The 57,671-nt window shown below is 36.6% G+C and carries 55 protein-coding genes and 3 riboswitches (1 of these 58 running past the window's edge); of the genes, 16 read left to right on the top strand and 39 right to left on the bottom strand.

Translation table 11 applies throughout. From position 1 onward, the window contains the following. Positions 1–388 carry the 5' end (the start) of a M20 peptidase aminoacylase family protein gene (locus ACZDYH_RS22095; RefSeq protein ID WP_044307360.1) on the bottom strand. 728 nt of this gene lie to the left of the window's left edge, so 388 of the gene's 1,116 nt are visible here — the first part of the coding sequence; its start codon is at positions 386–388; its stop codon lies beyond the left edge, outside the window. A 293-nt stretch (positions 389–681) separates the two neighbouring features. Between ACZDYH_RS22095 and nhaC the strand changes: the two genes are divergently transcribed. Then, on the top strand, positions 682–2,103 hold the full coding sequence (gene nhaC / locus ACZDYH_RS22090; protein ID WP_000711525.1) for a Na+/H+ antiporter NhaC: 1,422 nt from the start codon (positions 682–684) through the stop codon (positions 2,101–2,103). Here the strand turns inward: nhaC and ACZDYH_RS22085 are convergent. After that, the gene (locus tag ACZDYH_RS22085) at positions 2,092–3,363 is read right to left on the bottom strand and encodes a hypothetical protein (RefSeq protein ID WP_044307361.1); all 1,272 of its coding nucleotides are present in this window, start codon (positions 3,361–3,363) and stop codon (positions 2,092–2,094) included. The genes nhaC and ACZDYH_RS22085 overlap by 12 nt on opposite strands. A gap of 93 nt (positions 3,364–3,456) precedes the next feature. Here ACZDYH_RS22085 and ACZDYH_RS22080 point away from each other — a divergent pair, with 93 nt between their 5' ends. Together ACZDYH_RS22080 and ACZDYH_RS22075 are read left to right on the top strand one after the other, a co-directional pair. Further along, the gene (locus ACZDYH_RS22080) at positions 3,457–4,566 is read left to right on the top strand and encodes a mandelate racemase/muconate lactonizing enzyme family protein (protein ID WP_000704493.1); all 1,110 of its coding nucleotides are present in this window, start codon (positions 3,457–3,459) and stop codon (positions 4,564–4,566) included. Positions 4,567–4,580: 14 nt separating this feature from the next. Beyond that, entirely contained in the window at positions 4,581–5,276 is a 696-nt protein-coding gene (locus tag ACZDYH_RS22075) for an N-acetyltransferase (protein WP_088362556.1), read from the top strand. 301 nt (positions 5,277–5,577) lie between these two features. Here the strand turns inward: ACZDYH_RS22075 and ACZDYH_RS22070 are convergent, their stop codons facing one another. From ACZDYH_RS22070 to rlmD, 4 genes are all read right to left on the bottom strand, one after another. Then, positions 5,578–6,285, bottom strand: a complete 708-nt coding sequence (locus tag ACZDYH_RS22070) for a M48 family metallopeptidase (protein ID WP_000233759.1) — start codon at positions 6,283–6,285, stop codon at positions 5,578–5,580. Positions 6,286–6,380: 95 nt separating this feature from the next. Beyond that, positions 6,381–6,899: a YehS family protein gene (locus tag ACZDYH_RS22065; protein WP_042874253.1), complete on the bottom strand. Its 519-nt coding sequence runs from the start codon at positions 6,897–6,899 to the stop codon at positions 6,381–6,383. Between the two features lie 350 nt (positions 6,900–7,249). Then, the gene (locus ACZDYH_RS22060; RefSeq protein WP_088362557.1) at positions 7,250–8,239 is read right to left on the bottom strand and encodes a tRNA dihydrouridine synthase; all 990 of its coding nucleotides are present in this window, start codon (positions 8,237–8,239) and stop codon (positions 7,250–7,252) included. 161 nt (positions 8,240–8,400) lie between these two features. Beyond that, positions 8,401–9,777: a 23S rRNA (uracil(1939)-C(5))-methyltransferase RlmD gene (gene rlmD, locus ACZDYH_RS22055; protein WP_000105019.1), complete on the bottom strand. Its 1,377-nt coding sequence runs from the start codon at positions 9,775–9,777 to the stop codon at positions 8,401–8,403. Between the two features lie 121 nt (positions 9,778–9,898). Beyond that, positions 9,899–10,000, top strand: a riboswitch (purine riboswitch). Between the two features lie 202 nt (positions 10,001–10,202). On the opposite strand from rlmD, the gene ACZDYH_RS22050 reads away from it, so the two are divergent. After that, entirely contained in the window at positions 10,203–11,399 is a 1,197-nt protein-coding gene (locus ACZDYH_RS22050; protein WP_001200491.1) for a NupC/NupG family nucleoside CNT transporter, read from the top strand. 46 nt (positions 11,400–11,445) lie between these two features. On the opposite strand, the gene ACZDYH_RS22045 is transcribed toward ACZDYH_RS22050, so the two are convergent. After that, a complete protein-coding gene (locus tag ACZDYH_RS22045) occupies positions 11,446–12,153 on the bottom strand; it encodes a hypothetical protein (RefSeq protein ID WP_434713368.1) in 708 nt (235 codons plus the stop codon). Between the two features lie 215 nt (positions 12,154–12,368). Between ACZDYH_RS22045 and ACZDYH_RS22040 the strand changes: the two genes are divergently transcribed. From ACZDYH_RS22040 to ACZDYH_RS22030, 3 genes are all read left to right on the top strand, one after another. Beyond that, positions 12,369–12,542, top strand: a complete 174-nt coding sequence (locus ACZDYH_RS22040; protein ID WP_000643595.1) for a hypothetical protein — start codon at positions 12,369–12,371, stop codon at positions 12,540–12,542. A 147-nt stretch (positions 12,543–12,689) separates the two neighbouring features. Continuing rightward, a complete protein-coding gene (locus ACZDYH_RS22035) occupies positions 12,690–13,772 on the top strand; it encodes a polysaccharide deacetylase family protein (RefSeq protein ID WP_001233735.1) in 1,083 nt (360 codons plus the stop codon). Positions 13,773–13,888: 116 nt separating this feature from the next. Then, complete coding sequence (locus ACZDYH_RS22030) at positions 13,889–15,118, top strand: aminopeptidase (RefSeq protein ID WP_000007349.1); 1,230 nt, start codon at positions 13,889–13,891, stop codon at positions 15,116–15,118. A 45-nt stretch (positions 15,119–15,163) separates the two neighbouring features. Here the strand turns inward: ACZDYH_RS22030 and ACZDYH_RS22025 are convergent, their stop codons facing one another. From ACZDYH_RS22025 to ACZDYH_RS21975, 11 genes are all read right to left on the bottom strand, one after another. Beyond that, positions 15,164–15,655, bottom strand: a complete 492-nt coding sequence (locus tag ACZDYH_RS22025; protein WP_000915109.1) for a DUF4352 domain-containing protein — start codon at positions 15,653–15,655, stop codon at positions 15,164–15,166. A 132-nt stretch (positions 15,656–15,787) separates the two neighbouring features. Next, on the bottom strand, positions 15,788–16,111 hold the full coding sequence (locus ACZDYH_RS22020; RefSeq protein ID WP_000263262.1) for a DMT family transporter: 324 nt from the start codon (positions 16,109–16,111) through the stop codon (positions 15,788–15,790). A gap of 47 nt (positions 16,112–16,158) precedes the next feature. Next, positions 16,159–17,610 (bottom strand): NADP-dependent succinate-semialdehyde dehydrogenase, encoded by a 1,452-nt coding sequence (gabD, locus tag ACZDYH_RS22015; RefSeq protein WP_044306511.1) that lies wholly within the window; start codon positions 17,608–17,610, stop codon positions 16,159–16,161. Further along, positions 17,603–18,970, bottom strand: a complete 1,368-nt coding sequence (locus tag ACZDYH_RS22010) for a sigma-54 interaction domain-containing protein (RefSeq protein WP_000225146.1) — start codon at positions 18,968–18,970, stop codon at positions 17,603–17,605. The genes gabD and ACZDYH_RS22010 overlap by 8 nt, the downstream gene beginning before the upstream one ends. Positions 18,971–19,085: 115 nt before the next feature. Next, a complete protein-coding gene (gene gabT / locus ACZDYH_RS22005) occupies positions 19,086–20,450 on the bottom strand; it encodes a 4-aminobutyrate--2-oxoglutarate transaminase (RefSeq protein ID WP_001093019.1) in 1,365 nt (454 codons plus the stop codon). Between the two features lie 154 nt (positions 20,451–20,604). Beyond that, complete coding sequence (locus tag ACZDYH_RS22000) at positions 20,605–21,348, bottom strand: HAD family hydrolase (protein ID WP_088362285.1); 744 nt, start codon at positions 21,346–21,348, stop codon at positions 20,605–20,607. A 140-nt stretch (positions 21,349–21,488) separates the two neighbouring features. Further along, positions 21,489–22,394, bottom strand: coding sequence for a diacylglycerol kinase (locus ACZDYH_RS21995; protein ID WP_000977679.1), 906 nt, complete (start codon positions 22,392–22,394; stop codon positions 21,489–21,491). 557 nt (positions 22,395–22,951) lie between these two features. Beyond that, complete coding sequence (gatB, locus tag ACZDYH_RS21990; protein ID WP_001047685.1) at positions 22,952–24,379, bottom strand: Asp-tRNA(Asn)/Glu-tRNA(Gln) amidotransferase subunit GatB; 1,428 nt, start codon at positions 24,377–24,379, stop codon at positions 22,952–22,954. Between the two features lie 14 nt (positions 24,380–24,393). After that, entirely contained in the window at positions 24,394–25,851 is a 1,458-nt protein-coding gene (gene gatA, locus ACZDYH_RS21985; protein ID WP_000051433.1) for an Asp-tRNA(Asn)/Glu-tRNA(Gln) amidotransferase subunit GatA, read from the bottom strand. Between the two features lie 15 nt (positions 25,852–25,866). Beyond that, positions 25,867–26,157, bottom strand: coding sequence for an Asp-tRNA(Asn)/Glu-tRNA(Gln) amidotransferase subunit GatC (gene gatC, locus ACZDYH_RS21980; protein WP_000086999.1), 291 nt, complete (start codon positions 26,155–26,157; stop codon positions 25,867–25,869). 141 nt (positions 26,158–26,298) lie between these two features. Further along, positions 26,299–26,535 (bottom strand): YiaA/YiaB family inner membrane protein, encoded by a 237-nt coding sequence (locus ACZDYH_RS21975; RefSeq protein ID WP_001254393.1) that lies wholly within the window; start codon positions 26,533–26,535, stop codon positions 26,299–26,301. A 231-nt stretch (positions 26,536–26,766) separates the two neighbouring features. On the opposite strand from ACZDYH_RS21975, the gene ACZDYH_RS21970 reads away from it, so the two are divergent. The 4 genes from ACZDYH_RS21970 (at position 26,767) to ACZDYH_RS21955 (ending at position 29,221) form a co-directional block, all read left to right on the top strand. Next, on the top strand, positions 26,767–27,249 hold the full coding sequence (locus ACZDYH_RS21970; protein ID WP_000942482.1) for a MarR family winged helix-turn-helix transcriptional regulator: 483 nt from the start codon (positions 26,767–26,769) through the stop codon (positions 27,247–27,249). 76 nt (positions 27,250–27,325) lie between these two features. Further along, the gene (locus ACZDYH_RS21965; protein ID WP_088362284.1) at positions 27,326–28,507 is read left to right on the top strand and encodes an ArsA family ATPase; all 1,182 of its coding nucleotides are present in this window, start codon (positions 27,326–27,328) and stop codon (positions 28,505–28,507) included. Then, positions 28,500–28,691, top strand: coding sequence for a DUF3926 domain-containing protein (locus tag ACZDYH_RS21960; RefSeq protein ID WP_000544105.1), 192 nt, complete (start codon positions 28,500–28,502; stop codon positions 28,689–28,691). Before ACZDYH_RS21965 ends, ACZDYH_RS21960 begins: the two co-directional genes overlap by 8 nt. Before the next feature lie 62 nt (positions 28,692–28,753). Then, positions 28,754–29,221, top strand: coding sequence for an HXXEE domain-containing protein (locus ACZDYH_RS21955; RefSeq protein WP_002182395.1), 468 nt, complete (start codon positions 28,754–28,756; stop codon positions 29,219–29,221). Positions 29,222–29,385: 164 nt separating this feature from the next. On the opposite strand, the gene ACZDYH_RS21950 is transcribed toward ACZDYH_RS21955, so the two are convergent. Genes ACZDYH_RS21950 through ACZDYH_RS21940 form a run of 3 tightly spaced genes read right to left on the bottom strand, consistent with a single transcriptional unit; the run spans position 29,386 to position 31,936 of the window. After that, a complete protein-coding gene (locus ACZDYH_RS21950; protein WP_000721599.1) occupies positions 29,386–30,240 on the bottom strand; it encodes a MetQ/NlpA family ABC transporter substrate-binding protein in 855 nt (284 codons plus the stop codon). Positions 30,241–30,261: 21 nt separating this feature from the next. Further along, positions 30,262–30,927 carry a methionine ABC transporter permease gene (locus tag ACZDYH_RS21945; RefSeq protein ID WP_001261865.1) on the bottom strand — a complete coding sequence of 222 codons (666 nt, stop codon included), beginning with the start codon at positions 30,925–30,927 and terminating at the stop codon, positions 30,262–30,264. Then, positions 30,917–31,936 (bottom strand): methionine ABC transporter ATP-binding protein, encoded by a 1,020-nt coding sequence (locus ACZDYH_RS21940; RefSeq protein ID WP_000622969.1) that lies wholly within the window; start codon positions 31,934–31,936, stop codon positions 30,917–30,919. Before ACZDYH_RS21940 ends, ACZDYH_RS21945 begins: the two co-directional genes overlap by 11 nt. 123 nt (positions 31,937–32,059) lie before the next feature. Further along, positions 32,060–32,166, bottom strand: a riboswitch (SAM riboswitch). 242 nt (positions 32,167–32,408) lie between these two features. On the opposite strand from ACZDYH_RS21940, the gene ACZDYH_RS21935 reads away from it, so the two are divergent. Further along, entirely contained in the window at positions 32,409–32,954 is a 546-nt protein-coding gene (locus ACZDYH_RS21935; RefSeq protein ID WP_088362283.1) for a cysteine hydrolase family protein, read from the top strand. A gap of 270 nt (positions 32,955–33,224) precedes the next feature. On the opposite strand, the gene pruA is transcribed toward ACZDYH_RS21935, so the two are convergent. From pruA to pcrB, 6 genes are all read right to left on the bottom strand, one after another. Continuing rightward, positions 33,225–34,772, bottom strand: coding sequence for an L-glutamate gamma-semialdehyde dehydrogenase (gene pruA / locus ACZDYH_RS21930; RefSeq protein WP_088362282.1), 1,548 nt, complete (start codon positions 34,770–34,772; stop codon positions 33,225–33,227). 154 nt (positions 34,773–34,926) lie between these two features. After that, positions 34,927–35,697 carry a TSUP family transporter gene (locus tag ACZDYH_RS21925; RefSeq protein WP_000391974.1) on the bottom strand — a complete coding sequence of 257 codons (771 nt, stop codon included), beginning with the start codon at positions 35,695–35,697 and terminating at the stop codon, positions 34,927–34,929. A 96-nt stretch (positions 35,698–35,793) separates the two neighbouring features. Continuing rightward, positions 35,794–36,990, bottom strand: coding sequence for a CamS family sex pheromone protein (locus ACZDYH_RS21920; RefSeq protein WP_000717027.1), 1,197 nt, complete (start codon positions 36,988–36,990; stop codon positions 35,794–35,796). Between the two features lie 16 nt (positions 36,991–37,006). Further along, positions 37,007–39,016, bottom strand: coding sequence for an NAD-dependent DNA ligase LigA (gene ligA, locus ACZDYH_RS21915; protein WP_000031450.1), 2,010 nt, complete (start codon positions 39,014–39,016; stop codon positions 37,007–37,009). 14 nt (positions 39,017–39,030) lie between these two features. After that, positions 39,031–41,280: a DNA helicase PcrA gene (pcrA, locus tag ACZDYH_RS21910; protein WP_140421541.1), complete on the bottom strand. Its 2,250-nt coding sequence runs from the start codon at positions 41,278–41,280 to the stop codon at positions 39,031–39,033. A gap of 12 nt (positions 41,281–41,292) precedes the next feature. Continuing rightward, the gene (gene pcrB / locus ACZDYH_RS21905; RefSeq protein ID WP_000272097.1) at positions 41,293–41,982 is read right to left on the bottom strand and encodes a heptaprenylglyceryl phosphate synthase; all 690 of its coding nucleotides are present in this window, start codon (positions 41,980–41,982) and stop codon (positions 41,293–41,295) included. Between the two features lie 337 nt (positions 41,983–42,319). Between pcrB and ACZDYH_RS21900 the strand changes: the two genes are divergently transcribed. The 3 genes from ACZDYH_RS21900 (at position 42,320) to ACZDYH_RS21890 (ending at position 43,942) form a co-directional block, all read left to right on the top strand. After that, on the top strand, positions 42,320–42,697 hold the full coding sequence (locus ACZDYH_RS21900) for a YgaP family membrane protein (RefSeq protein WP_000812346.1): 378 nt from the start codon (positions 42,320–42,322) through the stop codon (positions 42,695–42,697). Between the two features lie 219 nt (positions 42,698–42,916). Then, on the top strand, positions 42,917–43,762 hold the full coding sequence (locus tag ACZDYH_RS21895; RefSeq protein ID WP_000660670.1) for an SPFH domain-containing protein: 846 nt from the start codon (positions 42,917–42,919) through the stop codon (positions 43,760–43,762). A 15-nt stretch (positions 43,763–43,777) separates the two neighbouring features. Continuing rightward, the gene (locus tag ACZDYH_RS21890; protein ID WP_001085171.1) at positions 43,778–43,942 is read left to right on the top strand and encodes a type II toxin-antitoxin system antitoxin; all 165 of its coding nucleotides are present in this window, start codon (positions 43,778–43,780) and stop codon (positions 43,940–43,942) included. 36 nt (positions 43,943–43,978) lie between these two features. On the opposite strand, the gene purD is transcribed toward ACZDYH_RS21890, so the two are convergent. From purD to purE, 12 genes are all read right to left on the bottom strand, one after another. Continuing rightward, positions 43,979–45,250 carry a phosphoribosylamine--glycine ligase gene (gene purD / locus ACZDYH_RS21885; RefSeq protein WP_088362279.1) on the bottom strand — a complete coding sequence of 424 codons (1,272 nt, stop codon included), beginning with the start codon at positions 45,248–45,250 and terminating at the stop codon, positions 43,979–43,981. Positions 45,251–45,358: 108 nt separating this feature from the next. Beyond that, the gene (gene purH, locus ACZDYH_RS21880) at positions 45,359–46,894 is read right to left on the bottom strand and encodes a bifunctional phosphoribosylaminoimidazolecarboxamide formyltransferase/IMP cyclohydrolase (protein WP_088362278.1); all 1,536 of its coding nucleotides are present in this window, start codon (positions 46,892–46,894) and stop codon (positions 45,359–45,361) included. A gap of 24 nt (positions 46,895–46,918) precedes the next feature. Then, the gene (purN, locus tag ACZDYH_RS21875) at positions 46,919–47,506 is read right to left on the bottom strand and encodes a phosphoribosylglycinamide formyltransferase (RefSeq protein WP_000088589.1); all 588 of its coding nucleotides are present in this window, start codon (positions 47,504–47,506) and stop codon (positions 46,919–46,921) included. Continuing rightward, positions 47,503–48,543, bottom strand: coding sequence for a phosphoribosylformylglycinamidine cyclo-ligase (purM, locus tag ACZDYH_RS21870; RefSeq protein WP_001262439.1), 1,041 nt, complete (start codon positions 48,541–48,543; stop codon positions 47,503–47,505). The genes purN and purM overlap by 4 nt, the downstream gene beginning before the upstream one ends. A gap of 105 nt (positions 48,544–48,648) precedes the next feature. Continuing rightward, a complete protein-coding gene (purF, locus tag ACZDYH_RS21865; RefSeq protein WP_000879025.1) occupies positions 48,649–50,064 on the bottom strand; it encodes an amidophosphoribosyltransferase in 1,416 nt (471 codons plus the stop codon). Then, positions 50,049–52,268: a phosphoribosylformylglycinamidine synthase II gene (purL, locus tag ACZDYH_RS21860; protein ID WP_000055564.1), complete on the bottom strand. Its 2,220-nt coding sequence runs from the start codon at positions 52,266–52,268 to the stop codon at positions 50,049–50,051. Before purL ends, purF begins: the two co-directional genes overlap by 16 nt. Continuing rightward, positions 52,252–52,935 (bottom strand): phosphoribosylformylglycinamidine synthase subunit PurQ, encoded by a 684-nt coding sequence (purQ, locus tag ACZDYH_RS21855; protein WP_000666774.1) that lies wholly within the window; start codon positions 52,933–52,935, stop codon positions 52,252–52,254. The genes purL and purQ overlap by 17 nt, the downstream gene beginning before the upstream one ends. Next, on the bottom strand, positions 52,932–53,186 hold the full coding sequence (gene purS, locus ACZDYH_RS21850) for a phosphoribosylformylglycinamidine synthase subunit PurS (RefSeq protein WP_000278823.1): 255 nt from the start codon (positions 53,184–53,186) through the stop codon (positions 52,932–52,934). The genes purQ and purS overlap by 4 nt, the downstream gene beginning before the upstream one ends. Next, on the bottom strand, positions 53,179–53,898 hold the full coding sequence (gene purC / locus ACZDYH_RS21845) for a phosphoribosylaminoimidazolesuccinocarboxamide synthase (protein ID WP_474887165.1): 720 nt from the start codon (positions 53,896–53,898) through the stop codon (positions 53,179–53,181). Before purC ends, purS begins: the two co-directional genes overlap by 8 nt. Before the next feature lie 88 nt (positions 53,899–53,986). Next, positions 53,987–55,294, bottom strand: a complete 1,308-nt coding sequence (gene purB / locus ACZDYH_RS21840) for an adenylosuccinate lyase (protein ID WP_000625682.1) — start codon at positions 55,292–55,294, stop codon at positions 53,987–53,989. Continuing rightward, entirely contained in the window at positions 55,291–56,442 is a 1,152-nt protein-coding gene (gene purK, locus ACZDYH_RS21835; RefSeq protein ID WP_000196774.1) for a 5-(carboxyamino)imidazole ribonucleotide synthase, read from the bottom strand. The genes purB and purK overlap by 4 nt, the downstream gene beginning before the upstream one ends. Then, positions 56,439–56,924, bottom strand: a complete 486-nt coding sequence (gene purE / locus ACZDYH_RS21830) for a 5-(carboxyamino)imidazole ribonucleotide mutase (RefSeq protein WP_000839365.1) — start codon at positions 56,922–56,924, stop codon at positions 56,439–56,441. The genes purK and purE overlap by 4 nt, the downstream gene beginning before the upstream one ends. A gap of 110 nt (positions 56,925–57,034) precedes the next feature. Next, positions 57,035–57,136: riboswitch (purine riboswitch) on the bottom strand. Between the two features lie 275 nt (positions 57,137–57,411). Between purE and ACZDYH_RS21825 the strand changes: the two genes are divergently transcribed. Then, positions 57,412–57,663 carry a hypothetical protein gene (locus ACZDYH_RS21825; RefSeq protein WP_000927500.1) on the top strand — a complete coding sequence of 84 codons (252 nt, stop codon included), beginning with the start codon at positions 57,412–57,414 and terminating at the stop codon, positions 57,661–57,663. Positions 57,664–57,671: the final 8 nt, after the last annotated feature.

Raw genomic sequence — 57,671 nt, 5'->3', positions numbered from 1 at the left:
TCAAAGCACCATTCCCCTTCTCTTCTGCTGGCTGAAAAATAAATCTAACCGTACCACTTTTCCATCTCATATTTTTCAATTGTAAAATAAGTCCCATTACAATGGTCATATGAGCATCATGGCCACATGAATGGTTCGCTTTAAATTCTCCATTTACTTCTTGCCAAAGTGCATCCATATCAGCACGAATCGCAATAACTGGATTCCCGCCTCCAATCTCAGCAATTACACCTGGACAATCATCAAATGTTCTATATGAAATTCCTTCTTCTTTTAAAAAGTCAGTAATATACGCTGTCGTTTCATATTCTTTCCAACTTACTTCAGGGTTTTCGTGTAAATGCTGAAAAATCTCCGTTAAGCGCTCTTGTAGTTCTAATGTTTTCAACGTTCCAGTCTCCTTCCCACATTACAAACGATTCGGGTTAATTATACTTATGAAAAACAGATGTTTTTATGAACATATTGAATTTTAAGAAAAAAGTCAATTATTTATTTTTAAATACTTAAAAAGCTTACTCTGCACTTATATTACAAACTAAACAAACAACTAGAACATTCCTTATTTTCTGTTTTTTATGTTGACGCTTACATAAACTTTTAGTTATCATAACCTAATAAACGTCTATTTTACGACAATTCTAAAAATACAAACAAACATACGTAACAAGGAGGAACTTTATGAAAAAAGAAATACCTTTTGGAATAGCGATTATCCCTATTATCATTACCGTTGCAGTTATGATGGTTACAATTGTTGTATTAAAACAAACCCCTCACGTTCCACTTATTATTGGTACAACCGTTGCTTCTATTGTCGCTTGGCGTTACGGTTACAAATGGAATGATCTTGAAGAAGCAATGTATAAAGGGATTCGTCTTGCATTACCTGCTATCGTCATTATTATTCTTGTTGGCTTAACAATTGGTGCTTGGATTGGCGGTGGAATCGTCGCAACGATGATTTATTACGGTTTAAAACTTTTAACTCCATCACTATTTTTAGTTTCCATTACCGTCATTTGTTCTATCGTAGCATTAGCAATTGGTAGCTCTTGGTCTACAATGGGCACAATTGGTGTTGCTGGAATGGGAATTGGCCTAAGTATGGGAATTCCAGCTCCAATGGTTGCTGGTGCCATTATTTCAGGCTCTTATTTTGGCGATAAAATGTCACCGCTTTCAGACACAACTAACTTAGCCGCAGGATTAACAAATACAGATTTATTCGCACACATTCGTCATATGTTATTTACTACAGTTCCAGGTTTAATTATTACTCTTATCGTCTACGCGGTCTTAGGAAGAAGCTTCGGCGCTAACAATATTGATGCGAAGAGCATCGATCAAACGTTACAAGTATTGCAACAAAACTTTGTTATCTCACCTTTCCTACTCATTATACCCGTAGTCGTTATGGTATTGGTCGCTAAAAAGGTCCCTGCTATACCAGCGATTCTCGTCGGTATTATTTTAGGATTTTTATCACAAGTCTTTATTCAAGGTGGTTCTGTCTCAGCATCTGTCGGTGCACTCCAAGCTGGATTTGTTATAGACACTGGAAACAAGCTAGTAGACGAACTATTTAACCGCGGTGGCTTAGATTCGATGATGAATACAGTCTCGATGACAATTGTCGCTATGACTTTCGGAGGAGTATTAGAACATACAGGTATTCTTCGCTCAATTGTAAATCAGATTTTAAAGTTAGCGAAATCAGCAAAAGGGCTTATCGCTTCTACTATCGCATCTTGTTTTGCAACAAACCTTACTTGCTCTGAACAATATATTTCAATTGTTGTCCCTTCAAGAATGTACGCAAATGCATACACAGAAAAAGGACTACATTCAAAAAACTTATCCAGAGCATTAGAAGATGGCGGAACATTAACTTCTGTCTTCGTTCCTTGGAATACGTGCGGTGTATTTATTCTCGCTACACTTGGCGTAGGTGCATTTGAATATGCCCCTTATGCTATTTTGAATTTCATCGTACCTATTATCTCAATCATTTATGGTATAACAGGCTTCACAATTGTAAAACTATCAGACATTGAAAAAGCAGAACTGCTAAAGAAACAAAAAGCTCAACTAGAAGCTTAAAAATAGCGGTAAATTCAGTTCATATAGTGCGCGAGGTCGCCCTTGTTGATAGGGCATTTCCTCGCCGCAAATATGAGCATACCCGTAATCAACTAATTTCTTTAACAACCTTTCTGTCGATCTTCGAGTCACTTGTAAATACTCAGAAAGGTCAGCTGCTGTAAACTTCAATGACGGGTGCGATTGACTAAATTGAATGATTTTTGACAAGTTGGCCGGACTAAGCTTCGTTTCCTTCGCTATTTTCATTAGTTCCGGATTATCATTTTTCAAACTTTGTACTCTCTGTTCTTTCGGGAACGGACCAAACAAATCTTTATCACTTGTTAGTATATAAAAACAACGATCTATTGGATTGTTCTTTGCAAAACTTTGAGCAATTTTTGCATTTTGCTCCGCTTCTTTCACGGTTTTCCCATAACCAAATCCAATAGCTATCGTTCCTTCTATGCTCGCAAACAAGTTATCTATCGCATTTGTTTTAATAATCGATTCGATATCACCACGAGTTGTATACAAAATGCATGTCATTTCATCCACTTGTTTAAATGAACCACGTAGTTCTTTTGAAATGACATCTAGTTTTTCAAGCAAACTCGCTCGTAATTCTAAGGAAGAAATAATACAAGCACCAACAGTAGCTGAATAGCTTTTTGCTAACTCAGCTTTTATTTTTGCATCTTTTAGCCCATGTATAATGGACTGTGTTGGATCAATCATACGCTCTGAAGGAATACCTATTTTTTGAAGCTCGTCGTAAACAGCGTGAATACTAGTTAAAGCTAAATGAGCCTCTCCAGATTGATATTTAGCTACATGAAAATCGATAACTCTATTTATTTCATCTTTACTCCACAGCATATTTTCATAATCCAACACTTGTGGACTTTCTTTTATACCGATATCATGGAACACATTTGTAATAAACGAGCGGTCTACTAAATCGATGGAAATGTTATGTGGTTGAATACTTTGATGATACATGATAGAAAGAATTGAAGATACGACAGTTGTCTCGTCTTGCTGTAAGTATGTACTTGGAATTCGTAATTGTTCTCTTATTTCTTTTGCCATATAATAAGGTAAAGCACCTGAGAAAAAGATGACATCACAAGGCTTTAGACACTTTAATAGTTCAGAAGATTCCGCCGGATGAAGGTAAATATATGGATCAATTTCTATTCCCTCTAATTTTTGAGCAATAGGAAAAAGGTTCTCCATAAACTCCTTTGAACCGACAACTGCAATTTTTATCATCATTTTCTCTAACTCCTTATCATTAATTAACGACTATTTAACGTCAACTATATCAAATGTATAAAACTATTGTAAACAGGAAGGGGTTTCTATTCAATGAAAATTACAGCTATTCATCTTTACGCAATTCGTTTACCGCTTCGCAATCCGTTTGTTATTAGTTATGGCTCTTATTCTGATATGCCCTCTATTATCGTCAAAATGGAAACGGATGAAGGTATTATCGGTTACGGTGAAGGCGTTGCTGATGATCACGTCACAGGTGAATCATGGGAAAGTACTTTCCATACTTTAAAACATACGCTAACCCCTGCTCTAATCGGGCAAAATCCAATGAATATCGAAAAAATACACGACATGATGGACAATACAATTTACGGTGTTCCAACAGCGAAAGCCGCAATTGATATTGCTTGTTTTGATATAATGGGCAAAAAACTAAATCAACCTGTATATCAATTAATTGGCGGGCGCTATCATGAAGAATTCCCTGTCACTCACGTTTTAAGTATTGCCGATCCAGAAAACATGGCTGAAGAAGCTGCTTCTATGATTCAAAAAGGTTACCAATCTTTCAAAATGAAAGTTGGTACAAATGTAAAAGAAGATGTGAAACGTATTGAAGCTGTACGAGAACGTGTAGGAAATGACATCGCTATTCGCGTTGATGTAAACCAAGGCTGGAAAAATAGCGCAAACACATTAACAGCACTACGTTCATTAGGACATTTAAACATTGACTGGATTGAACAACCTGTTATCGCGGACGATATTGATGCCATGGCTCATATTCGTTCTAAAACAGACCTCCCGCTTATGATTGATGAAGGATTAAAAAGTTCTCGTGAAATGCGCCAAATTATTAAATTAGAAGCTGCTGATAAAGTAAATATAAAACTAATGAAATGCGGTGGCATATATCCAGCTGTAAAGCTCGCTCATCAAGCTGAAATGGCCGGCATTGAATGCCAAGTAGGATCAATGGTCGAATCATCTGTTGCCTCTTCCGCAGGATTCCATGTCGCCTTCTCAAAGAAAATCATTACGAGCGTAGAGCTAACAGGACCATTAAAATTCACAAAAGACATTGGAAACTTACATTACGATGTACCATTCATTCGCTTAAACGAAAAGCCGGGACTCGGCATTGAAATAAACGAAGATACATTACAAGAACTAACCGTCTTTCAAGACGTTGTACGCTAAAGGAGGACTATCATATGACGGTTCTATACGAAGGAACATTAAAACAAAATAACGAATCATTTCACGTTACATTACTATCACTAGAGCACATCAAACAAATTTTATCACTACAAAACATCGTAGTTGAAGCACTAGAAGATAAAAGTCGTTTACAACCACTCTCACAAGAAGAATTTCAATACATTCTAGAAGGAAACGGCATGATGATTGGTGCTTTTATCGAAAACGAACTCATCGCATTTCGCGCTCTACTCGTCCCTCCTATCGATGATGAACATTTAGGGCTCGATATTGGTTTGCCAGAAAGTGAGCTACACCGCGTCATCTATCAAGAAATCTCAAACGTTCATCCGAACTGCCGAGGAAATGGGATGCAAAAAATATTAGCAAACGTCATCATGGACGAATTGCAAAAAGAAGACAGCAAATATGATTATGTATGCTGCACCGTTGCTCCTTTTAACATCCCGAGTTTGAAGGATAAGTTTGCGCAAGGGATGGAGATTGCTGCGCTAAAGGAGAAGTATGGTGGTAGTCTGCGGTATGTTTTTATGAAGAAATTGCGCGGAGATAAAGAAAGCGATTGGACGGATATTCAAAGTATTCTAATGAGTGATGCTAGTGGACAGCAGGCTTTGCTTTCGGAAGGGTATCGTGGGTATGAGATGGAGAAAGTGGATGGGGATTTTGTTGTGAAGTTTGGGCGATAATCTATATGGTCGAAAAGAGGAGATGTCTGCTGTGACCTCTTCTCTTTTCGATTTGTTGAACAATCCTGTGGTAAATGAAATTATATCAACGATTTTTCGAATATATCTATCATAACTTACAATATATCAACGATTTTTAAAATATATCTATCAAAACTCACAATATATCAACGATTTTTAAAATATATCTATCAAAACTCACAATATATCAACGATTTTTAAAATATATCTATCAAAACTCACAATATATCAACGATTCGACAAGAAATATCGATTTACAGACAAAAATCGATATCCCTTCCTAAACCGTCATCTTCCAACTAGATAACGCTAACCAATTCTCCATTTCTTTATAATCAGGCATTATCTTCCCGACAAGACGCCAAAAAGATCGATCATGATTTAAATGAACCATATGACACATTTCATGAACAACTACATAGTCAATTACTCGCTGTGGTGCCATCGCTAGCTTCCAATTGAATGTTAGTTGTAAATTCGAATCGCAAGTACCCCAAGTACGACTACTATCTGTAATACGAATAGAACGTGGTTTTGTTTTGAAATTACTTTGATGCGCTTTAATACTCTTCTCTACTAAAGATTTACACTGCTTATAGTAAAATCGTTTTAAAGCTTGTTGTATTTTCTCATCCTTAAGCTCTTTTACATAAATATGTAACTTATCCCCTTCAAAAATCGCATTGTCTTGCTCAATGCTTGCATCTTGGGAAATCTGTATCGGATACGTATTCCCTAAATACAAAAAGCCCTCTCCTTGATCATAATCCTTTTCCTGTGGTCCACGCGCTCGCTCCGCCATTTCCTTACGTGTTGTCTGAATCCAATCCCACTTCTCCTCTAGCAACTGGACTAAGTATTCAACAGGTGTTCCTTTCGGAGCCTGCACTTCCACATTTCCATACGAATCCACAAAAAGACGCACGGACTTTTTCTTCTTATAAGTTATATGAAAATTAATTGTCTCACCTAAATATGTATGTACCATTTCATCACCTAGCATAGTATTTTTACAAATAAAAAAGAGTAGGATACGAACGTCCTACTCTACCTATTATATCATTTACTGCTTTAACGAACTCATTATCCTCTATACTTTACACCTAATCCCTTAATGAAATTCCTTGCGTATCTATCGCCACACTCTTTGTAATTTTTATGGCCTTTCTTTCTTAATAGAGCGCCTAACTCTCCTTTTGTTACCGTAACGCCTACGCTATCTAATATATCAAGTACATCCTCACTCGTTAAAGATAGTGCGATTTTCATTTTCTTTAGAAGAAGGTTATTGGCACTCTCCTTGCTCTGTACAGGTGCTGGTTGTCCTGGTTTCGGATCTTGCTTTCCTCTTTTTAAAGTAATAAATCCATTGAAAAATGCCTCTAACATCATCATATCGCATGTTTTTACGTACTCATCTTCAGCTACCTCATCATTTTCAGCTTCATGCTGAGGAGCTCTCTTTATTTTTGTAAGCATATCAACTACGTCTTCTTTCGTTACTTCCATCCCGCCAAGTTTAAAGATTTCTACCATATCTATATCTTTTATATCTAAAGCGTATCGTACTCTTTTTAATATATCGTTGTTGCTCATTGCCATTGGGTTTCCTCCTGAAATGTTGATTATTTATTCAGCGGTTAAAGTTTATGCTATAACCTGCTTTAAATTATCATGTTTAATCTAACCTTTTAGTTATTGTCCGCTAAATTAATACTTTAACATTTTAAAGATATGTTTTATAGTCTTACCCGAACTTTTCTCTATCATTGTATCTACAGAGCTCTTACATGTTTTTTATATGCCTATAAAAAGATTTCTCTCTTAACATTAACTAAAAGAAAAAAACAGTGCTTTGATTTCTCAAATACACTGTTCTTTTCCAGCTCTGCACTTATTTTCAACTCACTCATGTCATGCACTACATATGAAATGATTTAACTGCTTAAAAGTTAAACCGTCTCACTATCCTGAGCCTCACCAACACTATCCTCAAACCTATCCAACAAAGCACGCACCTCATCCGTCGATTTCGTACTCATCAATTGATTTCTCAATTCAGCAGCTCCAGGGAAGCCTTTTACATAAATTTTGAAGAAGCGGTGAAGCCCTGTGATTGAGCGTGGCAGTACTTCTGCATATTGATCTTGAAGATCAAGTTGTAGTCTTAAAAGATCTAGGTGCTCTTTACTGCTATGCTCTCTTGGCTCTTTTTCAAAAGCAAATGGATTTTTGAAGATGCCTCGTCCGATCATTACGCCATCAATGCCGTATTTTTCAGCAAGTTCCAGCCCCATTTTACGATCAAGGATGTCTCCATTGATTGTTATTAACGTATTTGGTGCGATACGGTCACGTAATTTTTTAATTTCCGGAATTAGTTCCCAATGCGCATCTACTTGGCTCATTTCTTCTCTTGTACGTAAGTGAATAGAAAGGTTTGCAATATCTTGTTTGAAAATGTGCGTTAACCAATCTTCCCACTCGCTTAACTCTTTAAAGCCAAGTCGTGTTTTTACGCTGACAGGTAGTCCGCCCGCTTTTGCTGCTTGGATAAGTTCTGCCGCAACGTCTGGACGTAGAATAAGGCCACTACCTTTTCCTCTTGATGCAACGTTCGGTACTGGGCAACCCATGTTAATATCGATGCCTTTAAATCCTAGTTCTGCCATACCAATACTCATTTGACGGAAGTATTCGGGATTGTCTCCCCAAATATGTGCCACCATCGGCTGTTCGTCCTCTGTAAAAATTAAACGGCCACGTACACTTTTCATACCTTCTGGATGACAATAGCTATCCGAGTTTGTAAACTCTGTGAAGAATACGTCCGGACGACCTGCTTCACTTACTACGTGACGGAAAACAACGTCTGTCACATCTTCCATTGGTGCAAGTACGAAAAATGGTCGTGGTAATTCACGCCAAAAATTATCTATCATTTCAAATTCAAATCCTCTCACTATGAATACAATTTCAAAATCTCAATTTATAATTTGTGAAAATCAGCAATATTTATTTTAACTAAAATCGCTTATGAATGGTATTTTTGTAAACCAAAAAGCAGGTGGTATAGATTTCCCCTATATCAACTGCTTTCCTATTATACCAACTTAAGCCAAGCCACACACTCTACGTGAGTCGTATGCGGGAACATATCAACAGGTTGTACTTCCTGTGTTTTATATCCGCCTTCTTCTAGTACTTTTAAATCACGTGCTAATGTTGCTGGGTTACACGATACGTATACGACGCGGTTTGGCTTCATGTCGATGATTGTATTTAGTAATGCTTCGTCACAGCCTTTACGCGGTGGGTCTACGACCATTGTGTCGGCGATTACGCCTTCTTTGTACCATTTTGGAATGACTACTTCTGCTTCTCCTACGCCAAATTCAGCGTTTGTCATGTTGTTTAGTGCTGCGTTTCGGTTTGCATCTTCGATTGCTTCTGGGACGATTTCAACGCCGTACACTTTTTTCGCTTTTTGCGCTAGGAATAACGAGATTGATCCGATTCCGCAATAGGCATCGATTACTGTTTCGTTACCATTTAATTTTGCGTATTCTAACGTTTTATCGTAAAGCACTTTCGTTTGCTCTGGGTTTACTTGATAGAATGAACGTGCTGAAATCGCAAATTTAATGTCACCGATAAAGTCATAAATGTATTCTGATCCGTACAGTACTGTCGTTTTGTCTCCGAAAATTACATTCGTACGCTTCGTATTTACGTTTTGAACAATTGATTTTACTTCTGGGAATTTCGCTGCAATTTCTTCAATAATTGCTTTTTTGTTCGGCAATTCTGCTGTACGCGTAATGAAGACAAGCATAATTTCCCCTGTTACTTGTCCGTAACGAGCCATTACGTGACGAAGTGTTCCTTTGTTACGCTCTTCGTTGTACGCAGTGATACCGTGCTTTTCACAAATACGTTTTACTTCTTGGATTAATGTATCGTTTTCTTCTGCCTGAATTAAGCATGATTCCATATTAATGATGTCATGCGTTCCTTGGCGATAAAAACCAGCTACAAGTCCGCCTTCACGTTCTCCGATTGGTACTTGTGCTTTATTACGGTATACCCACGGATTCTTCATGCCAAGTACAGGATGAACAGGAACATCAGCTAGTCCTCCGATACGCTGCATAACGTCACGTACTTGTTTTTCTTTCGCTTGTAATTGTCCTTCATAAGTTAAGTGCTGAAGCTGACAACCGCCGCACTGATTATATACTGGGCATTCAGCATCTTTACGATATGGACTTTCTGTATGAAGCTTCATTAAACGACCAAATGCGAAGTTTTTCTTCACTTTAATAATTTTAATTTGCGCTTCTTCACCTGGTAATCCGTTTTTAACGAAAATAGGATAGCCCTTTACTTTCGCAACACCGGCACCATCATGTGTTAAATCTTCAAATACTACATCTATAAACTCGTTTTTCTCAACTGGTGGCGTCATTTTAGTACTCATTTTCCGACCTCTCTTTTTCATAACACTGCGTTACATTTTATCATACTTATATGGTCTTTTTCTATTGGAAGAAAAAAAGCTATTGACGATACTTCTCTGTTAATGTTACGCTACTACTAATTTAATACGGACGATGTTACCTCATATATACTTGATAATATGGATCGAGAGTTTCTACCCGGCAACCTTAAATTGCTGGACTATGGGGAAAACTAATGAATATTAGCCTATGCGCAAAAAAGGACTCATATTGATTAGCTTTCTCTCATAGATGAAAGTGAATCCATATGGGTCTTTTTTTATTTTTATTTTTCTAAAAGGTCAGACATCTTACGTATGACATAAAACCTCATTCCTTTATTTTTAGTAATATAACGAGCGTTTTATGTACAAACTTTATACGAACTTCTGAAAGGGGCAACTACATGCAATATGTAATGAGCATTATCGGTATTCTTGCCGTGTTAGGTTTATGTTTTGCTTTGTCAAACAACAAAAGTAAAATCAACTTCCGTGCAATTGCAATTATGATTGGTTTCCAAATTTTAATCGGTTGGTTTATGTTTGCTACAAAGATTGGTCAACAAATCATTATTTTCATTAGTAAAGTTTTCAACAAACTAATTAAACTTGGTACGACAGGTGTCGATTTTCTCTTTAATGGAATTCACAGAGATTTTGTCTTTTTCTTAAACGTATTATTAATTATCGTATTTTTCTCAGCACTACTTTCAATCTTTAGTTATTTAGGTGTTTTACCATTCATCGTTCGCGTTGTCGGCGGTGCTATTTCAAAAATTACTGGTTTACCACGTGTTGAGTCATTCCACGCAGTAAACTCTGTATTCTTCGGTTCAAGTGAAGCGTTAATCGTTATTAAAAACGATTTACAGCATTTCAATAAAAACCGTATGTTTATCATTTGTTGTTCTGCGATGAGCTCCGTTTCTGCTTCTGTTACAGCATCATACGTAATGATGTTAGATGCAAAATACGTACTGGCAGCTCTTCCGCTAAACTTATTCTCAAGCTTAATCGTTTGTTCGTTATTAACACCAGTTGATACGAAGAAAGAAGATGAAGTGATTCAGAAATTTGATAGAACTCTATTCGGAGACAGCTTTATCGGCGCAATGATTAACGGTGCGCTTGATGGTTTAAAAGTAGCTGGTATCGTTGCCGCATTAATGATCGCCTTTATCGGTGTGATGGAAGTTGTAAACTACGTAATTAGTGCAGCTTCAGGCGCAATGGGACATGCTGTTACTTTACAACAAATCTTCGGTTACGTACTTTCTCCATTCGCATTCTTAATGGGTATTCCAACTCAAGATATTATCCCAGCTGGTGGTATTATGGGTACGAAGATTGTTTTAAACGAGTTTGTAGCAATCCTTGATTTAAAAGACACAGCTACAACATTAGCTCCACGTACAGTTGGAATCGTTACAGTATTCTTAATTAGCTTCGCAAGTATTAGCCAAATTGGTGCAATCGTTGGTACAATCCGTGCCCTTTCTGAAAAGCAAGGAAGCGTTGTTTCTAAATTTGGTTGGAAAATGCTATTTGCATCAACACTTGCTTCTATTTTATCTGCGACAATCGCTGGATTGTTTATTTAATAAAAAATCACCTTACTTTAACGAGTAAGGTGATTTTTTTGATTCTTTATGAAACCGAGTGAAATTCAACTGCTTCTTCTGTATTGATAATCCTATCTTTATATATACCTTTTATTGAAATGTAAATGATAGATTTGTTTATGTTTTTTAACTTTCCTAATGAAAAATGATAAAGTAATCCATCGCTTTTTAAAGTCCACATCTTCCCACTCCATGGACCAGTAGCTTTTTGTTCATCCGACGCCTTTATTTCACCTTCATATTCGCATTCTCCTAAAGGAGTTTTAATTATATTCTTCTCTGTATCAATTCGAATATTTTTAATTAGCTTCAAATTTTCATCAGAGAGAATTTGAATTTCATGATCTTTCTGTTCAAAAAAGAGTTTTCCGTCTTTGGTATTTACATATTCTGCATTATTCATTTTATCTATCATAAAATCATATTCTTCTTTTGTAATACCTAAGTTTTGATGATAAGGAAACGTTTTTTTCGGTATAATTTCTTCTTCGGCATACTTCAAATACCAATCTAAATTATTTGTAATACTATCGCTCATTTTATTTCCTATTTTCTCTAATTTCTCTTTTATCTCATAAGGAAATTCTAGTGTCATAATATCCGCCGTCACTTCCGCATTCATAAGATGCGATGGAATATACTCTTCCACGCTATTCGCTTTACTCACTTCACTTTGACAACCAACTATAAATAGCGATATGAAAAAGATATATATTATTTTTTTATATTTCATTTCTATTCTCCACTCCATACATTATTCTTACTTAGTTTTATAGCGGTTTTTATTATAGTATAAAATCTTTATATTTTAATTAAATACATATCCTTATGCAAAATTGCATATTAATATGTCTTCTTCTTACTTTAAAATTAGCTTAAATAACTTTCCAAATTATACAAATAACAAGTGTTAAATGTTATAATTTGTAAAAAACATTGGAGGATATTATGAAAGCTCACGCCCTTTTCGATTTCTTACATTTACTAGTCTTAACGCTGAAAAGCTATTATGTATGGGGAATGCCTATCTATGTCTTCATTATTCCTCTTATCTTTGTAGTCGGTTATATTATTATTAATTCTAATAAGAAACAAAAAAATACATCTATTCAAAGTCACTAATCTATTACCTTAATAGCCTCCTAAAAATCATATTCCCCTCATTTTCTTCAAATGATATGATGAACAAGGGTATATCCCCACCACTCTTATAGCGGTGGGGATTTTAATGTCAATATGCAACATACTACACAATAGAAGGTGATTTTTATGAGAAAATACGCAGCAATTGCTTTATGTACGTCTGCCATTCTAGCAGGCTGCAATACTAGCAATGTAAGCCAAGAACCTAAAAAAGAGAAAAAGGTTCAAGAAGTAGCTATACAAAAAGAGACTCTACAAGAACAAGGTAAAATTTCTTATACTCCCATCACACACGAATCTACAAACACAAGTATTCATATTACAGACTTAAAAGATTCTTTAAATGAAGTACAATATAAAATTTGGCGCACAGCTGATGGAAAGGAACGTGCTAAATCTTTTTCTTCTAAAGAAAAGGAGAAACAATTTACAATTCCTTTTGACATAAAAGAATTTGAAGGAAAACGCGGTGAGTTCCAAATTGAAGCAACAGGAATGAAAGAAGATGGGAAAACAATCCCGCTTACGAAATCTACTATTACTTTCGAACAAAAGGTTCCTGTTCTTATGTATCACGCAATCGATGATTATCATGGTCAAGGTATTAAAGACTTATTCGTATCACCAGCTAACTTTGAAGCACAAATGAAACATTTAAAAGACAATGGTTATACGCTTTTAACGTTTGAACGCTGGGGCGATATAAATAAAGTAAATAAGCCGATTTTCGTTACATTTGATGACGGTATGAAAAATAATATGAATGCATTTCGCGTTTTACAAAAGCTAAAAGATGATACTTTTAAACCGGCAGCAACAGAATATATGATTGTTGATAACGTTGATGTAGAAGGAGCATTGTCTACTTCTGAAATAAAAGAAATGGTTGATTCCGGCATTTTCTCGGTGCAATCTCATACTGCAACACATGCAGACTTACCGAAAATTACAAACTATGAGGAAGAGTTAAAAGGTTCAAAAGAAAAACTAGAAAAAATAACAGGTAAGCCTGTTATCGCGATTGCTTATCCATTCGGTCATGTAGATGATAAGGTTGTTACAGAAACGAAGAAGTATTATCAATTTGCGACGACGACAAAGCCTGGGCAATTCATTACGAAGGGTGAACCTGATGAATTGTTAAAGATGAAGCGCGTTCGTATACACCATACAACGACTGTAGAGCAGTTTGCTTCTTCAATTAAGTAAATATAAGGGCTCAATACATTTTGAGCTCTCTTTTTACTTTATATTTATATATATTTTTAGAATTTTCTTGTATTATATATAGTAAGAAATCTTTCAAATTAAAGGAGATTATACATATGTCATTTGAACAAACGTTAGAGAAATATGCTGCTCTTGCAGTTAATGTTGGTGTTAATATTCAACCTGGACAAACTTTATCAATTAGTGCACCTCTTGAAGCTGTACAATTTGTACGCCTCGTTACAGAAAAAGCATATAAATCTGGTGCAAAACACGTATATGTAGATTGGAATGATGAGACGTTAACACGCTTAAAGTTCGATCTAGCTCCTGAAGAAGCTTTCGCTGAATTTCCATCTTGGAAAGCACATGCTCGTGAAGAATTAGCAAAAGAAGGCGCTGCATTTATGTCTATCTATGCAGAAAACCCTGATTTATTAAAAGGTGTAGAAGCATCGCGTATTGCAACAGCTCATAAAGTAGCTGGAGAAGCAATGAAAGTATACCGTGATTACGTACAAGCAGATAAAGTAAGCTGGTGTGTCATTTCTGTTCCTACGAAAGAATGGGCTGCGAAAGTATTCCCTGACGTAGCGCCAGAAGAACAAGAAGCAAAGTTATGGGATGCTATTTTCAAAGCTACTCGTGCTGATTTAGAAAATCCTGTAGAAGCATGGAAAGAACATGATGAAACATTACATACAAAAGTGGATTACTTAAACGAAAAGCATTATAAAGCTCTTCACTATACAGGTCCTGGAACAGATTTAACAATCGAGCTTCCAGAAAAACATGTATGGGCTGGTGCTGGTAGCTTAAATGAAAAGAACGTACCATTTATGGCTAATATTCCAACTGAAGAAGTATTTACAATGCCACTTAAAACAGGTGTAAACGGCCAAGTTTCTAGTACAAAACCGTTAGTATTTGCAGGTAATATTATCGATAATTTCACGTTAACATTTGAAAACGGGCGTATCGTAGACTATAAAGCTGAAGCTGGTGAAGAAGCTTTAAAACATTTAGTAGAAACAGATGAAGGTTCTCACTTCTTAGGAGAAGTAGCTTTAGTACCTCATGACTCACCAATTTCAAACACAAATGTTTTATTCTACAATACACTATTTGACGAAAATGCATCTTGCCACCTTGCAATCGGAAATGCTTATGCATTTAACTTAGTTGGCGGAAAAACAATGTCTAAAGAAGAACTTGCTGAAAACGGCGCAAACGCTAGTATCACACACAACGACTTCATGATTGGGTCAGCTGAGCTTGATATTGACGGTATTACTGCTGATGGCAGACATGAGCCTATCTTCCGTAAAGGTAACTGGGCGTTTTAAATTTATTACCATAAAGAAACACATTGGATAATCCAATGTGTTTCTTTATTTATTTGGTTTCAATTCAAATTTTATCGTTCTATTTTCATGCGTAAACTCCGGTCTATACGTAGCGATATACGTATTTTCTTTCGCTACGTCAAATAGCATGATATCTTGAATTTTTTCATCTGGTGCTAACTTTTTACTAATAAAGCTATCAGGGTTATTATATTCTTTAAATCTTGTACCTTTCTTATCGGTAATCTCAAATTCATAAAATGCAAAAGGTATTTCCTTTTTACTATTATTTTCTACTTTGAAAATAATCCCCAAAATCTCCTCTTTCTTTTTATTCTCATCATAATCCGGATATCCTAATTTAACTGAATCGATAGTTACTTGCAAACCATCTACGTCTACTGTCTCCCCTATTTTATACACTTTATCTTGAACATCTTCTTGTTTACTTTCATTACTATCTTTAGTCTCAGTGCAAGCACTTAAACTAAAAGCTATGCCAAAAATTAAAACAATTTGACTTACCTTTTTTAACATACTCTTTCCTCCACATAAGACAATATTTCATATGTATCATAACAAAACGCTTTACTCTTTCTTGTCATATTTTGTCGTATTAATTGCTAACTGCACAAATAGAAAAAAGCTATCTTCTACAAAAGATAGCTTTCATGATGCCGATGAAACCTTAAGTCCAATGACACCCAAAACAATAAAAAGAATACAAAATGCTTGAAATAAACTAATATGCTCTTTAAAAAAGTACACACTAATGATTGTAATAAGTAATGTTCCAACGCCAGACCAAATAGCATAAGCAATACTTAAATGAATCTTTTTCACAACGATGGCAAACACGCTGAAACAAATTCCATAAAACACGAAAATCAGTACACTTGGAACGAGCTTTGTTAAACCATTTGATAGTTTCATCGCAATTGTTCCAGCTACTTCAAAAATAATTGTAACAAGTAATAATAGCCAATATACCATACTAGAATCTCCTTCTCTGTTACCTTATAGAGATTCTAGTATACTACTTATAGTCCCAATGAAATATATTTAATTTCTAAATATTCCTCGATGCCGAAATGGCCTCCTTCACGACCGATACCACTTTCTTTAAATCCACCAAATGGTGCTTGTGCAACTGATGGAAGACCATCGTTTAGACCGATAATACCGTACTCTAACGCTTCACTAATTTGGAATGCTTGGCTAATGTCTTTCGTGAAAATATACGCAGCTAAACCGTATGGTGTATTGTTTGCACGTTCGATTACTTCATCAACTGTTTTAAATTTCGCAACTGGTGCCACTGGCCCAAATGTTTCTTCATTCATACAAAGCATCGTATCATTTGCCAACCCAATTACAGTCGGTTGAATGAAATGTCCCTCTAACTCTACGACCTTTTGACCACCATATAAAACTGTTCCACCTTTTTGAATAGCATCTTCAATATGTTCTTGTACTTTTGAAACTGCATTCTCATCAATAAGTGGCCCGACAGTCGTTCCGTCACCGAAACCGTCTCCTACTTTCAACTGCCCTACTGCCTTTTGGAACTTCTCTACAAATACTTCGTATACTTCTTCTTGAACGAATACTCGGTTTGTACATATACACGTTTGTCCTGCATTACGGAATTTCGAACCAATCACCGCTTCTACTGCTTTATCTAAATCTGCATCATTCATTACGATAAACGGAGCGTGTCCCCCTAACTCAAGCGAAACTTTTTTCATCGTTTGCGCCGCACTAGCCATTAACTCTTTCCCGATTTCCGTTGACCCTGTAAAGGACACTTTTCGAACGCGACCATCTTCCATCCATGTATCAGCAATTGCTTTTGCACTACCTGTTACGATATTGATTACGCCCTTTGGAATATCTGCTTCATGGGCTAATTCAGCTAATTTCAATGCAGTTAATGGCGTTTGACTTGCCGGTTTCACAACGGCTGTACAGCCTGCTGCAAGCGCTGGGGCTACCTTTCTCGTAATCATAGCAGCTGGGAAGTTCCAAGGTGTAATAGCTGCCATAACGCCAACTGGTTGCTTCATAACTAAAATGCGCTTATTCGGATGAGCAGCAGGAATCATTTCACCATATACGCGTTTCCCCTCTTCTGCATACCATTCAACAAAACTGTTTGCATAATTTACTTCACCAAGCGCTTCTGCAAACGGCTTTCCTTGTTCCTTCGTCATAATCGCTGCGATCTCTTCTTTATTTTCATCAATAAGCGTAAACCACTTTTTTAACTTCGTGGCACGATCTGCTGCCGTTAACTTAGACCACGTTTTAAAAGCTTCATGTGCAGCATCAACAGCTTGCTTTGCCTCTGTTACTCCGCCTTTTGGTACAGTTGCAAATATTTCCTTCGTCGCAGGATTATTTACTTCAATTTGTTCTTGTAGTGTAATCCACTCACCATTTATATACATCGCCTTTTTATCTATACTTACGAAAGTCGCCTTTTTATCCAATGTTTTCTTCCTCCTCTATGAACTTCTTAATTTTTCTAGTAGCAGCAGATTGACTAATTTGCAAAAACTCAGCCACTTTATAACTTGATCCATACGTTTTATACGCTTTAAGAATTATATTTCTCTCTACCTCTTCCAGCATTTTATAAAGGCTTTGTCCCGATTGTTCAACTGCAGCCTCTTGCATAGAGAGTGGCAAATCCTCTACCGTTACAACATCATCAACAGTAATAACAATTCTCTCAATTACATTCTCTATTTCTCTATTGTTCCCTTCCCACGGATATCCAACAAACATTTGTAACGTACTCGGCGCTAGTTTCACATCACGTCCGTACTTTTTATTAAAGTGCTGCAAGTAATGATAAATAAGCGGCAAAATATCTTCTGTTCTTTCCCTAAGCGGGGGAATTGCAATTGGAATGACATTCAAACGATAGTATAAATCTTTCCGAAATGTTCCTTGTTTCACCATCTCGCTTAAATCTCTATTTGTTGCCGCCACAATTCGAACATCCACTTTTTTTAATTCTCTTCCGCCTATAGGACGAAATGTTTTTTCTTGCAATACTTGCAAAAGCTTCGCTTGAATTTCAAGCGGCATTTCACCGATTTCATCTAAAAAAAGAGTTCCTTTATGCGCGGATTCTAATAGTCCCTTTTTCCCTTCACGATTCGCACCTGTAAAAGATCCACCTGAATATCCAAAAAGCTCCGATTCAATTAAATTAGTTGGCAATGCCGCACAATTAATTTCATAGAAACTTTCATACTTACGGTGACTCACTTCATGTAAATGGCGTACTAATCGACTTTTTCCTACTCCAGTCTCGCCTAAAACGAGAACAGTACTATCCACTACAGATACTTTTTTGATTGTATCGACTATTTTTTGCATAGCTAGACTTTTAAAAATAAGTCCTTCATGCTCATATGTTTCTCTTAATTCTTTTTTATATGTTTTTAGCTGATTATCCATTTCCTCTACCTTTTGACGTAATTGATAGAGTTCAGTAAGGTCGCGAGAATAACTAATCACTCTTCTTAAATTTCCCTCATCATCAAAAACAGGCCTTGTACGAACGTGTAAATACTCTCCTGATTTTGTAGTTTGAACGAGTTCAATTGGCCTCTTTTTTTCAATCACTTCTAATGTCGCTGATGGATAAAAGATTCCATCCTTTTGTAGTTCTTTTACATGCTTACCAACTAACTCTTCTGCAGCTAGTTGGTAGTGCCTTTCACATGTACTATTTACACGTACAACGATCCCTTGCTCATCTGTAACAAAAATTTCGTCAAACGCATATTCAAATACATCTTTTAAATCCATTAACACTCGTTCCTTTTCTGCAACCATCCTAGCCACCCCTAACTTCAAATCCATCGATCCACTTCACTACCTTTATTATAAAGTGAATTTTCTGCATTTAACATAGAGTCAGCTAGAATGTTTGCTATTTATACTTCAGTTTTTAAACGCGAGCGATGTTTGTTTGCTCATAACAAGCTTGCAATGATTCTTCAATTATTGTTAAACCTTCTTCAAGTTGCTCATCTGTAATAACTAAAGGCATTAACACACGGATAACATTTCCATATGTCCCTGCTGATAATAACAGTAACCCACGCTTATTTGCTTCTGCACATAGATTAGCCGTTAACGTTTTGTCAGGTGCTTTCGTCTTACGATCTTGAACAACCTCAAATGCACACATTGCGCCTAACCCACGCACATCACCGATGCAATGATATTTATTTTTCATCTCTTCGAATCGGTTCATTACGACTTTTCCTAATTCTATCGCTCTATCATTTAATTTCTCATTTTCTATTACATCGAGAACAGCTAATGCAGCCGCACATCCTAATGGACTTCCTGCATACGTTCCACCAAGTTCACCTGGTGCAGACTCATTCATAATTTCTTTACGTCCAATGACACCACTTATCGGTACACCAGCACCTAATGATTTAGACACTGTAATTAAATCTGGAACGACATCATAGTGATCAATTGCAAAATATTTTCCTGTACGACTAAAGCCTGTTTGTATTTCATCCGCTACAAATAAGATGCCGTTCTCTGAACAAATGCGGCGTACTTCTTGAACAAATTTCTTACTTGGGACGATAAATCCACCTTCCCCTTGAACAGGTTCCATTACAACAGCTGCAATTGTTTCTGGTGCTACTTCCGATATGAAGAAGTTCTTAAACTCTTCAATAATAAAATCATCATACTGCTCTTCCGTTAATCCCTCTGGGCGACGGTATTCGTATGGAAATGGCGCTTTATATACTTCTGGAGCAAAGGGACCAAACCCAAATTTATATGGCTTCACTTTACTTGTCATCGTCATTGTCATTAATGTACGCCCGTGGAAACCTTTAGAAAATGCGATAATACCAGGTCTCTTCGTATATTTACGAGCGATTTTCACCGCGTTCTCAACTGCTTCTGCACCACTATTTAAAAACAGGACTTGCTTATCGAAACTTCCTGGTGCCAATGCCGCAAGCTTTTCTGCTAATTCAATATATGGCTCATACATCATGACGTTAAATCCAGTATGAATGTATTGATCGACTTGTTTATGGAGCGCTTCTTTAACCGTTGGATGACAATGCCCTACGTTAATTGTCCCGATTGCTCCTGCAAAATCAATGTACTGATTGCCATCAACATCTGTTACAAGAGCACCATTGGCAGATTGTACAAACGTTGGGATGCCGTTACTTACTCCTTTTGGTACTATATTTTGACGGCGTTCTAATAAAGATGCCGCTTTCGGTCCTGGAATTTGTTCATTTACTTTAGCAAATTTTTTTGTGTTCATTGCGTACCCCATCCTTTTCTTTACATTGTTTTCTCTTTTTATTGCAAAATATATGCCAACTTTCTTTTCTAGCATTTATCCTATATTCTTTGTATCCAGGCATAAAAAATAAGTCTATAAAGACTCATTAAGAGTCTTTATAGACTTATTTTCCTTACACATTAGACTTTTCTTTCTCCCAGAAAAACTCACCCGATTGAGAAATAAACTCTCCAACAGAATCTAAAACTAAATCAGCAAGTGGTTCTAATGTTGGACGGTCTCCTGTACCAGATAGCACCCCAATTGCATAGCAATCGCCATTTTTAGCTAAATGTAAATCAGTTGGCGTATCTCCAACAACCGCAACCTCGCATGATTCTAAATTAAATTTCTCACAAAACACTTCTATAATCTTTTTATCTGGTTTTTGCGCAGGGAATGTATCCGAGGCTATAATATAATCAAAAAAGTTCTCCAACTTATATTGTTTTAAAAATAATTCTGTTGGTGCGAAATCATCCGCCGTGACAACCCCTAATATAAATCCTTTATCTTTTAATGCCTGTAACACTTTCGGTAAGTCTGCTGTCATTTTCATATGCGAACGATGCTCATACATAAGGGAAAATAACTTCTCACTTACCCACTGATGCATCTCTTCTTCTCTAGCAAACTCAATATAATTACAAAGCCCCTTCGCTACATCAAGGCTTGTTCCAGCAGCTATTGCACTCCTTGGATTAACAAATGCTCCCTCTACACCAATCTCTTCTAATAAGGTCTGCCGCATTGTACTTGGTAAATGATATAAACTTATACATTCAGCTACAAGTTCTTCAGCTACTTTTATCCATATTGAATGAAAATCCATTAATGTCCCATCTTTATCAAATAATATCGCCTTTACCTTCTCCATAGCACCCTACCTCTCATTTCTTATCTCTTCCAGTGTATCAATAAAGTATGGATGTAAAATAAAAGAATTGTAAAAATACCATAAAAATCAAACTAACTCCCAATTTACAATTCATTTTAACAAAGTAAAAAAGGATGCCTTTACAGGGCATCCTCTTGATGTTCAGGAACAAATAGTTCTAAACAATGATATATATTTTCGAATTCCATCGGTGCATCTCCACCATACTCACCATCTAAATTAATCATTAGTTTATCTGGTGAATGTACTTTAATTCGGTTCGCTTGTGTATATAACACTTTTGGATTATTAATATGTTCACCACGTTGTGCTTGTGTTGCTGCTTTAATTAAATCAGCGATAGAACCTTTTTTCAGTACTAATAGGTCAAATAACCCATCGTTAATAGATGCATACGGTGCTACCTTTTCAAATCCACCTACTGAACGAGTATTCGTAATTAAAAACATCGTAATTTCTTCTTGTAGTAACTTTCCATCATACTCAATTTCAACATATGTCGGATGCAATGATGGTAACATCTCGATACCTTTTAGGTAATAAGCAAGCTGCCCTAATACTGTCTTTAACTTACTCGGTACTTCGTATGTTAATTCTGTAATACGACCGCCACCAGCGATGTTAATAAAATATGTATCGTTCGCTCTACCAAGGTCTAATGGCACTGTTTTTCCTTCGCAAATAATATCTGCTGCCTCTTCAATAGAACGAGGTACACCAATTGCACGTGCAAAGTCATTTGTCGTTCCAACTGGAATAATTCCAAATTTCGGACGGAATTCATGCCCAACTAAACCGTTTACTACTTCATTTAATGTACCGTCTCCACCAGCCGCAATAACAACATCAAACTTACGATCCGCAGCTTGCCTCGCCGCCACAGTAGCGTCTCCAGGACCCGTTGTCGCATGACAAGATGTCTCATAGCCAGCTTGTTCTAATTTTTGTAATACTTCTGGTAAGCTCTTCTTAAATAGCTCACGCCCAGAAGTAGGATTATAAATAATTCTTGCTCGCTTCATCATTTATTAGCACAGGAAATTTCTTTATGTATCGAAAAAGAACATACTGAACTTCTATTCAGTATTCCCATGCCTACCTCCTCTCATCTTGCTATCCTTCTTTTATCCCGCTCAAACAGGCAGTAAGAACCCGATTCGTGTAGTCCATCAAAAGTAAATATTCATTTCAATGGTTTTTTATTTGACTCCAAAATTTATCCCGCTATTTGCGGGCAGTAAATGCCCGATTGGTGAGGGCTAATAATCAGCTTTGGATGAACCTCCCACTGATTAAAGTTTCACTTTATTTCTATCCATTCTTCCATAAAAATTTACATATAACGAATAATAACTATCTATTATTTCATGAGATGAAAAAAACCTCTATGTTTAGATTTATCATTATTCCCACCTTTTTGCAACTATCATACCATAGTTGCTATACAAACATTTTTCCACTTTTGACAGTTAATCAAACGTTTGTTTAAACGATTTTGTCTCATTTAAACAAACGTTTGATTAACCTAGAAAAACACCCATGTACGGGTGTTTTTCTGCTTAATCTTTAAAAGTCATTACTATTATCGCTTATTAATCTCTTCAAGTAAGATTTTGTTAACAAGCGGTGGATTTGCTTGTCCTTTTGTAGCTTTCATAATTTGACCAACTAAGAAGCCAATTGCACGGTCTTTACCGTTTTTAAAGTCTTCGATAGATTGCTCATTATTATCAAGAATTTCTGTTACAACTTTACGAAGTGTACCCTCGTCAGAAATTTGAACAAGACCTTTCGCTTTAACGATTTCTTCTGGGTCTCCACCTTTTTCAATTAATTCATTAAATACTTTCTTCGCGATTTTAGAAGAAATTGTACCTTTTTCAATTAATTGAACCATTTTAGATAAACCAGCAGGCGTTAATGCAACGTCTTTTAATTCTTTTTGTTGTTTGTTTAAGTATGCAAGTACTTCACCCATTAACCAGTTCGATGTTAATTTCGCATCAGCACCGTCTGCAACAGTTGCTTCAAAGAAATCAGACATCTCTTTCGTTAATGTTAACACGTGTGCATCATAAGCTGGTAAGCCTAGTTCTGCAACGTAGCGAGCTTTACGTGCATCTGGAAGTTCTGGAATAGAAGCTCGAACTGCTTCTTTCCACTCATCATCAATGTAAAGTTCAACTAAGTCTGGCTCCGGGAAGTAACGGTAATCGTCAGATCCTTCTTTCACACGCATTAAGATTGTTTTCTTCGTTGCTTCATCATAACGACGTGTTTCTTGTTGGATGATACCACCAGATAACAGTTCTTTTTCTTGGCGCACTTGCTCATGCTCAAGACCTTTTTGTACGTAAGTGAATGAGTTTAAGTTTTTCAGTTCCGCTTTTGTACCGAACTTCTCTTGTCCAACTGGACGAAGAGAAATGTTCGCATCACAACGTAAGGAACCTTCTTCCATCTTACAATCAGATACACCAGTGTATTGAATGATTGATTTTAACTTCTCTAAGTATGCATATGCTTCTTCTGGCGTACGCATATCTGGCTCAGATACGATCTCGATTAAAGGCATACCTTGACGGTTGTAGTCTACTAATGAACCATCAGCTGTATGCGTTGATTTACCAGCATCTTCTTCTAAATGAAGACGTGTAATACCGATACGTTTCTTTTTACCGTCTACTTCGATTTCAATCCAACCATTTTCACCAATTGGCTTATCAAATTGAGAGATTTGGTAAGCTTTCGGGTTATCTGGATAGAAATAGTTTTTACGGTCAAACTTCGTTTCCGTTGCGATTTCACAGTTTAATGCCATTGCAGCTTTCATCGCAAAGTTAACTGCTTCTTTATTTAAAGTAGGAAGTACCCCTGGGTATCCTAAGTCAATTACACTTGTTTGTGTATTTGGCTCCGCTCCGAATTCTGTTGGACTCGCAGAGAAAATTTTCGAATTTGTTTTTAACTCAACGTGAACCTCTAAACCAATAATTGTTTCTAAATTCATCTATGCTCGCCTCCTTACAGACTTGCTTTTTTTGTATGATAGTCTGTTGCTTGCTCAAACGCATGTGCAACGCGGTAAATTGTCGCTTCATCGAAGTGTTTACCAATGATTTGTAGACCAAGTGGCATGTTGTTAGCACCGAATCCACATGGAACTGAAATCGCTGGAACACCCGCTAAGTTTACTGGGATTGTTAAAATGTCATTTGCATACATTGTCATTGGATCGTCAACTTTTTCTCCCACTTTAAATGCCGGAGTTGGTGTTGTTGGTCCAATAATAACATCATAGTTAGCAAATACGTTTTCAAAGTCGTTCTTAATTAATGTACGTACTTGTTGTGCTTTTTTGTAATATGCATCATAGTAACCAGAGCTAAGAGCAAATGTACCAAGCATAATACGACGTTTAACTTCATCACCGAAACCTTCACTACGTGTGTTTTTGTAAAGATCTAATAAGTTATTTACATTATCAGAACGAACACCGTAACGCACGCCATCAAAGCGTGAAAGGTTAGCAGATGCTTCAGAAGAAGATAGTAAGTAATACGTTGCTAGAGCGTATTTAGAGTGTGGAAGAGATACTTCCTCCCAAGTTGCGCCCATACCTTCTAATACTTTTAAAGCAGCTAGTACTGACTCACGAGCTTCTTCGCCAACACCTTCGCCTAAGTATTCTTTCGGTACAGCAATGCGTAAACCTTTAACATCGCCTGTTAAACCAGCTAAATAGTTTCCAACTTCAACGTTTGCAGAAGTTGCATCCATGCGGTCAATACCTGAAATAGCTTGTAATAAGTATGCATTGTCTTCTACTGTACGTGTAATCGGTCCGATTTGGTCAAGTGAAGATGCGAATGCTACTAATCCGTAACGAGATACGCGTCCGTAAGTTGGTTTTAAACCTACAACACCGCAATATGCAGCTGGCTGACGGATAGAACCACCCGTATCAGAACCTAGAGAGAATAGTACTTCTCCTGCTGCTACAGCTGCTGCAGAACCACCACTAGATCCGCCTGGAACGTAATCTAAGTTCCATGGGTTTTTCGTAGCGTAGAATCCTGAGTTTTCATTTGAAGAACCCATTGCGAACTCGTCCATGTTTAATTTACCGATTGTAATTGTGTCAGCAGCTTTTAGCTTTTGCACAACTGTCGCATCATAAATTGGATCGAAGTTTGCTAATATTTTGCTTGCACAAGTTGTACGAAGACCGTTAGTTACAATGTTATCTTTTACACCAATTGGCATACCGAATAATAAACCATTATCTTCAGCGCCGATTTTTGCATCTAATTCTTTCGCTTTTGCGCGTGCATTTTCTTCATCTAATGTAAGAAAAGCTTTTACGTTATCTTCAACATCCGCAATACGTTTGTAAGATTCTTCTACTAAATCCGTAACGGAAATTTCTTTGTTGTTTAACTTCTTATGTAACTCTGATACTGAATGATCAAATAATGACATCGAAATTCCCCTCCTCTATTCTAATACTGCTGGAACACGGATTTGATTATCTTTGTGATCCGGTGCATTTTTTAATACTTCTTCAACTGGTAAACCTTTTTCTGGTACATCTTCACGCATAACATTTTTCATAGTTAATACATGAGTTGTTGGTTTTACATCTGTTGTATCTAATTCATTTAACTGTTCTGCAAATGTAACAATTGCATCTAGTTGTTTTTGAAATTTTTCTGCTTCTTGATCAGTAATTGCAAGACGTGCTAAATGTGCTACGTGCTTTACATTCTCAACGGAAATTCTTGACACGGCTAGGCCACCTCCATAATATATCGTTCAATCTACAATACTATTGATGATACCAAATTTTCAGTACTTCAAGCAAGTCAACACAGAGTACTTACGCCATTTTTACATAAAAAAAGAAAGGCAAATGCCTTTCTTTACAATTTACTCTTTATCTAACGGTTTATTTTTTGGAAATCTCTCGTTATCTTCTTCATTATCACGAATTGTTTTTTGTAATACAAAACAAGACATCGTTAAAAATAATGTTCCAATTAAATAGTATCCTTTTACACTAAGCGTTTCATCTAACGTATAAATCCCAATTAGCATACCTGAAAGCGCACAAACAAATGAAGTCCATGCTAAAAATGTGAACGCTTGCGTATTACGTCTTCTCATCGTTCTCCCCCTCGTTAGCTGTATACCCATTATAGATAAGTATATTTACCATGATGGATTTTTATGTAAATTCTAGTTTTATATTTATAAATCTATCATAAAAGAATACTATTTTAAAGAAAGTTTTCTGTCTAATCTGAAAAAATAATTAAAATCATTGACAATTTTTTCTATTCTACATAAAATAAAAATAAATATTACGAACCTCGAAATATACGGGAGTGGAATTAATTGTTGCAATATGAACATTTTTTAGACTTACTGCTAGATAACGCCAAGAAACTTTTCTATCCTGAAGAATGGGTAAGCCTAGATTTAACACTTTCTAAAACAGAAGTATTTTGTTTACTTTGGATGGAACGAAATACAGATATTACAATGACGAAAATTGCTGACCTTCTTGATATACCGATGAGTACAACGACGGGCGTTGTAAATCGCCTTGTAAAAAAGGGATATATTGAGCGCTACCGTGATGAAAACGACCGACGTATTGTATTAATTCGGTTAACAGAAAACGGCGTAATGCTCGTTCAAGAAGTAAAACAAAATGCAGCCCACTACTTTAGCTTAGTGACAGAAGCATTGTCAGAAGAAGAAAAAGCATTCTTACTACAAATCTTCCAAAAGATTATGAATCACATTGCTACGTCACAGCAAAAAACAGAAGAAAAAGTTTCTACACCTAAAATGAAAAACATTCCGATTGAATAAAACCCTATCTGGGTTTTTATTCAATCATTTACTTCGACACTCGTAATATTCGATATTCGAAACAAAGGAGATATGAATGATGAGAATTATTTTGTATACAGGTAAAGGCGGCGTAGGAAAAACTAGCATTTCAGCAGCAACAGCAATTCAAAGCGCAAAACAAGGATTAAAAACTTTAGTCATGAGTACAGATCCCGCTCATAGTTTAGGAGATTCATTTGGTATAAAGCTATCTTCTGAGCCATTAGAAATTCGTGAAAATTTGTGGGCACAAGAAATTAATACGATTTATGAGATGGAAAAAGGATGGGGAAAATTACAGAAATATATTACACTACTCTTCACTTCCAAAGCAGCCGATGATATTACAACAGAAGAATTAACGATGTTTCCTGGTATGGAAGATTTAATTAGCTTACTTCGCGTACTCGATTATTATAAACAAAACACATATGATGTTATCATTATTGATTGTGCTCCAACAGGAGAAACATTAGCAATGCTAAGCTTTCCAGACATGCTCGGCTGGTGGATGGAAAAATTGTTTCCTATTAAAAGAAAAGTTTTAAAAGTCGTTCGTCCTGTAGCTCAACCACTCCTTGGTGTCCCTCTTCCAACCGATGATATTATGGACGAATTAACAAATACACTTGAACAGCTCGGAGAAATGAGAGATATTTTATCAAACCGAGAAGTAACAAGTATCCGCATCGTTGTAAATCCTGAAAAAATGGTCATTAAAGAAGCTCAGCGTAGCTTTACTTATTTAAATTTATACGATTATAACGTAGATGCCATTATGATTAACCGCGTCATCCCTAACACTGTCACCGATCCTTATTTTCAGGCATGGAAAGATACACAGAAGAAATATAAAACATTAATTCAAGATAGTTTTCAACCCCTTCCTATTTACGAAGCTCCAATGTTTGAACAAGAAGTTGTTGGTTTGTCTATGTTAGAACGTGTAGGAGATTCTTTATTTAAAACTGATCATTCCCCTACAGAAGTGAAATTTAACGGGCGCACTCAATATGTAAAAAAGGATGGCGATGAGTATATTTTCGTTCTGTCCATTCCCTTCTCAAACAAAAGTGAACTTTCCTTAAATCAAAAAGGTGATGAACTTATTATTCGAGCGGGTTCTGTTAAACGGAACATCACGTTACCAAAAACATTAACACACCTTTCTATTCAAGGAGCAAAATTTGATGAAGATGTACTAAATATTCGGTTTGGAGGTGTAGTCCATGCATGAGGAATTACTACGAAGGGTAATTCGTACAAAAGTAAAAGTCGGGATGCATATATTAGAAGAGCTACCTAATCCAATCCAGCAATCCGCTAAGCAAATATTAAATATTTTACAAGAGGAACTAGCTGCTTATCTGAAAGAACGAGAGCATCATGAAGTTAATTTAAAAAATATCATAATTGAATAACCATCTCTGTATAGAGGGCCTTTTTTTGGGCTTTCTATACTTTATTGGAGTGATGTAAATTGATGAAAAAACATTCGACTACTATACTCTGGATCATTCCCTTATTATTTTTCATTCATAACCTTGAAGAAGCTTTCCAAATGCCACAATACCTTGCTAATCAATTTTCAATCCGTCTTATAACTAGCCAACAATTTTTCATTGCCATTTCCGTATTAACAATCTTTGTATTACTTATCGTCTTTCTATATCAACTTAACTTCTTGTCTTCTATATGCTGGATTATTTTTATACAAGGGGCCATCTTCTTCAACTCTGTTCAACATATTATTTTGTTTTTCATTTATCGCTCCTATAACCCCGGCGTCATATCAGCATTTTTCATTACTCTCTTTTCTATTTTCTTTTTTTTATCCAAAAAACACTTAATTCATCAAAAGCAATTCGTAATTACACTCCTTTTCAGCTTATTTTCTTATCCCATTATAATTTGGATTACCTTACTGTTCGCTAGCTATTTTCATTCATAAAAAAAGACCAGGAAAACTCCTGGTCCATTACTCTACTTAACAAACATTGGATTCTACGTTATACAAAATTGGAAGGTACAGAATTAGGGTTTGTTTGTTAAGTTTATATGTTGAACGAACTAACAGCGGAGGGGTTCCTTCTGTTAGTCCATTAAACCCAATAATTATTTTACGATTTTTTCAAGCTCCTCAAGTGAAAGATCTACTGAAATTGAACCATCATTTGTTTCTTTCTTAATTGCATCTGTTACTTCTTTTGAATGGTATAATTCAATTACTTTTTTCAGTGTTGGATCATCTTTATCTTTCGTACGAGCTGCGAAAATATTAATATAAGGCTTCGCATTTTCATTCTTTGGATCTTCTAAGAAAATAGGATCCTTCGCTGGATCTAATCCAGCTTGACCAGCAACACCGTTATTAATAACTGATGCCGCTACATCTTTTAACACACGAGGTGTTTGCTGTGCGATAACCGGTGTAATTTTTAATTTCTTCGGATTTTCAGCAATACCACTTGGATCTCCAAATAGACCAAAATCCTTTTTCAGCTTTAATAATCCAGCTGCATCAAGAAGTTTTAATGCACGTGCTTGGTTCGTTGGATCGTTTGGAATTGCAATTTCTGAACCATCTGGGATTTCATTTGATTTCTTATATTTTTCAGAGTATAAACCCATTGGTGCAATTTGTGTTGTACCAACAGCTGTAATATCTAACTTATGTTCCTTTTTAAATTGCTCTAAGAACGCAATATGCTGGAATGAGTTTAGTTCAATATCTCCATCAGCTAACGCTTTATTTGGCGTTGTGTAATCGGAGAACTCCACCAGTTTAATCTTAATCCCTTCTTTTTCAGCTTTTTTCTTCAAAATTTCCCAAGCGTCTCCATCCGTTCCAGTTACACCGACGCGAACTACTTTTTCTTTCGCTCCTGCACCCGTGTCTCCACTTGAGCAGCCGCTTAATGCTGAGACTCCTACAATCGCTGATAATGCAAATGCTAAAATTTTCTTCATTTTCTTTTCCTCTCTTCCTTTTTATGATCTGCGTAACAAGACTTTCGCAAAGTAATTCCCTAAATTTTGAGCTATCTGTACGAGAATAATAAGTAACACGACCGTTACGAACATAACTGATGTATCAAAACGTTGATAACCATATGTCATTGCTAAATCACCAAGACCGCCACCACCGACAAGCCCAGCAACTGCAGAAAATTCAATTAAACCAACTGTCATAAATGTGACACCTAAGATTAATGGTGCTAACGCTTCTGGTACAAGGATTTCAAAAACAATTCTAATTGGCGAGGCGCCCATTGCTTGCGCTGCTTCAATTACTCCTTTCGGAACGGAAACAAGGTTTGTTTCAACCATTCTAGCAATACCAATTGATGCGACTAAGGTCATCGGGAAAATTGCTGCTGCTGTTCCAATCGTCGTTCCGATAACACTTCTCGTTAGTGGACTTAACGCTACTAAAAAGATAATGAATGGTACCGGACGAATTGTATTAATTATGATGTTAAGAATAGAAAAGACCCATTTATTTTCTAAAAAGTTTCCTTTTCTCGTTACATATAAAAGTAAACCTAGCGGTATACCAAGAATTGTAGCAAATATAAGGGTTACAATTACCATTAAGAGGGTATCCCCCGTCGCATCTAGTATGCGCGGCCAAAATATACTCCAATCAACTCGCATGAGCTTCTACCTCCTTCAGCTGCACTTGCAGTCTTAGATGTTGTAATGCTTTTTGAATTTCCCTCTGCTCCCCTTGCAACTCTACAAGAAGATTTCCAAATAGCACATTTTGAAGTTCAATAATATTTCCGTACAGTACATTTACATCGACGTTATAGTTTTTTGCGATATATGATAGTACCGGCTGTCCTGTCTCCTCACCAGTAAATGTTAGACGATAAATTTGACCACCATTTTGAATTTTCGCTAGAACACTTTCCGGTAAATGATCATTAATGACAGAACGTACAAAGTTTTGAGTCGTCTTTGTTTTTGGTTGCGTGAAAACATCAAACAGTTTTCCTTCTTCAATAACTTTTCCCTTCTCCATTACAGCTACACGGTGACAAATTTCTTTCACAACATGCATTTCATGTGTAATAAGAAGAATTGTTAAATTGTATTCTCTATTTACTTTCTTTAATAAGTTTAGAATTTCTGTCGTTGTTTCTGGATCTAAGGCTGATGTTGCCTCATCACATATAAGAATATCTGGCGATGTCGCAAGTGCTCTAGCAATGCCCACACGTTGCTTTTGTCCACCTGATAGCTGCTCTGGGTAATAGTTTGCTTTATCTTCTAACCCTACAAACTTCAGCAGTTCATTTACTCTTTCTTTTATCTCATTCTTTGGTACTTTCGCTAACTTTAATGGATAAGCAATATTTCCAAATACTGTTCTTGAATTAAATAAATTAAAACTTTGAAAGATCATTCCGATTCTTTGTCTTAGTTTACGTAATTCTTTCGTCGATAATGATGTAATATCTTTATCATCTATTGAAATCGTTCCTGCCGTCGGTCTCTCTAACATATTTACTAGGCGTAATAACGTACTCTTTCCAGCGCCACTAAAACCGATAATGCCAAAAATTTCGCCTTTCTCAACTGATAATGTTACATCCTCTACCGCATGAACAGATTGCCCAGCTGATTCATACACTTTACTTACATTGTTAAAAGAAATCATTTTTTCCCCTCCTATATGCTGTAAAAACTTGAAGCAGAGCTTTCGAGGTAAAATAAAAAGTGCTCTCCTTCTTATCAACCATAAAGATAAGAAGGAGAGCACTTATATGTACTCATTCACATCTTCTCATCTTCCAAGCCTTTATATGGCTTGCTGGAGTTAGCACGGTATTAAAAAAACCCGTTGCTGAGGTATCGTAGGGCCAGTCCCTCCACCTCTCTGGATAAGAATGTATCGATTTAATTGTCGTTTAATTAATTCTCATTATAGAACTCAGAATAATAAGAGTCAATACATTTTTTAGAAAAATATTAATTATTCCTTTATTAAAATTTTCAGATGAAAATTCATGAGAAAATAGTAACTTTCAAGGTTATTTAAAATTCTTCTTCCTCATATTTTTAAACAGGAGAATCTTCTCTACGAATTGAATAAATTTATTTGAATATGAAACTCGGAGGAAGATAAATATATGAAAACAGCTCTTTTACTCATCGATATTCAAAACGATTATTTTCCAAATGGAAAGATGGAATTGCGTAATCCAGTAGAAGCAAGCGAATATGCTAATCAGTTATTACAACACTTTAGAACAAACAGCGAACCTATTTTTCATATCCAACACGTAGCTATAAAAGATGGCGCTACTTTTTTCCTACCTAATACAGAAGGTGTACATATTCACGAAAGCGTACGTCCACTTAGAGAAGAAACAGTTATAGTCAAACATTATCCAAATAGCTTCCGAGAAACTAATCTTCTAGAGCAATTAAAACGTTTAAATATTGAACATGTCGTTGTATGTGGGATGATGACTCATATGTGTATCGATGCTACAGTAAGGGCTGCATTCGATTTTGGCTTTCAATGTACCGTTATACATGATGCTTGTGCTACAAAAGACCTTTCTTTTAAGAACGCTACTATACCAGCTGTTTACATTCACAATACAATTTTAGCTAGTTTAAATGGTGTATATGCAAATGTAATAAGCACGCAAGAATTTTTAGCTACATAAAAAAACACTCCTTTCAGTGAGCAAAACCGAAAGGAGTGTTCCTTGTCGAACCATAGATTTTCTTTCAAATTGTATTATACAGGAAATTCTCAAAATGAATACTAAAAAATATGACTAATAAGTCAACTTTTCTCATCATTTTATTTCTGTTCGCATGTTTATCCCGCTATTAATAGGTTTTAGCTCATTCCCTTCGAACGATGGTAATATATAGGATTTCAATTTTAAAAGGAGCTCTTCACATTCTGTGAAGAGCTCCTCTACTATTTCTTATAAAGTTTCAGAAGTAGTTTTTGCTTGCATGTGAAGTGCTAAGTAATCAGGTCCACCAGCTTTAGAGTCTGTACCAGACATGTTAAAGCCACCAAATGGTTGGTAACCTACGATTGCACCAGTACATCCACGGTTGAAGTATAAGTTACCAACGTGGAAGTCTTCGCGTGCTTTTTCAATATGGTCACGGTTGTTAGTAATAACAGCACCTGTTAAACCGTATTCCGTATTATTTGCAATTGCAAGTGCATGATCGAAGTCTTTCGCTTTACAGAATGCTACTACTGGTCCGAAGATTTCTTCTTTCATTAAGCGAGCATCTTCTGCAACGTCAGCAACGATTGTTGGTTGGATGAACCAGCCTTTAGAATCGTCTCCTTCGCCACCTGCTAAGATTCTACCTTCTTCTTTACCAATTGCAACATAGCTCATTACTTTATCGAATGCAGCTTGGTCATTAACAGGACCCACGTTTGTACCTAATACTGCTGGGTTAGCAACTGTTAATTCTTTTGTTAATTCAACAGCACGATTTAATACATGATCATATACATCTTCATGGATTACTGCACGAGAACATGCAGAACATTTTTGTCCTGAGAATCCGAATGCTGATGCAACGATAGACTTAGCTGCTAATTCAAGATCTGCTTCTTTATCAACAACGATTGTATCTTTACCGCCCATTTCAGCGATAACGCGTTTTAACCAAATTTGTCCTGGGTTTACTTTCGCTGCACGCTCATAGATGCGGATACCTACATCACGAGATCCCGTGAAGCTTACGAAACGTGTACGAGGATGATCTACTAAGTAATCACCAACTTCAGAACCGTTACCTGGAACGAAGTTTACTACGCCAGCTGGTAAGCCAGCTTCTTCTAATACTTCCATAAATTTCGCTGCTACTACAGGAGTTGTACTAGCTGGTTTTAGTAATACTGTGTTACCAGAAACTAAAGCAGCTGTTGTCATACCTGCCATAATTGCGAATGGGAAGTTCCAAGGAGAAATGATAACACCTACTCCTAATGGAATGTAAGAGAAACGATTATATTCAATTGGACGGCTTTCTACTGGAATACCGTCTTTTAATTTTAACATTTGACGACCATAATATTCCATAAAATCGATTGCTTCTGCTGTATCAGCATCTGCCTCATTCCATGGCTTACCTGCTTCTTTTACAAGAATAGCAGAGAATTCATGTTTTCTGCGACGAACGATTGCTGCAGCACGGAATAAAATATCTGCACGCATTTCTGGCTTTGATTTTCTCCAAGTTTGGAATGTTTCATCCGCTACTTGCATTGCTTTTTCAGCTAACTCACGGCTTGCTTTTGAAACACGACCAACAAGTTCCTCTTTATTTGCAGGGTTTACAGAAACAATTTTGTCTTCTGTAGTGATTTTTTCTCCCCCAATAATTAATGGATAGTCTTGTCCAAGATAAGATTCTACTTTCTTTAAACCTTCTTCAAACGCTAATTTGTTAGCCTCCACTGAAAAATCTGTAAATGGCTCATGTTTGTATGCTACTACCATTTTTTTTAGCCTCCCCTTAGAAAAACGTTTACATTTTACAACATTATTCTACACGATAATTTAGATTTATTCAAATATTCCTAGACTTATATTTTAAAAATTAATAAATTTTTAAAATATAATAAAAAAAAGAGATTCATACATGCGTATGAATCTACAAAATATGAGTATATTCCAAAACATTTTTCCCGATCAATAATATAGTAACTAATAAAAATAAAGTCCTTACATATCCAACACCTTTTTGAACCGCAAACTTCGATCCAAAATAAGCACCTAAGATCATTGATAATCCCATGATAATACCGTATTCAAAATGAATTATATCTAAAAATAAAAAAGTAATTAAAGATACAATATTACTAACAAAGTTCAAAAGTTTTCCAGATGCTGCCGCTTGAATAAAATCCAAGCCAATTAATAAAAATGCAAAAATTAAAAACGACCCTGTCCCTGGCCCAAAAAATCCATCATAAAATCCTATCATTAAAATAGCAAAGAAAAATATTAATGTTTTTCTTTGCGTCATCTTCTTATAGGTAGACACACTTCCCCAATTCTTTTTTGCAATAATATAAATAGCAATAAATACCAACATTACAAGTACTAATGGGCGTAAAATATCCGGTGGAATAAATTTTACTACTAAAGCACCTGCAACAGCTCCAACAATAGTTAACGGGATTAACTTTCCTACAATTTTAAAATCAACTTTTCCTGATCGAATGAAATACATCGCACTCGTAAACGTCCCCATTGTTGCCGCTAATTTATTCGTTGCAATTGCCGAAGCTGGCGATAAGCCAACAAACATAAGTGCAGGAAGCGAAATTAACCCTCCTCCTCCAACAACGGAATCAATAAAAGCTGCTAAAAAACCGAATGCAATTAATAAAATAATGACTTGAAAACTTAATTCTTCCATGAGATTTACCCCTTACCCCTATTTTTTACAACATTTTAAATTATAACAAAATTACATAAGAAAAAAAGCTGTTCCATAGAGGAACAGCCTTCATATTTAATCTAAAATCTTCACAAGTGGTTCATCTTGTTTTGCTTCACGTATAATAATAGCTTCTGGGCGTTCTACAGATTTAATCGTTACTTGTACTTTCATATAATTCGGGAAGTATTCCATAACAAGCCCTGCCACATATTGTGTAAACCCAACTATTTCAGCTTTTCCATTAAACTGGACAGGAATATCAAGCTTCATTTCTCTTAATTCATCATCTCTATACATACCAGTACCAATAACAGCTGTATAGTCGCCTTGGAAATAATCGCTTAGTTTTGCCTTAAAGTTGGATACTCTTGCAAGGTCTTCACGTTTATTATCTGTTTTCGCTTGCTCTGATGGAAACAAATAATATTTTTCATTAATTTGTTTCCAATCTTCAACCGTTTCACTACCTTTTTCAACATTCGCATAAGAAACAAAATTACCTGGCACGAGCGAAGACTTTGGAGCTTGGCGATAAATCGCAAATGTTATTGGAATATTTTTGGTTTCAGGTTCTTTTTGATGTATGACTTTCAAAATTTCTTGCGCCATTTTTTTCCCTTCAGCTAACATCTTTTCATCCGGGATTGCAGCTTCACGTGGATAACCATGCTCTTCGTTAAAATATTGAACAGAATTCATCGCTAATCCAACTACCATACCAACGCGTTCCTCGTCGTTATCGCCTTTTTTCACATAATAATCATGCTCTAAAATATTCGAAATATATATTGGATTTTTTTTATTTTTCACTTCTAGTGATTCGGATCCTGTTCCTAATGCAGGGTTTAATCCTATATTAGGAAATTTAACTGCATCTTTTTTTAATTTGTCCTCTAGTTCCTTTTGTTCAGCATCTGTACGTTTTCTTTTAACAAGCATCTGTATAGTTTGAGTATCTAGAGCTTTTCCGCCTTTTAAAAAATTATCTTTCGTACTAAATGATTCTTTTGCAATTCGCATTAACCCTGTTTCAAATTCATCTATATCAAGACGACTATTTAACCCTTGCACGACTAAACCACGTGCCTTTCCACCATCAAATGGAATAGTCGTCTTATAATATTCATCCGAAATAGCGTATTTTGGAACAACTGATTGTTCTTTTGCTTTCCCCGATTTCTCAGCCACTTTTTCATCTTTGTCGGCACCTGCACTACACCCACTTACAAGTAGGCCAAGGCTTAATACCGCTAATGCTATTTTTTTCATGGTAAGTTTGCACCTCTTACTTATTTAGCTCTTGTAAGAACCTCTCTTCATTCCAAACCTCAACATTATGTTTCTCCGCTTGTGCTAATTTCGAACCAGCCGCTTCACCTGCAACAACTAAATCCGTACTCTTACTAACACTTCCCGTTACTTTTCCACCTAATGCCTCAATCTTCTTCTTCGCTTCACTTCGCCCCATAACTTCTAGCTTACCTGTTAAAACAACCGTTTTTCCTGCGAAGTAAGATTCAACATTTTGTAAATCTGCAATTTTTATACCTTTGTATGTCATATTCACGCCATACTCTTTAAACTGCTGTAATAACTCTAATACATCTTCATTATCAAAATATGTCACAACAGATTGAGCCATTTTTTCGCCAATTTCATTAATTGCTTTTAGTTCTTCTTCCGTTGCTTTTACAAGCTCATCCATCGTTTCAAAGTGCTCTGCAAATGTACGTGCTGCTTTCGCTCCAACGTGGCGAATTCCAAGACCAAATAATAATCGCTCTAACGAGTTTTCTTTAGAATTTTCAATTGCTTGTATTAAGTTTGTTGCTGATTTTTCACCAAAACGTTCTAACTGTAATAATTGCTCTTTCGTCAATGCATATAAATCAGCAAATGTACGAATGTAATCAGCATCAAAGAGTTGTGTAATGACACGTTCCCCAAGTCCATCAATATTCATTGCATTTCTTGAAACGAAATGGATTAACCCTTCTCGAATTTGAGCAGGACAAGTTGGATTTATACAACGAAGTGCTACTTCTTCTTCTAAACGAACAAGTTCACTCTCACATGCTGGACAATGAGTTGGCATGCGGTATTCTTCTTCCTCACCAGTACGCTTATCAAAAATAACGTTCACAACTTCAGGAATAATATCTCCAGCCTTCTTCACAACAACGTAGTCACCAATTCGAATGTCTTTTTCACGAATTAAATCTTCGTTATGTAAAGAAGCACGACGAACAATTGTACCAGCAACTCTCACTGGCTCTAGTTCTGCAGTCGGTGTTACAACTCCTGTTCGGCCAACACTTAATTCAATGCCTGTTAATCTCGTTACAACTTCTTCAGCCGGGAATTTATAAGCAATCGCCCATCTTGGACTCTTCGCTGTAGTTCCTAGACTTTCTTGAAGGGCAACATCATCTACTTTTATAACGATTCCATCAATCTCATAATCAAGATGCGGACGTTTTTCTTGCCATTCTTCTACATAAGCTATAACTTCTTCAATTGTTTCACATGTACGGCGATTTGGATTTGTCTTAAATCCAAGTTCACCTAAGAAATCAAGCGATTCACTATGTGATGGAATTGTTTTTTCTTCTACATTCGCAAGACCGTACACAAACATAGATAAGTTACGCTTCGCTGCAATTTTCGGATCAAGTTGACGTATTGAACCTGCTGCTGCATTACGCGGATTCGCAAATACATCTTCTCCATTTTGCTCTTTTTCTTCATTTAGTTTAACGAATGAACGCTTCGGCATATAAGCTTCGCCTCGTGCTTCTAACGTTACTTCTTCATTTAAACGAAGTGGGATAGCTTTAATCGTTTTTAAATTTTGAGTAATATCTTCACCCGTTACACCATCACCACGTGTCGCCCCTTGAATGAAGCGCCCTTTTTCATAATGAAGCGAAACGGCAAGCCCGTCAATTTTTAATTCACATATATATCTTACATTCGCACCATCAATTCCTTGACGTACTCTTCTGTCGAAATCACGTAAATCTCCTTCGTTAAATGCATTTCCTAAACTTAACATTGGTGACTTATGTGTTACTTTTTCAAATATATCAAGAACAGTCCCCCCAACGCGAACGGAGGGAGAATCTTCACTCATAAACTCTGGGTTCTCTGCTTCTAATTTTATAAGCTCCTGCATATTACGGTCATATTCCGCATCAGAAACAGAAGGATTGTCTAATACGTGATATTGATAGTTAAATGTATTTAATAAATCACGCAGTTCTTCTATACGTTTTTTTGCTATCTCTTTTGACATATCCTCATTCCTTTCTATTGTTTCGTCACAGGTGCAAATTTTGCTAACAAACGTTTAACACCAATTGGGCTTGGGAATGCAATATCTAATTCTTTTGCATCACCTTCACCTTTTACACTTACAACTGTACCGACTCCCCATTTTTGGTGGGAAGCTTTATCTCCTACTGCCCAGCCAATTTGTTCGCCGCCTGTCGTCTTAGCTGCAGGGCGCGCGAAAGCTGAACGAGAGCGTGTTGTCGTTGTGATTGTCGTTTTGCCGCTACTTGCCGTTCTGCCTTTTGCACCAAACGATGTTTCACGCTTTGGCGTTGTTTCATTTAATGATTCCACTAGTTCTGTCGGGATTTCTGTAATGAATCGAGACGCAGCGTTCATACTTGTTCTACCAAATAAAGTACGCATTTGCGCGTTAGATAAATATAGCTCTTCTTCTGCACGGGTAATACCTACATAAGCAAGACGACGTTCTTCTTGCATTTCATCCTCTTCCATAAGAGAACGAGTATGAGGGAATATCCCTTCCTCTAAGCCAACAATAAAGACAACCGGGAACTCTAATCCTTTCGCTGAGTGCATCGTCATTAAAATAACTTCTTCACCAGCAGTTGGGTCTTCATCTACACGATCAATATCAGCAACAAGTGCTAAATCTGTTAAGAATGCAACAAGGCTCTTATCTTCGCTTTGAGATTCAAATGTTTGCGTAACAGATAAGAACTCGTCTAAGTTTTCTAAACGACCTTCCGCTTCTAAAGAACGTTCATTTTTCAACATATCGCGATAGCCTGTTTTTTCAATAACTTCTTCTACTAATTCTGTAACAGATAAATACTCTTGCATATTTACCCAGTTATTTAATAAATTCGCAAATTCTTTTACTGCCTTTGTAATTTTTGCACTTACTCCAACATGCTCAATTTCATCAAATACAGCAGTTAATGAAATTCCGTTTTGCACACCGTAATTAATAATTTTATCGATAGAAGTCGCACCAATACCACGCTTTGGCATGTTAATAATACGTGCAAAACTAATTTCATCATCTGGATTACCGATTAAACGTAAGTACGCCAAAATATCTTTAATCTCTTTACGATCGTAGAACTTCGTACCCCCGACAATTTTGTACGGAATGTTAGATTTAAGGAAAATCTCCTCGACCATACGAGACTGAGCATTCGTACGATATAACACTGCAAAATCAGTATATTTTCGTTTCCCCATTTGAATATCGTCACGAATTTTTTTCGCAACAAAATACGCTTCGTCCTTTTCAGTTGCAGCACGATAATACGAGATTTTACTTCCAACTTGATTGTCTGTCCATAATTTCTTCGGCTTACGATTCGTATTTTTTTCAATAACAGCATTCGCTGCATTTAAAATATTTTGTGACGAACGATAGTTTTGTTCTAACAAAATTACTTGTGCATTCTCATAGTCTTTTTCGAACGACAAAATGTTAGAAATATCTGCACCACGCCAGCGATAAATAGACTGGTCAGAGTCACCTACAACGCAAAGATTTTTAAAACGCGCTGCCAAATGTTTAACAAGAAGATATTGCGCTTTGTTCGTATCTTGATACTCATCAACGTGAATATATTGGAACTTACGCTGATAAAACTCTAATACTTCTGGAACACGTTCAAATAACTGAATCGTGGTCATAATTAAATCATCAAAGTCTAATGAATTATTTTTCAAAAGACGTTTTTGATACTCTGTGTATACATCGCTCGTTAATTTTTCATATGGATCAGCCATTGTAATTTTTTTTGCATATTTATCCGCAGATAACAGTTCATTTTTCGCATTACTAATACCCGCTAAAATAGAGCGCGGCTCAAATTTCTTCGGATCAATATTGCGCTCTTTCATAATTTTTTTGACTACAGTTAGCTGATCGCCTGAATCTAAGATTGTAAAGTTACGATTAATACCAATACGATCGATATCCCGTCGTAAAATACGTACACACATAGAATGGAACGTCGAAATCCAAATATCTTCTGCTTCTGGTCCCACAAGTGTATCAATACGCTCACGCATTTCACGAGCTGCTTTATTTGTGAAGGTAATAGCTAGTACATTCCATGGTGCTACACCTTTTTCACCAAGTAAATACGCAATACGATGTGTTAACACACGTGTCTTACCACTACCTGCACCTGCCATTAATAGAAGTGGTCCATTCGTTGTTTGGACTGCTTTTTGTTGCTGTGGATTTAAACCGTTTAATAATCTATCTGTCATACTCATATACGCCTGCACCTACTCTCCTTTTACTGCTTTAACTGTTTTTAACGCCGATTTTATATCATCATAAATAATATTTCCAACAACTACTGTATCAGCATATTGTGCCATGTCTTTCGCCTGTTCTGCATTAGAAATACCACCGCCATAGTATAACTTAGCTTGTTTCAATTCTGCTTTTACATTTTTAACAAGTTCAACATCTCCATATGTACCGCTATATTCTAAATAAAATATCGGTAAATGTAATAACTTGTCTGCTAAACGAGCATATGCAATAACGTCATCTTCTGTTAAATCACATTTCGCTTCTGTAAGCTGGGCTACTTTCGCTTCTGGATTTAAAACACAATACCCTTCCATAAAAATTTCGTCCCAGTCCATAATATCCCCAAATTCTTTCAATGCCTCATGATGAACACCTGTTACCCATTCTACTTTTCGGCTATTTAAAACACTTGGGATGTAATAAAAATCAAATCCTGGTGTAATTGCTTCTACATCAGAAACCTCTAATACACAAGGAACTGCATATCTACGAATGCTAACTAGCATGTGTAATACGTTATCAATTGTAACTCCATCACTTCCGCCTACAATAACCGCATCAGTTCCAGACTCACAAATCATTTCTAAATGTTCATCGCTTAACTCCTTATTTGGATCAAGCTTAAATACATGTTTCCATCCGGAAATATCGTACATGAAAACACCCTTCCTTTTCTCTAGTTATATATATTTCTGTTCAAAATAACAGTTTATTTTCATCATTATTGTTTTAACTTCATCTTAAATATTTGTTTAAAACGGAGAATTAAGTTTGGAATTACCTCTTCCATATTTTTTAAACTAGAGGATTTAATTTTGAAGTTCCTTTTATGCATTCTTTCATTATAACAAAAAAAGTTACTTACACACACGCACATTCCAACATCTTTTTCCACGTCAAATGTTGGATTACATATCCCAAAAATCAAACGGGATACTAATAAAAGAAATAGTATTATCTATTTCAACTTTCATAAAAAGGAGTGTTTTTCTAATGAAGCAAAATATCGGGACAATAAACGCTCTAATTCGAATTACACTTGGGCTTGTCCTCTTCGGATGTAGTGCAACTAAACTTGTACGCAAGCCGTGGTGCACTTGGTCTAACATTTTTCTATGGATTGGTGCAATGAAAGTTGCAGAAGGAATTGTTCGTTTCTGCCCTGTTGTTGAAATGTGGAAATTCGGAAAATACATGAATATGGGGGCATTTAAAATGCCTAGCATGAATTTTGCTGAAAAAGGACATGCTAAAGAAGAAGTGAATCAAACTTCCACTCATGACAAGCCAAAGTCAAAAGGAAGTTATGACGCTTCTGACAAAGAGATTGAGTCAGCGATTGAAAATATAATCCTGGCAAAACCGCTTTGAATCATTTGTCACGATGCAAGATGCTCTCAAAGGGACTTAGCTGCTGCAGTGGGCGGTTAAGTCTTCTTTATTTTACCATAAAACAGAACGTACATTCTCTTTTTTGACCTTAAAATGTATATAAAAGATATCAATCAATAAAATTCAGAAAATTAGGTGCATACCTCTTGCTTAAAATGATATAAAAGTGATATCATTTTTATATCAGGAGGCGATCATATGAAAGAAAAACAAGTATTTTATGTAAATGGTTTTCTCGGTATTATTGGAATTTTGATTTTAGCTGCTATCGGTGTATTTTTCCTTGCACAAGAAATTTTCATAGGAGCGGCACTAACTATTATATTAGCCGCAGTTCTCGCTACAGGTATCGGTATTGTTCAACCGAATCAAGCGAAGGTTATTACGTTCTTCGGTAATTATTTAGGAACAATTCGTCAAAACGGTTTATTTTTAACGATTCCGTTCGCATTCCGTCAAACTGTATCTTTACGTGTTGAAAACTTTAACAGTAAAAAATTAAAAGTAAATGACGTTGATGGAAATCCAATTGAAATTGCAGCTGTTATCGTATATAAAGTTGTTGATTCTGCAAAAGCAATGTTTGGTGTTGAACATTATGATCGATTTGTAGAAATTCAAAGCGAAACGGCAATCCGCCATGTTGCAACAAAATATCCTTATGACAATTTCCAAGATGAAACCTGCGTTACGTTACGCGGAAATACTGAAGAAGTCTCTGAAGAATTAAAACGTGAGTTAGAGGCGCGTCTTGAAATTGCTGGTGTAGAAGTATTAGAAACTCGTTTAACGCACTTAGCTTACGCAACAGAAATTGCCCATGCAATGCTACAACGCCAGCAAGCAAAAGCAGTATTAGCTGCTAGAAAAGAAATTGTTGAAGGTGCTGTGAAGATGGCGAAAGATTCCATCCATATGTTAGATGAAGAAGGCGTACTAGAACTCGATGACGAGCGTAAAGCAAATATGGTAAACAACTTATTAGTTGCCATCGTTTCAGATAAAGGTGCGCAACCAGTTATTAATACAGGAAGCCTATACTAAGGGCTATAAGTAATTATGGCTAAAAAGAAAAGCTTTCCATTACGTATTGATCCTGAATTACACGCAGTCATCGAAAAATGGGCAAATGATGAATTTCGTAGCGTCAATGCACACATCGAGTATTTACTTCGAGAAATGGCAAAGCAAAAAGGGAAATTAAAAAAAGATAAAGATGCATAAAAAATCCCGCTGATTCCTCAGCGGGATTTTTACATATTAACTTTTCGTCATCTCATGCCCAATTGCACGATATCCTATATCACTTCGATAAAATAGACCATCACTCTCAATTTTACCGATTTCTTTATATACTTTATCTTTTGCTTCTTGTAAACTATTTGCCTTACAAGCAACAAATAATACACGGCCACCGTTCGTTACAAAGTCCCCATGTTTCATTGCTGTACCTGCATGGAAAACAATCACATCTTGCAGTGCATCTAGTCCACTAATAATATCACCTTTTTTATATGCTTCTGGATATCCTTTAGAAGCAAGTACAACACCGATTACCGCTTCTTCTGACCATTGTAACGTTAGTTCACTTTCATCTAATACAGCGTTACATACGTCAACTAAATCATTTTCTAAGCGAGGTAATACAACTTCTGTTTCAGGATCACCGAAGCGTGCATTAAATTCAATTACCTTCGGACCATCATTTGTTAAAATAAGACCTGCGTATAAAATACCTGTAAACGAACGGTTTTCTGCAATCATCGCCTTAGCAGTTGGATGTAATACGGTTTGAATCGCTTCTTGAACTACTGATTCTGGAATTTGTGGTACTGGAGAATATGCACCCATTCCGCCCGTATTTGGACCTTTATCACCATCAAAAGCTCTTTTATGATCTTGGGCGATTACCATTGGATGTACAGTTGTTCCATTCACGAATGCCATTAATGAAAATTCTTGTCCATCTAAAAACTCTTCAATAACGACCTTCTTACTTGCCGCGCCGAATTTCACATCTTGTAGCATTTCTTTCACAGCTTGTAATGCCTCTTCAAGCGTCATTGCTACCGTTACCCCTTTACCCGCAGCTAGGCCGTCAGCTTTAATAACGATTGGTGCACCAACTTTTTGAATGTACTGTACCGCTTCTTCATAATCTGTAAAAGTTTCGTACGCCGCAGTTGGAATATCATACTTTTTCATAAGCTCTTTTGTAAAAGCTTTACTACCTTCAATAACAGCAGCCGCTTTATTCGGACCAAATACGCGAAGTCCCTCTTCTTTAAAACGATCAACAATTCCATTCATAAGTGGAATTTCTGGTCCAACGAAAGTTAACTCAATATTATTCTCTTTGGCAAATAAAACTAATGCATCAAAATCATTTTCATCAATATCAACTGGTATTGCAACATCTCTCATACCTTCATTACCTGGTGCTACATATACCTTTTCTACTTTTTCAGATTGTGCAAACTTCCAAGCTAAAGCATGCTCACGCCCACCGCGGCCAATTACTAAAACATTCATATTTCATCCCCCAATAATTAAATAAGTACAAACTAGAAGCTATGCTCCTAGTTTGCTTTTTCATATCAATAAAAGGTTATCTTAACCGGACTTTTTAAACATCCTCTATTAGTGTTTGAAATGACGTACGCCAGTGAACACCATAGCAATCCCATAAGTATCTGCCACTTTAATAGAATCTTCATCACGGATTGATCCGCCTGGTTGAATGATTGCTGTAATTCCTGCTTTTGCTGCTTCTTCTAATGTATCTGGCATTGGGAAGAAAGCATCAGATGCAAGTGCGCTACCTTGTGCTTTTTCACCAGCTTGTGTAATTGCGATTTTTGCAGAACCTACACGGTTCATCTGTCCCGCACCGACGCCAATTGTCATGTCATCTTTCGCTAAAACAATTGCGTTTGATTTCACATGTTTTACAACTTTCCAAGCTAGTTTTAAATCTTTCCATTCTTGCTCTGAAGGTTCACGTTTCGTTGGAATTGAAATTGTACTTTCATCTAATGATAACGTATCTTCTTCTTGAACGAGAAGTCCACCTTGTACAGAAGTTAGTTTTTTGCTTGCACTTGTCGCTTTTTCAATATTTATAGTTAATAAACGTAAGTTCTTCTTACTTTGTAACACTTCTAAAGCTTCTTGCGAGAACGAAGGTGCGATAACAATTTCTAAGAAAATTTCATGTAACTTTTCTGCTGTAGCTTTATCAATTTCACGATTTGCTGCAATAATACCGCCGAAAATTGATACTGGATCTGCTTCATAAGCGCGAGTATATGCTTCGTGAATATCAGTTCCTACTCCAACACCACATGGATTCATATGTTTTACTGCTACTACTGCTGGTTCTGTAAATTCTTTTACGATGCTAAGCGCTGCGTCTGCATCATTAATATTGTTATACGATAATTCTTTACCGTGTAATTGTTCTGCGTATGCAACAGAAGAAGTTGCTGCGAATGGCGCTTTATAGAAAGTTGCCTTTTGATGTGGGTTCTCGCCATAACGTAAGTCTTGCTTTTTCTCAAATGTCACCGTTAATGTTTCTGGACTTTCTTCACCCATTTGCTCTGTTAAGTAGTTAGAAATTAACGCATCATACGCTGCTGTATGACGGAATACTTTCGCTGCTAGTTTACGTTTTGTTTCCTCTGCTACTTCACCGTTCTCTTTCAGTTCTGCTAACACAATATCATAATCTACTGGATCTACAATTACAGATACGAATTTATGATTTTTCGCAGCAGAGCGAATCATTGTCGGGCCACCGATATCAATATTTTCAATTGCATCAGCAAATGTTACATCAGGCTTAGCGATTGTTTCTTTAAATGGGTATAAGTTAACAACAACAAAGTCAATTGGCTCTATACCTAACTCATTCATTTGTGTTACATGTGTTTCATTATCACGAACTGCTAATAGACCACCATGAATATTTGGATGTAATGTTTTCACACGGCCATCCATAATTTCAGGGAAACCAGTTACTTCAGAAATGCCGATTACTTGTAAGCCATTTTCTTCTAGTAACTTTTTCGTACCACCTGTTGAAATAACTTCAATCCCTTGTTCTAGTAACCCTTTAACAAATTCTACTACTCCTGTTTTATCTGAAACACTTACTAATGCACGCTTTTTCATTTATCCTTCACCCCTGGTTGTATGTTAGTTAACAGTTGATTCTTTCACAGACTGAACAATTTGATTCACTGTATTTACGTATAATTTATGTTCAACTTGTTGAATTTTCTTTTGTAAGCTTTCTCTCGTATCCCCTTCAGAAACAACCACTGCTTCTTGTGCAATAATTGGCCCTGTATCCATACCTGCATCTACATAATGAATTGTTACTCCAGTTACTTTCACACCTGCTTCTAACGCTTGACCGACAGCATCTTTACCCGGAAAGCTCGGTAGTAATGATGGATGAATATTAATAATCTTCCCGCCGTATGCTTCTAGTAACGTCGGCCCGATTAAACGCATATATCCAGCTAAAATAACATAATCAATTTCATATTCTTCTAGCTTCTTTAATATCTCTTTTTCAAACGCTTCTTTTGACTCATATGCTTTCGCTGAAAAAGCAAAACACGGAATATGATGATAATTTGCCCGTCCAACAGCTCGTGCTTCTGGTTTATCACATACTAATAAACTAATTTCTGCATCCAATCTTTTTTCTTCTACCGCATTAACGAGAGATTGAAAGTTAGATCCACTTCCAGAAGCAAAAACTGCTAATCTACTCATAGTGCTGTGCCCCCATTAAAAGTAACGCCAGCTCCTTGTATAGTACGTCCAATAATACGAGCCATTTCTCCTTGCTCTTCAAGAAGACGAACAACATCTTTTGCATCTTCTTCCTTCACTGCTACTACCATACCAATACCCATGTTAAAAATATTGAACATTTCTTTCTCTTCCAGTTTTCCAACTTCTTGAAGCAAACTAAAGATCGGCTGAATTTCCCAAGATCCTAGTTCAATCTCAGCACCGATTCCTTCTGGCAACATGCGTGGAATATTTTCAATAAATCCACCACCTGTAATATGCGCCATACCGTATACTTCATGTTTCTTCAATAGTTCTAAAATAGGTTTGACATAAATTTTCGTTGGTTTTAATAATTCTTCACCAAGAGGTAGTTCTAAGCGGCCATAAATACGCTCTAAAGATAGTTCCCCATCTTCTAATAACACTTTTCGTACTAAAGAGTAACCATTGCTATGAATACCGCTAGATGCTAAGCCAATTAGCACGTGACCAGCTTCAATCTTTTCACCTGTTACAATTTTCTTTTTATCAACAATCCCAACTGTAAAACCAGCTAAATCATATTCTTCCGTAGAATACATTCCTGGCATTTCAGCTGTTTCTCCACCGATTAATGCACAACCAGCTTGGCGACAGCCCTCTGATATACCTTTGACGATGTTTTCAATTTTACTAGGTTCAGCTTTACCACAAGCAATATAATCAAGGAAGAAAAGCGGCTCTGCTCCTTGGACAACAATATCATTTACACACATTGCTACTGCATCAATACCAATTGTGTCATGTTTATCTGCCATAAAAGCGAGCATCAATTTCGTTCCCACGCCATCTGTTCCAGATACTAATACAGGTTCTTCTAATGCAAATTTTGATAGATCAAACATACCTCCAAAACCGCCTAAACCGCCTAGTACTTCTTTTCTCATAGTTGTTTGTACGTGTTTTTTCATGCGAGATACCGCTTCATATCCAGCTTCAATATCTACTCCTGCTTGCTTATATGCATTCGCCATCGTTATTTACACCTCGTCTTTTAATTTCTCCCCATCCAGGGCGGGCTATTTTAAGAAAGGATCTAGCTCCTACATCAAAAGAAGTAGAAGCTTTTCTCACTTTTCTTATTTCATGCTTTCTAAAAGCTCTTGCTCATAATCATAAAGAGCTGTTGGATAGTCCCCATTAAAGTAAGCCATGCATAGGCCGCCATATTTCCCTTCATATGGACGTCCAATTGCATCTACTAATCCATCTTCACTTAAAAATGTTAAAGAATCTGCTCCGATCATTTCACGGATTTCTTCTACTGTATGATTTGCTGCAATTAATTCTTTTCTCGTTTGAATATCAATGCCATAGAAACATGGATATTTCAGAGGTGGTGAAGCAATTCTTACGTGAACTTCTGTCGCTCCAGCCTCACGAAGCATACGAACAATTCGTTTACTTGTCGTTCCTCTTACGATAGAGTCATCAATCATAACAACTCGTTTCCCTTCAACTACACCTCTTACTGCGGAAAGCTTCATCTTAACCCCTTGCTCGCGCAGTTCTTGAGAAGGTTGAATAAACGTACGTCCAACGTAACGATTTTTAATTAATCCTAACTCATATGGAATACCTGTCGCCTCCGCATAGCCAATCGCAGCTGAAATACTAGAGTCTGGTACACCAGTAACAACATCTGCTTCAATAGGAGCTTCTGCCGCTAAACGTTTCCCCATATTCTTACGTGCTGCATGGACGTTAACACCAGCAATATTAGAATCTGGTCGTGCAAAGTAAATATATTCCATACTACAAATTGCATGTTCTACATCGTTTGTGAAACGATCTACGTGAATTCCTTCATCATTAATGATAAGTAATTCACCCGGTTCTACATCGCGAATGTATGTTGCACCTACTACATCAAAAGCACATGTTTCAGATGCTACAACGTAAGCATCCCCCATCTTTCCAATTGAAAGCGGACGGAACCCATTCGGATCTAATGCAACGATCATTTCATTTCCAGTTAGTAAAAGATACGCAAACGCACCTTTCACTTTGTTTAAAGCTTCTTTTACACTTTCAATTAAAGAATCTTTTGTACTACGTTTAATAAGATGTAAAAGTACTTCTGTATCTGAACTAGTTTGAAAAATACTGCCCTCTGCTTCTAATTCACGACGAAGCATTTTTGCGTTAATTAAATTTCCGTTATGAGCTAACGCCATACTATGATCGGAAAAACGGAACAACAATGGTTGAACGTTAGCAACTTCACTTCCACCAGCTGTTGCATATCGTACATGTCCGATCGCTGATTTTCCATTTAATCCTTCTAGCTCACCTCTTGAAAACACTTCTGATATTAAACCTAACCCCTTGTGACCGACGATTTTTTCCCCATTATTTACGACAATGCCTGCGCCTTCTTGCCCACGGTGCTGTAAACTGTGCAATCCGTAGTATGAAACTTGTGCTGCATTTTCATGCCCCCAAATTCCGAAAACGCCACATTCTTCGTTTAACCCCTTTATTTCAGCAAGCATGGGATTGCCCCTTTCCAAGCCTTTCTCATTTCATCTACATTTGCTGTAAGTAATACTTCATTTTCTTCATTATGAATTGTTACTTCATTTGTACTTGTTACTTCTCCAACTTGGATTGCTTCTACCACTTTCTCAAACGCCTCTTTATTTTCACGTTTTACAGTTATCACGAAGCGAGACTGTGATTCAGCGAATAATGCTGCTGTTGCTTCTCCATCTAATTTCACAGTAGCACCTAAGCCTTTAGCACCAATTGCACTTTCTGAAATCGCAACTGCTAAACCACCTTCAGCAACATCATGTGCAGATTGAACAAGACCAGCTTGAATTGCTTCTAATACTTGTTTTTGGCGTTTTAATTCTACATCTAAATCGATACTTGGTGATTGACCGAAAATTTTGCCGTGAATCATTTTCTGTAATTCACTTCCGCCAAACTCAGCTTTCGTCTCACCAATTACATACACTAAATCACCAGCTTGCTTAAACTCTTGTGTTGTTACATGTTTTAAGTCATGCACAAGTCCGACCATCCCAACAGTTGGTGTTGGATATACAGCTTCACCACTACGCTCGTTATACATCGATACGTTTCCGCCGATAACTGGTGTTTGTAATGTGCGACAAGCTTCACTCATACCGTCTACTGATTTCTCAATCTGCCAGAAGATTTCTGGTTTTTCTGGGTTACCGAAGTTTAAGCAATCTGTAATTGCAAGTGGCTCTCCGCCAGAACATACGATATTACGCGCTGCCTCTGCTACTGCAATTTTACCGCCCATCTCTGGGTCTAGATAAATGTAGCGAGAGTTACAATCTGTCGTCATTGCTAATCCTTTTTCTGTACCGCGTACACGTACAACTGCAGCATCTGAACCTGGCGTAACAACTGTGCTTGTGCGAACTTGGTAATCGTATTGATCGTATACCCACTCTTTACTTGCAATTGTTGGTTGCTGTAATAAAGCGAATAACGTTTCTTTATAATTTTCTACTTTTGGCGTTTCCATTTTCATTGCTTGGAATTCAGCAAAGTATGCTGCTTCTTTTGATGGCTTATGATAAATTGGTGCTTCTTCTGCTAAAGCATCTGCTGGAACTTCAGCTACCTTTTCACCTTTATGGAATAAACGAAGCATTTTATCTTCTGTTACTTTCCCCATCGTAACCGCTGCAAGACCATACTTCTCAAATAAATCTACTATTTCTTGTTCTCTACCTTTTTTCACGACAATTAACATACGCTCTTGTGATTCAGATAGCATCATTTCATATGGTGTCATTCCTGTTTCACGCTGTGGTACATCATCTAAGTACATTTCAATACCCATTCCTGCTTTACTTGCCATTTCTGCAGATGATGATGTTAAACCAGCCGCACCCATATCTTGAATTCCAACAAGTGCATCGGATTGAATTAATTCTAAACACGCTTCAATAAGAAGCTTTTCCATAAATGGATCCCCTACTTGAACCGCTGGACGTTTCGCTTCTGAGCTTTCAGATAGTTCTTCCGACGCGAATGTTGCACCGTGAATACCGTCACGACCAGTTGATGCTCCTACGTACATTACTGTGTTACCAGCACCGTGCGCTTGCCCTTTTTTAATGTCTTCGTGGTTAATCAAACCTACGCACATTGCATTTACAAGTGGATTTCCTTCATAACATGGATCAAATTGTACTTCGCCGCCAACAGTCGGAATACCGATGCAGTTACCGTATCCTGCAATTCCTGCTACTACTTCTTCGAATAAATATTTCACACGTGGTGACTGTAATTCACCGAAACGAAGTGAGTTTAATAGAGCTACCGGGCGTGCTCCCATAGAGAATACGTCACGAATAATACCACCAACACCTGTTGCAGCTCCTTGATATGGTTCAATAGCTGAAGGATGGTTATGACTTTCCATTTTAAATACAACTGCTTGATTATCACCGATATCTACAATTCCAGCACCTTCTCCAGGTCCTTGCAGAACGCGCTCACCTGTAGTTGGAAACTTACGAAGAACTGGTTTTGAATTTTTATAACTACAATGTTCAGACCACATTACAGAGAATAACCCTGTTTCTGTATAATTTGGCAGACGACCTAAAATCTTTTCAACCATGGCAAACTCTTCGTCTGTTAGCCCCATTTCCGCATATATACGCTCTTCTTTAATTTGTGTTGGATTTGGTTCAAGCATTAACGACATATGTTTCCCTCCACTGTTTTAAGATAGATTGAAAGACTTTTAACCCTTCAGCACCGCCAAGTAATTCATCTACAGCACGCTCTGGGTGCGGCATCATACCAAGTACATTTCCTTTTTCATTTACAATACCAGCAATATCTGAAACGCTACCGTTAGGGTTTTCTACGTAACGGAATGCGATTTGATTGTTCTCTTCTAATTGTTTAAGAGTCGCTTCATCACAATAGTAATTCCCCTCACCATGCGCGATTGGAATATTAATTATTTCATCTTTTTCATATTGTGATGTAAACATCGTTTCATTATTTTCAACACGTAACTGAACAGTGCGACACATAAATTTTAAGTTTTCGTTTCTTATTAACGCTCCTGGTAGTAATCCTGATTCAACAAGAATCTGGAATCCATTACATACACCTAAAATCGGCTTTCCTTGCTCAGCAGCTTTTTGCACTGCTTTCATTGCATTAGCAAAGCGAGAGATAGCACCGCAGCGTAAGTAGTCACCATAAGAAAATCCACCTGGTAGTAGAATTGCGTCATATTCATCTAAATTCTCTGTATCGTGCCAAACGTAATCTACTTCTTCGCCAAGCTCATCTTTAATTGCATGGAACATATCGACATCACAGTTCGAACCCGGAAATACTATTACGGCAAATTTCACTGTGCGACAACCTCCTCAACTTCATAACGGAAGTCTTCCATTACAACGTTCGCTAATAGTTTTTCACACATTTCTTTTACCTTGCTATCTAAATCAGATACAGATTTATCAATTGTTAGTTCCATGTACTTTCCGATTCGAACGTCTTGTACTTCTGTGAATGAAAGACTATGAAGTGCTCCTTTTACTGCTGTTCCTTGTGGATCTAATACGCTTTCTCTTAATGTTACATATACCTTAACTTTATACATGTGAAAATCCCCCTAAACGTTTTAAAATCTCTTCATAAGCATCTGTTAAATTTCCAAGATCACGACGGAATACATCTTTATCAAACTTTTCATTGCTCGTTTCATCCCATAAACGGCAAGTATCTGGTGAAATTTCATCCGCTAAAATGATTTCTCCTTCTTCCGTTACACCAAACTCTAATTTGAAATCTACTAATCTTACACGACAGCTTGCGAAATGATCAATCAACACTTGATTGATTTGTAGAGCCATATCTCGTAATACACTTACTTGCTCTGGCGATGCAACGTTTAATACACGAATATGATCTTCCGTTACAAGCGGATCTCCTAAATCATCATCTTTGAAGTAAAATTCTACGATTGGTTCTGCAAGTACAGTTCCCTCTTCCATTCCTAATCGTTTTGAAAGACTTCCTGCAATTACATTTCTTGTGACAACTTCTAAAGGAATAATACTCACTTTTTTAACAAGTTGTTCTGTTTCAGATAACTTCTCAACAAAATGTGTTTTAATTCCCACTTCTTGTAACTTTCTGAACAATAAAGTTGTAATTTCATTGTTCAAACGACCTTTTCCTGTAATCGTCTCTTTTTTCTCCCCATTGAAAGCAGTCGCACTATCTTTGTACTCTACCCAAACCATATCTGCTGATTCTGTACGATAAATTCTTTTTGCCTTACCTTCATACAGCAATTCTAGCTTTTGCATTTCGCAAGCCCCCTGTAGTTTGAAAAATGTGAATAATATTTTTATAAAGAATGGCACAGAATGACTCTATTCTGTGCCATATGAAATTTTACGCTTCGTTTAATCCAAGGCGTTCAAAGATTGTATCAACGTGTTGCATATGATGCTCATAGTTGAAGCATTCATTAATCTCTTCTTGTGTTAACTTGCTTGTAATACGCTCATCAGCTTCTACAAGCTCTTTAAATTGTACTTGTGTTTCCCAAGCTTCCATCGCTTTAGGCTGTACGATATCATAAGCTTCTTCACGTACCATACCTTTGTCGATTAGTGTAAGCATTACGCGCTGAGAATAAATTAAGCCGTATGTTCTTGTCATATTACGTTTCATATTCTCTGGGTATACAGTTAAGTTTTTAACGATATTACCAAAGCGATTTAACATGTAATTTAATGCGATTGTAGCATCTGGTAAAATTACGCGTTCTGCCGAAGAGTGAGAAATGTCACGCTCATGCCATAATGGAACATTTTCGTAAGCTGTCATCATATAACCGCGGATAACACGAGCTAAACCAGTCATATTTTCAGAACCAATTGGATTACGTTTATGTGGCATTGCAGAAGAACCCTTTTGACCTTTTGCGAAAGCTTCTTCAACTTCACGTGTTTCACTCTTTTGTAAACCACGAATCTCAACTGCCATCTTTTCGATAGATGTTGCAATTAGTGCAAGTGTTGACATGTAGTGTGCGTGACGATCACGTTGCAATGTTTGTGTTGAAATTGGTGCTGCTTCTAATCCTAAATTTTCACAAACATATTTTTCTACGAATGGATCGATATTTGCATATGTACCAACCGCACCAGATAGTTTACCAACACGAACTGTATCAGCAGCTTGTTTGAAACGCTCTACGTTACGTTTCATCTCTTCATACCAAAGACCAAGTTTTAAACCAAATGTCGTTGGTTCTGCATGAACACCGTGTGTTCTTCCCATCATGATTGTGTATTTATGCTCTTTCGCTTTGTTAGCTAAAATGCTTACAAAGTTCTCTAAGTCTTTTAATATAATTTCATTCGCTTGTTTTAAGATGTAAGATAATGCTGTATCTACTACATCTGTAGATGTTAAACCGTAATGAACCCATTTACGTTCTTCGCCTAATGCTGGCGTTTCTGATACAGCACGAGTGAATGCAACTACGTCATGACGTGTTTCTTTTTCAATTTCATAAATACGATCAATATCAAATGATGCATGTTCACGAATTTTTTTAACATCTTCTTTTGGAATATCGCCAAGCTCAGCCCATGCTTCACAAGCTAAAATCTCAACTTCTAACCACGCTTTAAATTTGTTCTCTTCCGTCCAAATCGCACCCATTTCAGGGCGTGTATAACGACTAATCATCTTTTTCCCTCCAACAGTTGTTCTTGATGGTCCCAAATATGCAAACTCTTTGCTTTTTCTAGAGCGACTTCAATATTATCATTTAAAATATTAACATGCCCCATTTTTCGCTGTGCTTTTGCTTCTTCTTTTCCATACAAGTGTAAATAGCACCCGGTTAATCTATTCACTTGTCTTAGGACCCCTTCTATATGTTCGCCTAAAATGTTTACCATGACAACTGGTTTTAACAAATTTGTTTCTCCTAGAGGTAAATTACAGATTGCTCGAATATGTTGACCAAATTGACTCGTTTCACATGCATCCTGTGTATAGTGTCCTGAATTGTGAGGTCTTGGCGCTAATTCATTAATATAAATCTCACCATTATCTGTAGCAAACATCTCTACAGCTAGTGTTCCCACAAGTTCTAATTCATCCGCAAGTACCTTTGCATACGCAATTGCTTTTTGAGAAAGCTCTTCTGTAATGCGAGCTGGAACGATAGATTCATGTAAAATGTTATTTACATGAATATTTTCTGCTACTGGAAACACTTTTGTTTCACCACTTACACTACGAATCACAATAACTGATACTTCTTTTTCAAAAGGCACCCATTTCTCTAAAATACATTCTGCTTTATCCACAAGATTTCTTGCTGCCTCAACATCAGCTTCACTTCTTAAAACAACTTGCCCTTTCCCATCATATCCACCTGTCGTCGTTTTTAAGACGGAAGGGAATGATAACCCAGCAATTGCTTCTGTAAGCTGATCTTGATTTTGAACTAATCTATACGTTGCTACTGGTAACCCAGCCTTCTCAATCGCATTCTTTTCTGTAAAACGATTTTGCGTTGTATTTAACAACTGACTACCTTGTGGTAAGTACGCATGTTTTTCAAGCCATTGTAAACATCTATAATCAATATTCTCAAATTCATATGTGACAACATCACTTATCTCTGCTAAATGCTGAATTGCTTTTAAATCATCATATGGTGCAACAATTTCAATATCAGCAACTTGTGCACATGGCGAATGCTTTGTAGGATCTAAAACAGCAATTTTATATCCCATCTCCTTAGCTGCCAATGCCATCATTCTTCCTAGCTGGCCGCCTCCAATAATACCGATTGTTTTTCCAGGTAAAATGATTCTCGTCATACTAGCTCACTACCTTCACGCACATCTTTTTCAATCGCTTCTCGTCTCAATTCTAATGCATCATGTATATCATCATGAAATGATCCAAGTATTTGTGCGGCAAGTAATCCAGCATTCGTTGAACCGGCTTTACCAATTGCAACAGTTGCAACTGGAACACCTCCTGGCATTTGGGCGATGGATAATAATGAATCTAAGCCGTTTAATGCTTTTGATTGAACTGGAACTCCAATTACAGGAAGATTTGTCTTCGCTGCAACCATTCCTGGTAAATGTGCTGCTCCACCAGCTCCAGCAATAATAACTTTCAATCCACGTTCACGAGCCGTCTCTGCATATTCAAACATATAATCCGGAGTCCGATGAGCGGATACAACTTTTTTCTCATACGGTATATTTAATTCATCTAAAATGTCACAAGCATATTTCATTGTTTCCCAGTCTGACGTACTTCCCATTATGACTCCAACTAGTGATTTCATATTAGAATCCCCCCGATTCAAATAAAAAAAGCCTGAAATAGAACAGTTTCTCTTTTACTATGAGAGAAAGCGCTCTACTCAGGCATACGTATCCCTTGTGAATAGAAAAATACCGAGTGACTTTCCCTCATAGTCTAACGAATAACGGTCGTTAGGTAGAGACTTGCAGGCCATATCCCCGCGATTATATGAGGTCTTATATTATTGTTTCTATGGCTATATTAACAATATTTCATAAACAATGTCAATAAATAATCGAATGTTTTTTTATTAGCAGTCAATAACGTTCGTGTTTTAGTTATATTCAAAAGAAGAATTGCAACTATATACAAGAAGAAAAGGGAATTAGAATATATATTTCTAGAGATCTATTTTATGTATTTATCGTTTAAATAGCACTTCAGTATGTTTTTAATCAAAATATATACACTCTTGTATTATTATAACGATTTAATTTCTAAGGAGGATAACTGTTAAAGAAAGAACTATGCTATTATCCTATTTATTTTTCTCTATTGCAGTAATTTCTGTAATTATTAAATACTTATTTATAGCATCTCATTATTTAAAATATATACTTATGATAGAAATAATGTGTCCTATTTTAAGTATTACTTTAGCGACATTAGGAAAATCAGGAACACAAAAAATCATTACTATTATTTTAAAGAGTCTCTACTTCATTCTTTTTTCGTCTGTAGCTTTATTAAATTTACGGATTATAGCATTCGGTAAATAAAAATAAAC

The sequence above is a fragment of the Bacillus sp. EB V-12 genome (assembly GCF_056158125.1).
The sequence above is the reverse complement of the archived record's forward strand: the minus strand, read 5'-3'. Positions and strand labels throughout refer to the sequence as shown.

What these genes read in the sequence shown, in the direction of transcription:
- nhaC (WP_000711525.1), top strand. Translation starts at nt 682, where the DNA reads ATGAAAAAAGAAATACCTTTTGGAATAGCGATTATCCCTATTATCATT.
- ACZDYH_RS22085 (WP_044307361.1), bottom strand. Translation starts at nt 3,363, where the DNA reads ATGATGATAAAAATTGCAGTTGTCGGTTCAAAGGAGTTTATGGAGAAC.
- ACZDYH_RS22080 (WP_000704493.1), top strand. Translation starts at nt 3,457, where the DNA reads ATGAAAATTACAGCTATTCATCTTTACGCAATTCGTTTACCGCTTCGC.
- ACZDYH_RS22075 (WP_088362556.1), top strand. Translation starts at nt 4,581, where the DNA reads ATGACGGTTCTATACGAAGGAACATTAAAACAAAATAACGAATCATTT.
- ACZDYH_RS22070 (WP_000233759.1), bottom strand. Translation starts at nt 6,285, where the DNA reads ATGGTACATACATATTTAGGTGAGACAATTAATTTTCATATAACTTAT.
- ACZDYH_RS22065 (WP_042874253.1), bottom strand. Translation starts at nt 6,899, where the DNA reads ATGGCAATGAGCAACAACGATATATTAAAAAGAGTACGATACGCTTTA.
- ACZDYH_RS22060 (WP_088362557.1), bottom strand. Translation starts at nt 8,239, where the DNA reads ATGATAGATAATTTTTGGCGTGAATTACCACGACCATTTTTCGTACTT.
- rlmD (WP_000105019.1), bottom strand. Translation starts at nt 9,777, where the DNA reads ATGAGTACTAAAATGACGCCACCAGTTGAGAAAAACGAGTTTATAGAT.
- ACZDYH_RS22050 (WP_001200491.1), top strand. Translation starts at nt 10,203, where the DNA reads ATGCAATATGTAATGAGCATTATCGGTATTCTTGCCGTGTTAGGTTTA.
- ACZDYH_RS22045 (WP_434713368.1), bottom strand. Translation starts at nt 12,153, where the DNA reads ATGAAATATAAAAAAATAATATATATCTTTTTCATATCGCTATTTATA.
- ACZDYH_RS22040 (WP_000643595.1), top strand. Translation starts at nt 12,369, where the DNA reads ATGAAAGCTCACGCCCTTTTCGATTTCTTACATTTACTAGTCTTAACG.
- ACZDYH_RS22035 (WP_001233735.1), top strand. Translation starts at nt 12,690, where the DNA reads ATGAGAAAATACGCAGCAATTGCTTTATGTACGTCTGCCATTCTAGCA.
- ACZDYH_RS22030 (WP_000007349.1), top strand. Translation starts at nt 13,889, where the DNA reads ATGTCATTTGAACAAACGTTAGAGAAATATGCTGCTCTTGCAGTTAAT.
- ACZDYH_RS22025 (WP_000915109.1), bottom strand. Translation starts at nt 15,655, where the DNA reads ATGTTAAAAAAGGTAAGTCAAATTGTTTTAATTTTTGGCATAGCTTTT.
- ACZDYH_RS22020 (WP_000263262.1), bottom strand. Translation starts at nt 16,111, where the DNA reads ATGGTATATTGGCTATTATTACTTGTTACAATTATTTTTGAAGTAGCT.
- ACZDYH_RS22010 (WP_000225146.1), bottom strand. Translation starts at nt 18,970, where the DNA reads ATGGTTGCAGAAAAGGAACGAGTGTTAATGGATTTAAAAGATGTATTT.
- gabT (WP_001093019.1), bottom strand. Translation starts at nt 20,450, where the DNA reads ATGAACACAAAAAAATTTGCTAAAGTAAATGAACAAATTCCAGGACCG.
- ACZDYH_RS22000 (WP_088362285.1), bottom strand. Translation starts at nt 21,348, where the DNA reads ATGGAGAAGGTAAAGGCGATATTATTTGATAAAGATGGGACATTAATG.
- ACZDYH_RS21995 (WP_000977679.1), bottom strand. Translation starts at nt 22,394, where the DNA reads ATGATGAAGCGAGCAAGAATTATTTATAATCCTACTTCTGGGCGTGAG.
- gatB (WP_001047685.1), bottom strand. Translation starts at nt 24,379, where the DNA reads ATGAATTTAGAAACAATTATTGGTTTAGAGGTTCACGTTGAGTTAAAA.
- gatA (WP_000051433.1), bottom strand. Translation starts at nt 25,851, where the DNA reads ATGTCATTATTTGATCATTCAGTATCAGAGTTACATAAGAAGTTAAAC.
- ACZDYH_RS21975 (WP_001254393.1), bottom strand. Translation starts at nt 26,535, where the DNA reads ATGAGAAGACGTAATACGCAAGCGTTCACATTTTTAGCATGGACTTCA.
- ACZDYH_RS21965 (WP_088362284.1), top strand. Translation starts at nt 27,326, where the DNA reads ATGATGAGAATTATTTTGTATACAGGTAAAGGCGGCGTAGGAAAAACT.
- ACZDYH_RS21960 (WP_000544105.1), top strand. Translation starts at nt 28,500, where the DNA reads ATGCATGAGGAATTACTACGAAGGGTAATTCGTACAAAAGTAAAAGTC.
- ACZDYH_RS21955 (WP_002182395.1), top strand. Translation starts at nt 28,754, where the DNA reads ATGAAAAAACATTCGACTACTATACTCTGGATCATTCCCTTATTATTT.
- ACZDYH_RS21950 (WP_000721599.1), bottom strand. Translation starts at nt 30,240, where the DNA reads ATGAAGAAAATTTTAGCATTTGCATTATCAGCGATTGTAGGAGTCTCA.
- ACZDYH_RS21945 (WP_001261865.1), bottom strand. Translation starts at nt 30,927, where the DNA reads ATGCGAGTTGATTGGAGTATATTTTGGCCGCGCATACTAGATGCGACG.
- ACZDYH_RS21940 (WP_000622969.1), bottom strand. Translation starts at nt 31,936, where the DNA reads ATGATTTCTTTTAACAATGTAAGTAAAGTGTATGAATCAGCTGGGCAA.
- ACZDYH_RS21935 (WP_088362283.1), top strand. Translation starts at nt 32,409, where the DNA reads ATGAAAACAGCTCTTTTACTCATCGATATTCAAAACGATTATTTTCCA.
- pruA (WP_088362282.1), bottom strand. Translation starts at nt 34,772, where the DNA reads ATGGTAGTAGCATACAAACATGAGCCATTTACAGATTTTTCAGTGGAG.
- ACZDYH_RS21925 (WP_000391974.1), bottom strand. Translation starts at nt 35,697, where the DNA reads ATGGAAGAATTAAGTTTTCAAGTCATTATTTTATTAATTGCATTCGGT.
- ACZDYH_RS21920 (WP_000717027.1), bottom strand. Translation starts at nt 36,990, where the DNA reads ATGAAAAAAATAGCATTAGCGGTATTAAGCCTTGGCCTACTTGTAAGT.
- ligA (WP_000031450.1), bottom strand. Translation starts at nt 39,016, where the DNA reads ATGTCAAAAGAGATAGCAAAAAAACGTATAGAAGAACTGCGTGATTTA.
- pcrA (WP_140421541.1), bottom strand. Translation starts at nt 41,280, where the DNA reads ATGAGTATGACAGATAGATTATTAAACGGTTTAAATCCACAGCAACAA.
- pcrB (WP_000272097.1), bottom strand. Translation starts at nt 41,982, where the DNA reads ATGTACGATATTTCCGGATGGAAACATGTATTTAAGCTTGATCCAAAT.
- ACZDYH_RS21900 (WP_000812346.1), top strand. Translation starts at nt 42,320, where the DNA reads ATGAAGCAAAATATCGGGACAATAAACGCTCTAATTCGAATTACACTT.
- ACZDYH_RS21895 (WP_000660670.1), top strand. Translation starts at nt 42,917, where the DNA reads ATGAAAGAAAAACAAGTATTTTATGTAAATGGTTTTCTCGGTATTATT.
- ACZDYH_RS21890 (WP_001085171.1), top strand. Translation starts at nt 43,778, where the DNA reads ATGGCTAAAAAGAAAAGCTTTCCATTACGTATTGATCCTGAATTACAC.
- purD (WP_088362279.1), bottom strand. Translation starts at nt 45,250, where the DNA reads ATGAATGTTTTAGTAATTGGCCGCGGTGGGCGTGAGCATGCTTTAGCT.
- purH (WP_088362278.1), bottom strand. Translation starts at nt 46,894, where the DNA reads ATGAAAAAGCGTGCATTAGTAAGTGTTTCAGATAAAACAGGAGTAGTA.
- purN (WP_000088589.1), bottom strand. Translation starts at nt 47,506, where the DNA reads ATGAGTAGATTAGCAGTTTTTGCTTCTGGAAGTGGATCTAACTTTCAA.
- purM (WP_001262439.1), bottom strand. Translation starts at nt 48,543, where the DNA reads ATGGCGAATGCATATAAGCAAGCAGGAGTAGATATTGAAGCTGGATAT.
- purF (WP_000879025.1), bottom strand. Translation starts at nt 50,064, where the DNA reads ATGCTTGCTGAAATAAAGGGGTTAAACGAAGAATGTGGCGTTTTCGGA.
- purL (WP_000055564.1), bottom strand. Translation starts at nt 52,268, where the DNA reads ATGTCGTTAATGCTTGAACCAAATCCAACACAAATTAAAGAAGAGCGT.
- purS (WP_000278823.1), bottom strand. Translation starts at nt 53,186, where the DNA reads ATGTATAAAGTTAAGGTATATGTAACATTAAGAGAAAGCGTATTAGAT.
- purC (WP_474887165.1), bottom strand. Translation starts at nt 53,898, where the DNA reads ATGCAAAAGCTAGAATTGCTGTATGAAGGTAAGGCAAAAAGAATTTAT.
- purB (WP_000625682.1), bottom strand. Translation starts at nt 55,294, where the DNA reads ATGATTAGTCGTTATACACGCCCTGAAATGGGTGCGATTTGGACGGAA.
- purK (WP_000196774.1), bottom strand. Translation starts at nt 56,442, where the DNA reads ATGACGAGAATCATTTTACCTGGAAAAACAATCGGTATTATTGGAGGC.
- purE (WP_000839365.1), bottom strand. Translation starts at nt 56,924, where the DNA reads ATGAAATCACTAGTTGGAGTCATAATGGGAAGTACGTCAGACTGGGAA.
- ACZDYH_RS21825 (WP_000927500.1), top strand. Translation starts at nt 57,412, where the DNA reads ATGCTATTATCCTATTTATTTTTCTCTATTGCAGTAATTTCTGTAATT.